General features: G+C 64.5%; 52 protein-coding genes, 7 pseudogenes and 1 other annotated feature (2 of these 60 only partly in view). Of the genes and pseudogenes, 25 read left to right on the forward strand and 34 right to left on the reverse strand.

The window, feature by feature from the left end; genetic code table 11:
- Nucleotides 1-117, reverse strand: the 5' portion of a protein-coding gene (gene proC, locus PAA8504_RS17785) for a pyrroline-5-carboxylate reductase (RefSeq protein WP_108895495.1). 684 nt of this gene lie to the left of the window's left edge; the window shows 117 of its 801 coding nt (coding positions 1-117); the start codon lies at nucleotides 115-117; its stop codon lies off the left edge, out of view.
- Nucleotides 118-277: 160 nt separating this feature from the next.
- On the opposite strand from proC, the gene PAA8504_RS17790 reads away from it, so the two are divergent.
- A complete protein-coding gene (locus PAA8504_RS17790) occupies nucleotides 278-862 on the forward strand; it encodes a YceI family protein (protein ID WP_108895496.1) in 585 nt (194 codons plus the stop codon).
- On the opposite strand, the gene PAA8504_RS17795 is transcribed toward PAA8504_RS17790, so the two are convergent.
- From PAA8504_RS17795 to def (PAA8504_RS17870), 16 genes are all read right to left on the reverse strand, one after another.
- Complete coding sequence (locus PAA8504_RS17795; RefSeq protein ID WP_219928942.1) at nucleotides 859-1,692, reverse strand: carbohydrate ABC transporter permease; 834 nt, start codon at nucleotides 1,690-1,692, stop codon at nucleotides 859-861. The genes PAA8504_RS17790 and PAA8504_RS17795 overlap by 4 nt on opposite strands.
- Nucleotides 1,689-2,585 (reverse strand): carbohydrate ABC transporter permease, encoded by an 897-nt coding sequence (locus PAA8504_RS17800; protein WP_108895497.1) that lies wholly within the window; start codon nucleotides 2,583-2,585, stop codon nucleotides 1,689-1,691. Before PAA8504_RS17800 ends, PAA8504_RS17795 begins: the two co-directional genes overlap by 4 nt.
- A complete protein-coding gene (locus PAA8504_RS17805) occupies nucleotides 2,582-3,868 on the reverse strand; it encodes an extracellular solute-binding protein (RefSeq protein ID WP_108895498.1) in 1,287 nt (428 codons plus the stop codon). The genes PAA8504_RS17800 and PAA8504_RS17805 overlap by 4 nt, the downstream gene beginning before the upstream one ends.
- Nucleotides 3,869-5,446: an alkaline phosphatase family protein gene (locus PAA8504_RS17810; protein WP_146190526.1), complete on the reverse strand. Its 1,578-nt coding sequence runs from the start codon at nucleotides 5,444-5,446 to the stop codon at nucleotides 3,869-3,871.
- On the reverse strand, nucleotides 5,443-6,345 hold the full coding sequence (locus PAA8504_RS17815; protein ID WP_181375856.1) for a lysylphosphatidylglycerol synthase transmembrane domain-containing protein: 903 nt from the start codon (nucleotides 6,343-6,345) through the stop codon (nucleotides 5,443-5,445). Before PAA8504_RS17815 ends, PAA8504_RS17810 begins: the two co-directional genes overlap by 4 nt.
- A gap of 8 nt (nucleotides 6,346-6,353) precedes the next feature.
- A complete protein-coding gene (locus PAA8504_RS17820) occupies nucleotides 6,354-7,082 on the reverse strand; it encodes a CDP-alcohol phosphatidyltransferase family protein (protein ID WP_245897684.1) in 729 nt (242 codons plus the stop codon).
- 263 nt (nucleotides 7,083-7,345) lie between these two features.
- On the reverse strand, nucleotides 7,346-7,747 hold the full coding sequence (locus PAA8504_RS17825) for a hypothetical protein (protein ID WP_108895501.1): 402 nt from the start codon (nucleotides 7,745-7,747) through the stop codon (nucleotides 7,346-7,348).
- A 133-nt stretch (nucleotides 7,748-7,880) separates the two neighbouring features.
- Complete coding sequence (locus tag PAA8504_RS17830; RefSeq protein ID WP_108895502.1) at nucleotides 7,881-8,384, reverse strand: type III secretion system chaperone family protein; 504 nt, start codon at nucleotides 8,382-8,384, stop codon at nucleotides 7,881-7,883.
- Between the two features lie 215 nt (nucleotides 8,385-8,599).
- Nucleotides 8,600-9,196, reverse strand: a complete 597-nt coding sequence (gene recR / locus PAA8504_RS17835; protein ID WP_108895503.1) for a recombination mediator RecR — start codon at nucleotides 9,194-9,196, stop codon at nucleotides 8,600-8,602.
- 18 nt (nucleotides 9,197-9,214) lie between these two features.
- On the reverse strand, nucleotides 9,215-9,559 hold the full coding sequence (locus PAA8504_RS17840) for a YbaB/EbfC family nucleoid-associated protein (RefSeq protein ID WP_108895504.1): 345 nt from the start codon (nucleotides 9,557-9,559) through the stop codon (nucleotides 9,215-9,217).
- A 244-nt stretch (nucleotides 9,560-9,803) separates the two neighbouring features.
- Nucleotides 9,804-11,534 (reverse strand): DNA polymerase III subunit gamma/tau, encoded by a 1,731-nt coding sequence (locus PAA8504_RS17845; protein ID WP_108895505.1) that lies wholly within the window; start codon nucleotides 11,532-11,534, stop codon nucleotides 9,804-9,806.
- A 48-nt stretch (nucleotides 11,535-11,582) separates the two neighbouring features.
- Nucleotides 11,583-11,945: a DUF202 domain-containing protein gene (locus tag PAA8504_RS17850; RefSeq protein ID WP_108895506.1), complete on the reverse strand. Its 363-nt coding sequence runs from the start codon at nucleotides 11,943-11,945 to the stop codon at nucleotides 11,583-11,585.
- Nucleotides 11,946-11,977: 32 nt separating this feature from the next.
- On the reverse strand, nucleotides 11,978-12,877 hold the full coding sequence (fmt, locus tag PAA8504_RS17855; protein WP_108895507.1) for a methionyl-tRNA formyltransferase: 900 nt from the start codon (nucleotides 12,875-12,877) through the stop codon (nucleotides 11,978-11,980).
- Nucleotides 12,878-12,946: 69 nt separating this feature from the next.
- Nucleotides 12,947-13,441, reverse strand: a complete 495-nt coding sequence (def, locus tag PAA8504_RS17860; protein WP_108895508.1) for a peptide deformylase — start codon at nucleotides 13,439-13,441, stop codon at nucleotides 12,947-12,949.
- Nucleotides 13,441-13,890, reverse strand: coding sequence for a hypothetical protein (locus PAA8504_RS17865; protein ID WP_108895509.1), 450 nt, complete (start codon nucleotides 13,888-13,890; stop codon nucleotides 13,441-13,443). The genes def (PAA8504_RS17860) and PAA8504_RS17865 overlap by 1 nt, the downstream gene beginning before the upstream one ends.
- Nucleotides 13,887-14,408 (reverse strand): peptide deformylase, encoded by a 522-nt coding sequence (gene def / locus PAA8504_RS17870; RefSeq protein ID WP_108895510.1) that lies wholly within the window; start codon nucleotides 14,406-14,408, stop codon nucleotides 13,887-13,889. The genes PAA8504_RS17865 and def (PAA8504_RS17870) overlap by 4 nt, the downstream gene beginning before the upstream one ends.
- A 96-nt stretch (nucleotides 14,409-14,504) precedes the next feature.
- Here def (PAA8504_RS17870) and PAA8504_RS17875 point away from each other — a divergent pair, with 96 nt between their 5' ends.
- The 4 genes from PAA8504_RS17875 (at nucleotide 14,505) to PAA8504_RS17890 (ending at nucleotide 19,472) form a co-directional block, all read left to right on the forward strand.
- Entirely contained in the window at nucleotides 14,505-15,674 is a 1,170-nt protein-coding gene (locus PAA8504_RS17875; protein WP_108895511.1) for a MalY/PatB family protein, read from the forward strand.
- A gap of 151 nt (nucleotides 15,675-15,825) precedes the next feature.
- Nucleotides 15,826-17,028 carry a methyl-accepting chemotaxis protein gene (locus PAA8504_RS17880; protein ID WP_181375857.1) on the forward strand — a complete coding sequence of 401 codons (1,203 nt, stop codon included), beginning with the start codon at nucleotides 15,826-15,828 and terminating at the stop codon, nucleotides 17,026-17,028.
- Nucleotides 17,029-17,495: 467 nt separating this feature from the next.
- Nucleotides 17,496-18,773 (forward strand): DEAD/DEAH box helicase, encoded by a 1,278-nt coding sequence (locus tag PAA8504_RS17885; RefSeq protein WP_108895513.1) that lies wholly within the window; start codon nucleotides 17,496-17,498, stop codon nucleotides 18,771-18,773.
- Between the two features lie 219 nt (nucleotides 18,774-18,992).
- The gene (locus tag PAA8504_RS17890; RefSeq protein WP_108895514.1) at nucleotides 18,993-19,472 is read left to right on the forward strand and encodes a cupin domain-containing protein; all 480 of its coding nucleotides are present in this window, start codon (nucleotides 18,993-18,995) and stop codon (nucleotides 19,470-19,472) included.
- Between the two features lie 3 nt (nucleotides 19,473-19,475).
- Here the strand turns inward: PAA8504_RS17890 and PAA8504_RS17895 are convergent, their stop codons facing one another.
- Together PAA8504_RS17895 and PAA8504_RS17900 are read right to left on the reverse strand one after the other, a co-directional pair.
- Nucleotides 19,476-20,411: a 2-hydroxyacid dehydrogenase gene (locus tag PAA8504_RS17895; RefSeq protein ID WP_108895515.1), complete on the reverse strand. Its 936-nt coding sequence runs from the start codon at nucleotides 20,409-20,411 to the stop codon at nucleotides 19,476-19,478.
- Nucleotides 20,412-20,487: 76 nt separating this feature from the next.
- Entirely contained in the window at nucleotides 20,488-21,114 is a 627-nt protein-coding gene (locus PAA8504_RS17900; protein ID WP_108895567.1) for a TetR/AcrR family transcriptional regulator, read from the reverse strand.
- Between the two features lie 141 nt (nucleotides 21,115-21,255).
- Between PAA8504_RS17900 and PAA8504_RS17905 the strand changes: the two genes are divergently transcribed.
- The 6 genes from PAA8504_RS17905 to PAA8504_RS17930 all read left to right on the forward strand — a co-directional run bounded on the left by PAA8504_RS17905 (nucleotide 21,256) and on the right by PAA8504_RS17930 (nucleotide 28,021).
- A complete protein-coding gene (locus PAA8504_RS17905) occupies nucleotides 21,256-22,086 on the forward strand; it encodes an FAD binding domain-containing protein (RefSeq protein ID WP_108895516.1) in 831 nt (276 codons plus the stop codon).
- Entirely contained in the window at nucleotides 22,083-22,583 is a 501-nt protein-coding gene (locus tag PAA8504_RS17910; protein ID WP_108895517.1) for a (2Fe-2S)-binding protein, read from the forward strand. Before PAA8504_RS17905 ends, PAA8504_RS17910 begins: the two co-directional genes overlap by 4 nt.
- The gene (locus PAA8504_RS17915; RefSeq protein WP_108895518.1) at nucleotides 22,580-24,961 is read left to right on the forward strand and encodes a xanthine dehydrogenase family protein molybdopterin-binding subunit; all 2,382 of its coding nucleotides are present in this window, start codon (nucleotides 22,580-22,582) and stop codon (nucleotides 24,959-24,961) included. Before PAA8504_RS17910 ends, PAA8504_RS17915 begins: the two co-directional genes overlap by 4 nt.
- Nucleotides 24,962-25,000: 39 nt before the next feature.
- A complete protein-coding gene (locus PAA8504_RS17920) occupies nucleotides 25,001-26,053 on the forward strand; it encodes a C4-dicarboxylate TRAP transporter substrate-binding protein (RefSeq protein ID WP_108895519.1) in 1,053 nt (350 codons plus the stop codon).
- 70 nt (nucleotides 26,054-26,123) lie between these two features.
- Nucleotides 26,124-26,696, forward strand: coding sequence for a TRAP transporter small permease subunit (locus tag PAA8504_RS17925; protein ID WP_108895568.1), 573 nt, complete (start codon nucleotides 26,124-26,126; stop codon nucleotides 26,694-26,696).
- A complete protein-coding gene (locus PAA8504_RS17930; RefSeq protein WP_108895520.1) occupies nucleotides 26,693-28,021 on the forward strand; it encodes a TRAP transporter large permease in 1,329 nt (442 codons plus the stop codon). The genes PAA8504_RS17925 and PAA8504_RS17930 overlap by 4 nt, the downstream gene beginning before the upstream one ends.
- 32 nt (nucleotides 28,022-28,053) lie before the next feature.
- Here PAA8504_RS17930 and PAA8504_RS17935 read toward each other — a convergent pair whose 3' ends face one another.
- On the reverse strand, nucleotides 28,054-28,860 hold the full coding sequence (locus PAA8504_RS17935; RefSeq protein ID WP_108895521.1) for an IclR family transcriptional regulator: 807 nt from the start codon (nucleotides 28,858-28,860) through the stop codon (nucleotides 28,054-28,056).
- 112 nt (nucleotides 28,861-28,972) lie between these two features.
- On the opposite strand from PAA8504_RS17935, the gene PAA8504_RS17940 reads away from it, so the two are divergent.
- From PAA8504_RS17940 to PAA8504_RS17975, 8 genes are all read left to right on the forward strand, one after another.
- A complete protein-coding gene (locus PAA8504_RS17940; RefSeq protein ID WP_108895569.1) occupies nucleotides 28,973-30,424 on the forward strand; it encodes an NAD-dependent succinate-semialdehyde dehydrogenase in 1,452 nt (483 codons plus the stop codon).
- A 26-nt stretch (nucleotides 30,425-30,450) separates the two neighbouring features.
- A complete protein-coding gene (locus PAA8504_RS17945; RefSeq protein WP_108895522.1) occupies nucleotides 30,451-31,719 on the forward strand; it encodes an ABC transporter substrate-binding protein in 1,269 nt (422 codons plus the stop codon).
- A gap of 65 nt (nucleotides 31,720-31,784) precedes the next feature.
- Nucleotides 31,785-32,681 (forward strand): branched-chain amino acid ABC transporter permease, encoded by an 897-nt coding sequence (locus tag PAA8504_RS17950; protein WP_108895570.1) that lies wholly within the window; start codon nucleotides 31,785-31,787, stop codon nucleotides 32,679-32,681.
- Nucleotides 32,678-33,619, forward strand: coding sequence for a branched-chain amino acid ABC transporter permease (locus tag PAA8504_RS17955; RefSeq protein ID WP_219928943.1), 942 nt, complete (start codon nucleotides 32,678-32,680; stop codon nucleotides 33,617-33,619). The genes PAA8504_RS17950 and PAA8504_RS17955 overlap by 4 nt, the downstream gene beginning before the upstream one ends.
- Nucleotides 33,616-34,371: an ABC transporter ATP-binding protein gene (locus PAA8504_RS17960; RefSeq protein ID WP_108895524.1), complete on the forward strand. Its 756-nt coding sequence runs from the start codon at nucleotides 33,616-33,618 to the stop codon at nucleotides 34,369-34,371. The genes PAA8504_RS17955 and PAA8504_RS17960 overlap by 4 nt, the downstream gene beginning before the upstream one ends.
- The gene (locus PAA8504_RS17965) at nucleotides 34,364-35,023 is read left to right on the forward strand and encodes an ATP-binding cassette domain-containing protein (protein ID WP_108895525.1); all 660 of its coding nucleotides are present in this window, start codon (nucleotides 34,364-34,366) and stop codon (nucleotides 35,021-35,023) included. The genes PAA8504_RS17960 and PAA8504_RS17965 overlap by 8 nt, the downstream gene beginning before the upstream one ends.
- Nucleotides 35,024-35,062: 39 nt before the next feature.
- The gene (locus PAA8504_RS17970; RefSeq protein ID WP_219928944.1) at nucleotides 35,063-36,010 is read left to right on the forward strand and encodes a cyclase family protein; all 948 of its coding nucleotides are present in this window, start codon (nucleotides 35,063-35,065) and stop codon (nucleotides 36,008-36,010) included.
- Between the two features lie 15 nt (nucleotides 36,011-36,025).
- Nucleotides 36,026-37,150, forward strand: coding sequence for a zinc-dependent alcohol dehydrogenase family protein (locus tag PAA8504_RS17975; RefSeq protein ID WP_108895526.1), 1,125 nt, complete (start codon nucleotides 36,026-36,028; stop codon nucleotides 37,148-37,150).
- A gap of 52 nt (nucleotides 37,151-37,202) precedes the next feature.
- On the opposite strand, the gene PAA8504_RS22160 is transcribed toward PAA8504_RS17975, so the two are convergent.
- Nucleotides 37,203-38,309: an ATP-binding protein gene (locus PAA8504_RS22160; protein ID WP_181375858.1), complete on the reverse strand. Its 1,107-nt coding sequence runs from the start codon at nucleotides 38,307-38,309 to the stop codon at nucleotides 37,203-37,205.
- Between PAA8504_RS22160 and PAA8504_RS22165 the strand changes: the two genes are divergently transcribed.
- Nucleotides 38,235-39,056: a hypothetical protein gene (locus PAA8504_RS22165; RefSeq protein ID WP_181375859.1), complete on the forward strand. Its 822-nt coding sequence runs from the start codon at nucleotides 38,235-38,237 to the stop codon at nucleotides 39,054-39,056. The two genes, PAA8504_RS22160 and PAA8504_RS22165, sit on opposite strands and share 75 nt — an antisense overlap.
- Before the next feature lie 168 nt (nucleotides 39,057-39,224).
- On the opposite strand, the pseudogene PAA8504_RS22575 reads toward PAA8504_RS22165, so the two are convergent.
- The 3 genes and pseudogenes from PAA8504_RS22575 to PAA8504_RS22580 all read right to left on the reverse strand — a co-directional run.
- A pseudogene (locus PAA8504_RS22575) lies at nucleotides 39,225-39,529 on the reverse strand (IS5/IS1182 family transposase); the annotation flags it as partial.
- Nucleotides 39,530-40,125: 596 nt separating this feature from the next.
- Nucleotides 40,126-40,365 carry a hypothetical protein gene (locus PAA8504_RS17990; RefSeq protein WP_108895529.1) on the reverse strand — a complete coding sequence of 80 codons (240 nt, stop codon included), beginning with the start codon at nucleotides 40,363-40,365 and terminating at the stop codon, nucleotides 40,126-40,128.
- Nucleotides 40,366-40,822: 457 nt separating this feature from the next.
- Nucleotides 40,823-41,152 (reverse strand): annotated as a pseudogene (locus tag PAA8504_RS22580) (transposase); the annotation flags it as partial.
- An 88-nt stretch (nucleotides 41,153-41,240) separates the two neighbouring features.
- Between PAA8504_RS22580 and tnpA the strand changes: the two are divergent.
- The 3 genes and pseudogenes from tnpA to tnpC all read left to right on the forward strand — a co-directional run bounded on the left by tnpA (nucleotide 41,241) and on the right by tnpC (nucleotide 43,775).
- Entirely contained in the window at nucleotides 41,241-41,615 is a 375-nt protein-coding gene (gene tnpA, locus PAA8504_RS18005; protein ID WP_108895532.1) for an IS66-like element accessory protein TnpA, read from the forward strand.
- A gap of 87 nt (nucleotides 41,616-41,702) precedes the next feature.
- Nucleotides 41,703-42,014: an IS66 family insertion sequence element accessory protein TnpB gene (gene tnpB / locus PAA8504_RS18010; protein WP_108895533.1), complete on the forward strand. Its 312-nt coding sequence runs from the start codon at nucleotides 41,703-41,705 to the stop codon at nucleotides 42,012-42,014.
- 63 nt (nucleotides 42,015-42,077) lie between these two features.
- A pseudogene (tnpC, locus tag PAA8504_RS18015) lies at nucleotides 42,078-43,775 on the forward strand (IS66 family transposase).
- Between the two features lie 27 nt (nucleotides 43,776-43,802).
- On the opposite strand, the pseudogene PAA8504_RS22975 reads toward tnpC, so the two are convergent.
- The 3 genes and pseudogenes from PAA8504_RS22975 to PAA8504_RS18025 form a co-directional block, all read right to left on the reverse strand.
- Nucleotides 43,803-43,923: pseudogene (locus PAA8504_RS22975) on the reverse strand (IS3 family transposase); the annotation flags it as partial.
- 189 nt (nucleotides 43,924-44,112) lie between these two features.
- A complete protein-coding gene (locus tag PAA8504_RS22175; RefSeq protein WP_181375861.1) occupies nucleotides 44,113-44,361 on the reverse strand; it encodes a hypothetical protein in 249 nt (82 codons plus the stop codon).
- Between the two features lie 103 nt (nucleotides 44,362-44,464).
- Entirely contained in the window at nucleotides 44,465-44,701 is a 237-nt protein-coding gene (locus PAA8504_RS18025) for a transposase (protein ID WP_108895535.1), read from the reverse strand.
- Between the two features lie 215 nt (nucleotides 44,702-44,916).
- Between PAA8504_RS18025 and PAA8504_RS18030 the strand changes: the two are divergent.
- Nucleotides 44,917-45,087: pseudogene (locus PAA8504_RS18030) on the forward strand (transposase); the annotation flags it as partial.
- 531 nt (nucleotides 45,088-45,618) lie between these two features.
- Nucleotides 45,619-46,917, forward strand: a pseudogene (locus PAA8504_RS18035) (IS3 family transposase).
- Nucleotides 45,936-46,059 (forward strand) — a sequence feature (AL1L pseudoknot). Its footprint overlaps the pseudogene before it by 124 nt.
- Nucleotides 46,918-47,920: 1,003 nt before the next feature.
- Here the strand turns inward: PAA8504_RS18035 and PAA8504_RS18040 are convergent.
- From PAA8504_RS18040 to PAA8504_RS18070, 7 genes and pseudogenes are all read right to left on the reverse strand, one after another.
- Nucleotides 47,921-48,386, reverse strand: a pseudogene (locus PAA8504_RS18040) (transposase); the annotation flags it as partial.
- Nucleotides 48,387-48,434: 48 nt separating this feature from the next.
- Complete coding sequence (locus PAA8504_RS18045; RefSeq protein WP_108895538.1) at nucleotides 48,435-50,327, reverse strand: ABC transporter ATP-binding protein; 1,893 nt, start codon at nucleotides 50,325-50,327, stop codon at nucleotides 48,435-48,437.
- Nucleotides 50,324-52,174: an ABC transporter ATP-binding protein gene (locus PAA8504_RS18050; protein ID WP_108895539.1), complete on the reverse strand. Its 1,851-nt coding sequence runs from the start codon at nucleotides 52,172-52,174 to the stop codon at nucleotides 50,324-50,326. Before PAA8504_RS18050 ends, PAA8504_RS18045 begins: the two co-directional genes overlap by 4 nt.
- A 129-nt stretch (nucleotides 52,175-52,303) precedes the next feature.
- Nucleotides 52,304-53,668: a M20/M25/M40 family metallo-hydrolase gene (locus PAA8504_RS18055; protein WP_108895540.1), complete on the reverse strand. Its 1,365-nt coding sequence runs from the start codon at nucleotides 53,666-53,668 to the stop codon at nucleotides 52,304-52,306.
- Nucleotides 53,665-54,378: an SDR family NAD(P)-dependent oxidoreductase gene (locus PAA8504_RS18060; RefSeq protein WP_108895541.1), complete on the reverse strand. Its 714-nt coding sequence runs from the start codon at nucleotides 54,376-54,378 to the stop codon at nucleotides 53,665-53,667. Before PAA8504_RS18060 ends, PAA8504_RS18055 begins: the two co-directional genes overlap by 4 nt.
- Nucleotides 54,375-55,457, reverse strand: coding sequence for a Gfo/Idh/MocA family protein (locus PAA8504_RS18065; RefSeq protein WP_108895542.1), 1,083 nt, complete (start codon nucleotides 55,455-55,457; stop codon nucleotides 54,375-54,377). Before PAA8504_RS18065 ends, PAA8504_RS18060 begins: the two co-directional genes overlap by 4 nt.
- Nucleotides 55,454-56,250 carry the 3' portion of a Gfo/Idh/MocA family protein gene (locus tag PAA8504_RS18070; RefSeq protein WP_108895543.1) on the reverse strand. The gene runs 253 nt beyond the window's last position, so only the last 797 of its 1,050 coding nucleotides appear in the window; its start codon lies beyond the right edge, outside the window; its stop codon occupies nucleotides 55,454-55,456. The genes PAA8504_RS18065 and PAA8504_RS18070 overlap by 4 nt, the downstream gene beginning before the upstream one ends.

A 56,250-nucleotide genomic window follows, 5' to 3' on the forward strand; every position in this document is an offset into this window, starting at 1 on the left:
CACGAAGACATCGCCGGGATCGAGCGCGCCTTTCAGCCACCCCTCCAGCATGGCCGATCCCATTTTTCCGCAGCCCAGCATCACCAGCCCGCGGCGTTTCAGCGTTTCCATGTCCATCGCACGATCCTTTCCTTTGGCGCGACCAGACCAGAGCAGGTCGATATTGTCACGGGGGCAAGCTCGCGAAGCCCGCATCCGGGGCGCGCCGATTTGACCGCGCTGCCGGGTCCCGATCCGTGTTATCGTCGCGCCCAACCGGACCTACGGAGCATCCACAATGCGCATATCCGCCCTTTGCCTTACGTTTGCGATCTGCCCCGCCCTCGCGGCCGCCGAACCGGAGCGCTATGAGCTCGACCCTGAGCATACGACGGTCGCCTTCCTGGTCGACCACGTGGGATACGCCGCCGTCCTCGGCCTGTTCGCTAATGTCGAGGGCAGCTTCACCTACGATACCGAAACGCAGGAGCTGGGCGAACTGCGCGTGACCGTGAACACCGGCAGCGTCGAGACGATGAACGACGCGCGGGACAATCATGTGCGCGCGGGCGACTTCCTGGCCGTGGACGACCATCCGCAGATGGTCTTTACCGCCGACGGCGGCACCCCCGAAACCGAAACGACGGGACAGGTCTCCGGCGATCTGACCCTTCTGGGGGAAACGCGCCCCTTGACGCTCGATGTCACGCTGAACAAGGCGGCGGAGTATCCGTTCGGGCATGGGCGCTTTACCCTTGGTCTCTCCGCCCGCGCGACGCTGAACCGCAGCGACTGGGGCATGACCTACGGCGTGGCGAACGGTCTGGTCGGCGACGAAGTTACCCTTCTGATCGAGACCGAGGCAATGCGGATGCAAAACTAGCCCTTCACCGCCCCCGCGATCAGGGCCGAGACGATCATGCGTTGCAACACGACGAAGACGACGACCGCAGGCATCACCGCAACCAGGCAGGCCGCGGCCAGAAGCTGGGTCGTCGACGCACTGACCGACCCCGCGAAGTTGAAGATCGCGACCGAGATCGGCCAGTCCGCGTCCCGCTCCAGAAGGATGAACGGGATCAGGAATTGCGACCAGTTCATCACCATCGTCAGGATGAACGCCGACGCGATGCCGGGTCGGGACAGGGGCAGGACGATGCGCAGAAGGATTGTGGCGCGCGACGCGCCGTCGATCTGGGCGACCTCCTCAAGCTCGACCGGGATCGCGTCGAAGGCCACCTTCAGAAGCCACACCGCCAGCGGCATCCCCAACGCGCCATAGACGGCGATGACCGACAGGTCGCGATTCAAAAGCCCCAAGGCGTCCATCCAGCGGTAAAGCGGCAAAAGGATCACCAGCGGAGAGATCATCTGCACCACAAGCAGCCCCAGCATCACGCCCCCCCTGCCCCGGAACGGGAGGCGTGAGCAGGCATAGGCCGCGGGGATGGCAAGGGCGACAGCCAGACCGCCGCCCAGCGCCGACAGTTTCAGACCGTTCCAAAGGTAAATCAGGAAGGCAGGGTCCGACATGATTGTCTTGAAGTTCGCCAGCGTCGGAGCCTCGGGGATGAAACGCGCGGCGCCGAGGTAGATCTCGGACGGGGTCCGCAGCGCAAGGCTGATCAGCCACGCGAAGGGCAGCGCGAAGAAGGCCGCCAGGACGATCAGCGCGGCATAGGTCGCGACGTCCCCCCAGCGCGCCGCGCTCAAGCCGGTCCCCGCGGCCGGCCGAGCCAGCCGATCAGCAGGGCCAGCGCCATGGCGATGGCAAACAGCATCACCGCCAGAACGCTGCCGCCGGCCAGATCGAGGTTGTAGAAGACAGTGTTGAAGGTGAACAGCGCCAGTACCTCCGTCGCGCGCCCCGGCCCCCCACCGGTCAAAGCAAGGATCGAGTCGAAGGTGTTCAGCGTCTGGACGGACACCAGAACCGAGTTCACCGCGATCGCCGTCGTCATCAGCGGCAGCGTGATCGACCGAAAGGTGCGCCACGGCCCGGCCGCATCAAGCTCGGCCACCTCGTACAGCACCGGGTCGATCCCCCGCCGCGCGGCATAGAACACGATCATCGAGAATGCCGTGCCCTGCCAAAGGTTGGCGATCACGGCCGACACCAGCGCCATCTGCGGGTCCGACAACCACGCCACCGGGCCGAGTCCCGCAAAGCCCAGAAGGCTGTTCAGCGTGCCGTAAGGCGCCTCGTCGAACAGCATTCCCCAGATCAAACCGTTCGCGATCCCCGGCACGACCCAAGCCGCCAGAACGAGGGTGCGAAACGCTGCCATCCCGGGTAGGCCCCGCCGTTCGCCCCGCACGATGGTCAGCGCGATGACAAGGCCGATGACCTGAAGTGCCACGACATTGACGGCAACGAAGACCAGCGTTGTGCCCAGCACCTGCGGCAGGGCGGGGTCAGTCAGGATCGACCGCAGGGCCGCGGTCGACACCCCGTCCGCAGTCTGGATCAGCGTCGCGTCGCTGAGGGCCAGCCGAAACACGTCCAGCACCGGCACGGCATAGAACAGCGCCAGCACCACGACCGCCGGGACCAGCCACGGTGCCGGGTGGCCCTGCCCCGGCCCGCGTTCGGCGGCGGCGGTCACTGACGCGATTGCGCCGCCCGTACGGCTTCGGCCGCCGCGTCCAAGGCTGCCTCGGGCTCGGCCGATCCCGACAGCACGTCGCCCAGAAGGATCTGGATCTGGTTCGAGATCTCGGGGTAGATCGCCGCCCCGGGGCGCGCGACGCCGTTCTCCAACGCTTTCGCGAACAGATCGTATTCGGTCCCGTCATAGGTGTCGTACCGGTCGTAGATCGCGGCGGACGTGGGCAGCAGGCCCTGTGCCGCGTTGCCCGGCCCGGCATAGATGTCCTTCGCGATCTCGCCACACAGGGCCGCCTTCTCGGGGTCATCCGACAGCGCGGCGATGGTCCAGCCGCCGGTGCCGGTGGCGCGCTGGTCGGGGGTGGGACCGGGCAGTTCCGAGACCTCCCAATTGGCGAACGCCTCTTCCGGCAGGGTGGTGCGCAGCTGCCCGTATTGCCAGTTGCCACCGACGAACATCGCCGCCGTGCCCGCAGCCGCCGCTGCGTTGAAGGCGTCGTAATCGGTGATCGACGTCACGCGCTGCGGCGCCGCGCCGCTTTCGACCAGGTCCTTGTAATAGGCCACTGCGTTCAGGAACGCCTCGCGGTTGTCGCCCTGATCGAAGACGACCGCGCCATCCTCATCCAGCAGCTCGCCCCCCTGCGCCCAGAAATTCGCCAGCCAGTCGAAGGCCGTCCCCTCCCACCGGCCGGCGTTGAACAGGATGCCCTCGCGCCCATCCTCGACCGCCGCCAGCGCGGCGGACTGCACCGCGTCCCATGTCTGCGGCGCCTCGGGCACGACAGAGGTATCGCGGTAGAGCACGCGCAGATCGGTGAACCACCACCACGCCAACACGTTGCCGTTGGCGTCCGTCACGGCTTCGCGCACGTAAGGGAACAGGTCGGCCACCTCATCCTCCGAGAAAACAGCGTTCATCGGTTGCAGGACGCCGGTGTCCTTGAACAGCGCAAGCTGGCTGGAATCGATCATCGCGCAGTCGGGGCCGCGTCCGGCCTGGGTCTGTTGCAGCAGACGCGCCTGTTCCTGGCCGATATTGCCGGTCTGAAGCTGGGTTTCTATCTTCCAATCCGGGCGATCCGATATGAAATCCGAGAACAGCGCCTCGAACGCCTCGCGCGTCGCCGGATCCGAGGAATAGAGGTCATAAGAGGTCAGGCGGAAGGTTAGCGTGTTCGGCGCATCGGGCAGACCGACGCGGTTGCGGGTGACAAGATCCTGAGCGCTCGCCAGGGAGGGGGCGATGGCCACGGTCGCGGCAAGAATGCACGTCTTCATTCAATTCTCCAGTCTGGCGGCAGAAGTCGGGGTTTCGAAAGAGGTGGCGATCAGGTCGCGCAGATCCTGCATCGGAAGAACGGGCGCGTCCGCGTCCGGGAAGATACCTTGTGCAAAGTTCGCGTTCGGCAATGCGTGAAGCAGATTCGGATCGTCGGAAATGAAATGGATCGGTACGTCAGGCGGCGCGTCCTGCCCCGTCAGAAGCGGGGCGGGCTGGTGATCGCCCAGCACGATGAACAGCGCACCGTCACCATATCGAGCGATATATTGCCCCGCGACGTCCAGCGCGTAGTCCAGCGATTTCGCGTATTGCGCGCGGATGCGGTCCGGATCCGACCAGACGACTTGAGGGCTGTCCCCCGCCCGCCGTGTCCCGTCGAAGATCGCGCCGTCGCCGATATCGTCCCACGGCACGACCTTCGGCAAGGGCGTCCAGGGCGCGTGCGAGGTGACCAGCGCAAGCTCGATCATGTCGGGGCCGGGGCCGCGCAGCAGGCGGTCCATCGCGATCCAGGTATACTGGTCGGGCATCGTCACCCATTCGAAGGGCTGACCCGCATAGCCCAGGTCGTCCGCGGCCAGCGTGATGTCATAGCCGAACCAGGCCGCTTCGGGCCAATCCAGCGTGATCGCGGGCATGGCGGCGCCCGTGCGCCAGCCGGCCATTCCGAATAACCGGTTCAGCGAAATGCGATCCGAGGTCATCAACCGATCATAACGTGTCTGCCCGTCGACCCATAGGCCTGACAGCAAGGTCCCGTGGCTCAGCCAGCTTTGGCCACCGCGCGTGGGTGCCGCGACCCAGCCGCTGCGGATATGCCAGCCAGCGGACTGAAGCTCCGTCTCGACAGCCTGCAAGCGCGGTGCCGAGATGTCGCGGAAGGCGGGGTCTTCAAGAAAGGTGCGCCCGTAGGATTCGACAAAGGCTAGGATGACATCGCGGTCGCCCAGCGCCCCGAAGCTGGGACTGACCTCGGGGGCAGTCCGCAGCGCCTCGGTGAAGGCCGACAGGTCCGCCACGCCGCGGGTCATGCGCCCGATCTGACCGGCAACCACGGGGGTTGCGTTGAAGGCCGTCCAGCCGGGCACGACAAGCGACAGGGCCACGGCGCCTGCGGGAATCGCGGCGACGGCCCCCCGTAGCACTCCCCCTGCGCGCGGCAGACGCGACAGACAGACCCAAAGCAGCGCACCAAGTCCCAAGACTGCCAGAACGACAGCCGAGACGATGCCCACCGCCTCGAGATGGCCGACGCTGGACGCGAGAAGCGACCAGCCGGAAACCAGTAGATGCAGGTCCAGTAGCGGATTGAACGGGCGACTGAAGGCTAGGTATGTCCCCAGGTCCGCGGCCCTCAGCACGACGAGGGCCACCGCCAGCAAAACCACGCTAGCCCGCATCAGTCGCCCCGGCAGCAGACCCAGCAGCAGAAGGATGACCGGAAGCTCCCATGTCGGACGGAGCGCCCGGGCCCATGTCAGCCCTGCCGGATGCGACGGCATCACTACGACAAGGTGCAACAGCACGACGCCCAGACCAAGCGCCAGCGTGTAGATTACGGCGGATCGATTCATCCCGGCTCCGGCGCGGTCGCGTCCGGGACCGGGCGCGGGGATCGCCACAGCAGGAATGGCACGGCCGGCAGAACGGCAATCATTATCGCGATCCCGAACACGATACCGGCGGCGACGCCCGCCGCGCTGGACGCGCCCGCAAGCGGGAACAGCGCCGCCGCGGCCCCCTCGCGCCACCCCCATCCGGCGACGCCTACGGGGATGATCATGGCCGTCAGAACCAGGGGGACGATGACCAGTATGGCCTGAAGCGGCAACGCGACCCCCGTCGCACGGGCGCAGGCCGCAAAGGCCGCGACGTTCAGAAGCGCGGCCGACACCGACAACACCCCGTGCGCGATCCGTACCCGCGCCGTGGGCAGACATTCGGCGACAATCGCGCCGATCCGTCCGCCACGCAGGACGAGGGCGCCAAGCCCCAAAGCCGCGATGATCAGCACACCCGCCATCGCCGCATAGCGCACCCTGGCCTCCGGCCAGGCGAACGCCTCGGGGGCAATGGCGGCCCAGATCAGGCCGCCGACACCGACAACGATCAATCCGGCCTGCCCCAACGCCCTTTCGCACACCACGACGAGCGCGGCCCGCTTCAATCCCCCCGGCCCCACTTTCGACCGCACCGCCCGGGCGCCGTCCCCGACGACTCCGCCGGGCAGGGTCGTATTCACGAATTGCGAGATCAGGTATTCCCTGATCGCCCAACCAAGCGGAAACCCGATGTCCAGACAGCGCGCCACGAGGCGCCACCGCATCGCCATCACCACGGTCTGCGCCAACAGGAAACCGACGCCGACCGCCACCCATCCGGCCGATATTCCCCGCAGGCGACTGGCGACATCTGCGCTGCCGAAGACCCATACGAACAGGGCGATCAGCAGGGCGCTTCCCGCAAGCCGCACCCACCGCCTCATCGTTGCGCCACAAGCCAACGGATGTCGCGCCAGAAGGACCACGCCACCAGAACGGCCGCCGCAACGGCTAGGGGACGGGCGACCCCATCGGACAGGATGGGGGCCGAAAGCACTGCCAGCACGCCGATCTGGACGACACAGACCGCCTTGCGGCGAAAGCTGTCCGGCAGGGCCGCGCCCAGCCACGGCAGGAAAAGCGACGCTGCGACGAAGGCATAGCGCGCGCCGCCCAGCAAGATCAGTTCGACCCCCGCCCGCCCATGCGCCAGCAACGCCAGCGACAAGACGGCGGCCAGGGCCGAGTCGACCTCCATGTCGAAGCGTGCGCCGAATGCCGAACTCAGCCCCTGCCGCCGGGCGAGCCAGCCATCGAACCCGTCCAGCGACAGCGTGGCGCACGCCAGTATCGCAACCGCCCATCCCGGGACCATCCCGGCGGAGGGGCCGACGATTACGGCGGACAAGGCGGCGACCATCGCCAGGCGAACGGTGGTGACCACGTTGCATCCGCCCAACCGGCCGTGCGGATAGTGCGAGGCCATGCCCCAAACCGCCAGGACCATGCCGGTGGACAAGACGGCAAGCGTGAGCGGCAGACCGGGGGGCGACAGCGTCCAGCCCAGAAATGCCGCCGGAACGGCGACAGCGATACCCAGAAGTCCAAGGCTGCGACCCGGACCATGAAGGCCCGCGAACCGGTCCGAGAGGCTGACGACCCGGGTCATCCGCGCGAGACGCGGCGCGGCCGCGCCCGATACACGGGTACCGGGACCGCGCGTCCCACCTTACGCCCCATCATGCCGGACGGGCATGGGCAGGGGGCAACGCTATTTCCGAAGATTGTCCTATCCTTCATCCGACAAAGGTTAGGCGCACCACCGCCCATAACAAGTGAGCGTCATGCCGCACGACGCCCGTGTCAGTCGGCCCCCATGTACAGCGCGGTTAACATTCCCCGGCAAGCTCTCGCCAGTCGACCGAACATCGCTCAGGACGGCGGCTCCTCGGGGCTGGGGCGGGGACGGCTCTGGCGCAGCCACGACGTCATGCGCCACCGGATCAGGAACGCCTCGTCATAGGTGCGATAGGAAACCCCGGCCAGCTGGGCCGCGGTCCGCACGCGCAGCTCAAACGGGCCTTCGCGCCCGTCCGTATCGATCACGATGACCATCGGCGTCTTGCCGGTTACCGATCCGGCAAACAACGCCTGCTGCACGCTGTCGAGAGAGGACCGCTTGTCCAGACCGACCTCGATCACATGGGTGTCGGTCTCGCAATCGACGCGTATGCGGTGCAGGTCATAGCCGACGGAATACCCGTGGCTCACCTCGGGCGTTCCACCCAGAAGCATCGTGCAGAGGATCGCGGTGAGTTCCAGTTCGCCAGCCATGACCCAGACCTAGTGCGGCGCCCCGCCGAGTGCAGCCGAATTCGTAGACAGCCTTAATCCCGTTGCGAGAGATGTGGGGCCGCACCCTTATTATTCATTATGGGGGTGTGGGGGCGGCCCCTGGGGTGGCAGGTCACGCGCGGCCGTAGGCCTCGGCTATGGCGACCTGCATGGCATCGCCGGGGGTGCGATTTCCCCAGCAAACCAGTTGAAAAGCGGGATAGAACCGCTCGGCATTCCGGATGGCGGCGTCGATCATTCGATCGATCTGTTCCGGGGCCGCGATCTGCGCGCCCGACAGGGACAGCGCATAGCGATAGACCATCAGTTTCGGCTCGGCCCAATAGGTGAACGCACCCAGCCAGCACAGGTCGTTGGCGCCATTCAGCGTCTCATAGAGTTCGGGCAGGCGTTCCTCCGGCGGGTCCATCTCGAAGGTACAGATCAGGCGGAGGGTCTCGTCATACGGCGCCCAGGCCAAGGTCAAGCTATAGGTGCGCCACTGGCCTTGGACGGCCATGGCGATCTGATCGTCGGCAACGCGGTCGAACTCCCATTCATGGTGTTCGGCCAAATGCTCGACAAGGTCGATCGGATCAAGATCGTCCGACGTGATGAACTGCTCGCTCAGTGACATTGGTATCCCCATGTCTTGGTCCCGACTGGCGATGCGAATCGCCCCAAGGACTCGGTGCCTGCACGAGGATGGGTCGTGTTCCCGCCCTGTCCTCACAAAATATGGTGTGAGACGGGAGCGAATCTGTAAAGGGATAATTGCAACGATTCGGTAAGGAAGTTGTGGATAGCCCTTGAACGAGTCGCTCTAAGCGGGAAACCGAATCGCGGGGCCGGTCAGAAGCTGCGCCGCGCGCGCAAGGCGGCGCCGATCGTTCCGTCGTCCAGGTAGTCCAGCTCGCCCCCCACCGGAACGCCCTGGGCCAGCGTGGTAACCGACAGGCCTTCATGTCCGGACAGGCGGTCGGCGATGTAATGGGCGGTTGTCTGCCCATCGACCGTGGCACCCAGCGCAAGGATCACTTCAGACGCGCCCTCTTCGGTGATGCGTGTCTCCAGCCGGGGAATCCGCAGCTCGTCCGGGCCGACGGCATCCAGCGCCGACAAAGTGCCGCCCAGAACGTGATAGCGCCCACGAAAAACGCCCGACCGCTCCATCGCCCAAAGGTCCGCGACATGCTCGACCACGCAGATCTCGCCGGTGGCGCGCTTGTCGCTTCGGCAGATGTCACAGATGTCTGTCGTTCCGATATTGCCGCAGACAAGGCATTCGCGCGCGCCGTCGGCGACCTGCATCAAGGCCTGCGCCAGCGGGCGCATGACCGCCGCGCGCTTCTTGATCAGATGCAGCACCGCCCGCCGGGCCGAACGTGGCCCGAGTCCCGGAAGGCGCGCCATCAGATCGATCAGCGCCTGAATCTCGGCATTTGCCATGAAACGGGGTCTGTGGGCCTAGAAGGGAAGCTTCATGCCCGGCGGCAGACCAAGGCCGTCGGTCAGCTTCTGCATCTCTTCCTGGGCCTTGTCGGACGCCTTTTGCTGCGCGTCCTTGATCGCGGCGAGGATCAGGTCCTCGACCACTTCCTTCTCTTCCGGGTTGAAGATCGACGGATCGATATCAAGGCCCACAAGCTCGCCCTTCGCGGTCGAGGTCGCCTTGACCATGCCGGCCCCGCTTTCGCCGGTCACATGCATGGTGCGCAGATCTTCTTGCAGGGATTCCATCTTTCCCTGCATCTCCTGCGCGGCCTTCATCATCTTGCTCATATCGCCGAGGCCGCCGAGTCCCTTGAACATCCCGTTCTCCCGTATCCGAGGTTCACCCTCAGATACGGGTCCGGGTGCCTGCGTTCAAGGCAGGCAAGACGTCAGATCAGCCCCAGAAGCGACAGGATGATCGCGATGACGACGACAAGGCCGATAAGATAGATGATGCGGCTCATGGAATGACCTTCCTATTCCCGAAGGCACATCTCGTGCCTTCCTCCAAAGTTGGTAACGCGAATGAGAGGCAAGCGGGTCCATTCCGTTTAGCCCGGGCTTAATCGTCGTCGGCGAATGGGTCCCATTCCTCGTCGACCTCGGGAAGCGCCTCGACCTGGGCCTCGGCGGCGATCTGTTCGGGCGTGCGGATGCCCACGATCCTTGCATCCGGGAACGCCTCAAGCACGGCCTGCATCATCGGATGCGCCAGTGCCTTGCTCCGCAGGGCCTCGGCCTCGGCGTCGCGTGTTTCCGCGATCGTTGGCGCCCCGCCGTCCGCGACGACGGAAACCCCCCAGCGCACGCCCGTCCAGCGTTGCAGCGCCGCACCCAGCCGCGCGGCCAGATCGCGCGGGGCCGCGTCCGATGGCGCGAACTCGATCCGACCGGGGGCATAGTTGACCAGCCTGACGCCGGTCTCGACATCGATCAGCAGCTTGGCGTCTCGGTTTGCGCGGATCAGTTCGACCACCTGATCGAACCGCTGATACCGGGCCAGCGCGTCGTCGGGCTGACGCGCCACGGCCGTTGCCGCCCCGTGGTGAGCGACCGGCCCGCGCGCCACCGTCCCACCGCCCCCGCCGCCACCGGGCCCAGGGGCGGGGCTTGCCGACACCCCCGCAGGCGGGCCGTCCTTCAGCTTCCGCACCAGGTCCCCGGGCGAGGGCAGCTCGGCCACGTGGGTCAGGCGGATGATCGCCATCTCGGCGGCCATCATCGCGTTGGGGGCCGCCGCGACTTCCTCAAGCGCCTTCAGCAGCATCTGCCACATCCGCGTCAGCGCGCGCATCGGCAGACGTTCCGCCATGTCGCGCCCGCGCTCGCGTTCATCGGGGCCGACGGTCGGATCCTCGACGGCCTCGGGGGTAATTTTCACCACGCTGATCCAGTGCGTGACCTCGGCCAGATCGCGCAGCACCGCCATCGGATCGGCCCCGTCGGCGTATTGGCCCGCGATCTCGGCCAAGGCCCCTGCCGCGTCGCCCTTCATCACCATGTCGAACAGGTCCAGCACCCGCCCGCGATCGGCAAGACCCAGCATGGCGCGCACCTGATCGGCCGTCGTCTCACCCTGGCCATGGGCGATCGCCTGATCCAGAAGCGATTGCGCGTCCCGCACCGACCCTTCCGAAGCGCGCGCAATCAGCGCCAGCGCGTCCTGCCCGACCTCGGCCCCCTCGCGGCCGGCGATGTCCGCAAGATGGGTCATCATCACCTCGGGCTCGATCCGACGCAGGTCGAAGCGTTGGCAGCGGCTCAGCACCGTCACCGGGACCTTGCGGATTTCAGTCGTGGCGAAGATGAACTTCACATGGGCCGGCGGCTCCTCCAGCGTCTTCAGCAGCGCGTTGAACGCGCTGGTCGACAGCATGTGAACCTCGTCGATGATGTAGATCTTGTACCGCGCCGAGGCGGGCGCATAGCTGACGGTCGAGATGATGTTGTCGCGGATGTCGTTCACGCCGGTCTGGGACGCGCCGTCCATCTCCATCACGTCGACATGGCGCCCCTCGGCGATGGCGCGGCAGGGCTCGCACACGCCGCAGGGTTCGACCGTGGGACCACCGTTTCCGTCCGGTCCGACGCAATTCATCCCCTTGGCGATGATCCGCGCGGTGGTCGTCTTCCCGGTCCCGCGAATGCCAGTCATGATGAAGGCCTGCGCGATCCGGTCCGCGGCGAAGGCGTTCTTCAGAACGCGCACCATCGCGTCCTGCCCGATCAGGTCCTTGAAGGTCTGCGGGCGGTATTTGCGGGCAAGCACCTGATAGGCGGGATTGTCGGCCATGACACCTCTGGTCCGAGTCGGGGATGCACCGACCCTACCCCGTCCGGGTCACAGCAGCCAGAGCACCGCCGCCGTTCCCATCGTTCCCAAGGCCAGAATGACCGTCAGCAACGTGATGCGCCAGAAGGGTTGCACGCGGCAACCATGGGTCTTGAAGTTGCGGTGGCTGATCCGTGCCTCCGACCAGCCGGCCAGAAAGACCAAAAGCGCGCCCAGCAGGAACACGCTGGCCACGGCGCGGGGCAGCCAAGCCGGTTCCTCCAGCCGGAACAGGGCCTGCAGACCGATCGCCACGACGACCGCCGTCAGCCCGGTGCGGACCCAGCCCGCATAGGTGCGTTCGGCGGCAAGGATCGTGCGGTCCTCGGCCCAGTCGGTCCGTTCGCGCGCCATCTTCTGCTTTGGGTTCATGGCCTTCCCCCCTGTTCCAGCTTCCCCCGACGTCACCCGATCGTGTCGGGCAGGTCCATCCCTCGCAACGCCTCTTGCGCGGATTGGGGGCGCTTGCCCTCGCGCTGGACGTTCAGGATTTCGACCGCACCTTCGCCGCACGCGACGGTAAAGCCTGAAAGAACCGCGCCCGGCTGTCCCGAGCCATCGACAAGGCGGGATCGCAGCAGCTTAACCCTCCCCCCCCCGACCTCGGTCCATGCCCCGGGAAATGGCGAGAGGCCGCGGATCTGCCGGTCGATCTCTATCGCAGGGCGCGACCAATCCACGCGCGCTTCGGCCTTGTCCACCTTCTCGGCGTAGGTCACGCCGATCTCGGGCTGGGGCGTCTCGGGCAGCGCCCCCAGCCGGTCCAGCGCGGCCGTGATGGCATCCGCGCCCATTGCCGACAGCCGGTCATGCAAATCGCCGGTGGTGTCCTCCGGTCCGATCTCGGTCATCTCGCGCAGGATCACCGGACCGGTGTCCAGCCCTGCCTCCATCCGCATGATACACACACCGGTCTGCGCGTCGCCCGCCATCACCGCGCGGTGGATCGGCGCGGCCCCGCGCCAGCGCGGCAGAAGCGAAGCGTGGATATTCAGGCACCCCCGTCGCGGCGCGTCCAGAACCGCCTGCGGCAGGATCAGACCGTAGGCCACGACGACGGCCACGTCCGCGCCCAACTCGGCGAAGGCCCCCTTGTCGGCCGCGCCCTTCAGCGAGGTCGGGTGCCGCACCTCAAGCCCCATGGCGTCAGCCGCCTCATGCACGGCCGAGCGTCGGTCGCGCTTGCCGCGCCCCGCCGGACGCGGAGGCTGTGTATAGACGGCAGCGATCTCGTGCCCCGCCGCCTGCAATGCCCGAAGCGCGGGCACAGAAAACTCGGGCGTTCCCATGAACACGATCCGCATGATGCCGTTCCCTTTCGTATTGGTCGGGGGGCGACATAGCGGATCGTCGCCTTGGCGCCAGCGTCCGGATCAGGCCAACTTGGCCGACCGCTTGATCAGCATCTCACGCTTTACCCGGCCCAGTCGGTGGACGAAGAGCTTGCCGTCGAGGTGGTCGATCTGGTGCTGGACGCTGGTCGCCCAGAGCTGGACGAAATCACGCTCGACCTCCTCACCGGTCTCGTCCAGGAACCGCACGGTCACTGCGCGCGGCCGCGCGATCACGGCCGAGACTCCGGGGAGGCAGGGCGACGCCTCCTCATGCTCACGCATCTGGCCGCTGGCATGCAGGATCACCGGGTTGGCCATGCGCACCGCCTGCCCCCGCGCCTCGCTGGCGTCCACCACGGCAAGACGCAGCCCGACGCCGATCTGCGGCGCGGCCAGTCCCACGCCCGGCATCGCGTCCATCGTGTCGACCATGTCGTCCCAGATGCAGCGGACCTCATCCGTCACGGCATCGACGGGCGCGGCCGGGGTCCGCAAGCGCCGGTCGGGCCAGCGTAAGATCGGGCGAGACGCCATCAGACCGTCGCGCCCGGACGCAGATCGTCTAGGTATCCCTGCGGCGAGGCCGGGTCGCTCATCATGTGACGGACCCAGGCGTCGCGCTCGTGGCACAGGATGGGCAGTTCCCAGACGCAGGCGACCAGCGGGCGCGGCTCCACCGGCGCGAAGCCGCCGCCGTCCGAGAAACTGAGGCGTTGGCACAGGATGTCACCATGCGCCCACCAGTCCATCAGCAGCCACACGCCCGCCTCGCCCTCATGGATCACGGCAAAGCCAAGGCCCGCCGCCCCGCCTTCGCGCGCCGCCTCGGCCTCGATCCGGGCGGTTTCGGCCCGCGCATCGGCCAGAAGGCCGTCGGCCGGGGGCACCGCCCCGATGTGGTACAGCTTCAGCCGCAACCCGCCGACCCGCCACCCGTCCAGCGTGCGCACCGCGCGGGGCCGGTAGGTCGCGGCAGGGGTCACGTCCGCGCCTTTTCGCGCTTCAGCTTCTGCATCTTGCGGGTGATCATCTGGCGCTTCAGCGGCTTGAGGTAATCGATGAACAGCTTGCCATCCAGATGGTCGATCTCGTGCTGGACGCAGGTGGACCATAGCCCCCCGAACCGCTCGCTTTGCCGCGCGCCGTCCAGATCCGTCCAGCTGACCTCGACCTCGGCGGGGCGTTCGACATCGGCGTATTGCTCGGGGATGGACAGGCACCCTTCCTCGTAGACCGACAGCTCTTCGGACGCCCATTCGATCACCGGGTCGATCAAGGCCATCGGTCGGGGCTCGGCCCCTTCCTCCTTGACGCAGTCCATGACCAGCAGGCGTTGCATCAAGCCGATCTGGGGCGCGGCCAGACCGATCCCCGGCGCGTCATACATGGTTTCAAGCATATCGGCCGCCAGCGCGCGCACCGTGTCATCGGGCTGGCCGATCTCGGTGGCGCGGGTCTTGAGCCGCGGGTCGGGGTGGATCAGGATGGGTCGGATCGTCATGGATTGCCATGTAACCCCGGCCCCGCCGTGCTGCAATCGCCTTGCGCCCTCTGACCACGGGCCTAACTTGCCCCACCGGCAAACAGGGGACAGATCATGAGCTTCGACGACATCATCGACCGCCGCGGCACCCATTCGGCGAAATGGGACGCGATGGAGAAACTCTATGGTGTTCCGGCCGAAGACGGGCTGGCGATGTGGGTCGCGGACATGGACTTCCGCCCGCCGCATGTCGTGCAGGATGCGCTGAGGGGCATGCTCGACCACGGGGTTTACGGCTATTACGCCGATGACGGGCCGTATCGCGAGGCGATCCGCTGGTGGATGGACACGCGCCATGGGTGGCAGATCGACCCGTCCCACATATTCACGACGCATGGCCTGGTGAACGGGACGGGCCTGTGCCTTGATACATTCACCGCGCCCGGCGATGCGGTCGTCGTGTTTTCCCCCGTCTACCACGCGTTCGGACGTGTGGTCCGGGCCGCGGGGCGTGAGCTTCGCGAGCTGGAGATGCCGGTGACCGACGGCAAGTACACCCTTGATTTCGATGCGTTCGACGCCGCCATGACGGGGTCCGAGACGATGTTGATCCTGTGCTCGCCCCACAACCCGGGCGGCCGGGTCTGGACTAGGGCCGAGCTGGACCAGATCGCCGATTTCGCGCGCCGTCACGAGCTGATCCTGGTCTCGGACGAGATCCATCACGACCTCGTCTTCCCCGGCCATACCCATACGCCCACGGCCCGGATCGAGGGTATCGCCGACCGACTTGTCACGATGACGGCCGCTTCGAAGACGTTCAACATCGCCGGGGCCCATACCGGCAATGTCATCATCGCCGACGAAGGGCTGCGCACCCGTTTCGCCGCGCGAATGGCCGGACTGGGCCTTTCGCCGAACTCGTTCGGCCTGACGATGACCGAAGCGGCCTATTCGCCCGAGGGTGCCGCATGGGTCGACGAGCTTGTCGCTTATCTCGACGGGAACCGCCGGATGTTCGACGACGCGGTCGCGGACATCCCCGGGCTGGCGTCGATGCCACTGGAGTCCACGTATCTGTCCTGGGTCGACACGTCCGGCACCGGAATGCCCCTGGCCGAAGTCCGTGCCCGTGTCGAAGACCAGGCGCGGATCGCCGCCAACCTCGGCCCGACCTTTGGCAAAGGCGGAGAGTCCTTCCTGCGCTTCAACATCGGCACCCCCCGAGCCCGCATCGAAGAGGCATGCACCCGTCTGAGGGATGCGTTCGCCGACCTTCAGTGAGGCGCGGCTAAACGGCGCCTAAAACAAGGGAGTTCCCGCAATACGTAAAATGCGGTGGACTTTAGCCGCGTTGTCTTACGGGCCTTTAACTCCCCACGGATACCGACGATCTCGCAGTATTTTTGCTGCAGGAACGCAAGGTATTCAAAACATGCTCAAATGGCTTTGGCGCGGCCAAGGCGACCGCGCTCCCCGCTCGTTGCTGATCTCAGCCCTCGATCAGGCGATCGACGCAGTTGTCATGATCGATACGAAGAACGCAGTCACTTATTTCAACGAATCTGCCGAAAAACTTTGGGGGTATCGCCGGGAAGAGGTTCTGGGCAACAACGTCGCGATGCTTGTCCCGCACGAACACCGGGCCAATCACGACGCGCTGGTCGAGGCGAACCGCGCGACGGGGGTGGACAAGATCGTCGGCACCAGCCGCGACGTCCACGTCCCCCGCAAGGACGGCACGACGGTCCCGGTCAGCCTGGCCCTGTCCAAGATGCGGGTCGGCAACTCGTGGGCCTATGCCGCTTTCGTCCGCGACATGTCGAAGGAGATCGCGAAACGCCATGAGATGCTCGATCGCGCGGGCAGCAGCGTCGCGCTTGTCGCCTCGAACTGCGAGGAAGTCGCGGGCCTGTCGTCGCGCATCAGTGACGGGGCAAGCCGTCAGTCGTCCTCTGCGCAGCAGGCCTCCTCGGCGATGGAGGAGATCGCGGCCTCCATCCGGCATTGCGCCGAGAACGCCGCGACAACGAAGACGATCGCCAACACCTGCTCGACCGATGCGCAGCGGGCGGGCGATGCGGTCTCTCGCGCCGTCGATGCGATGGCCGCCATTTCCGACAAGATCCGCATCGTGCAGGAGATTGCCCGCCAAACCGACCTTCTGGCCCTGAACGCCGCGATCGAGGCGGCGCGCGCCGGCACGCACGGACGCGGCTTCGCCGTCGTCGCCTCCGAAGTGCGCAAACTGGCCGAACGCAGCCAGAGCGCAGCCGCCGAAATCGGAAAACTATCGGTCGAGACGCAGGATGCCTCGAACGAGGCCGGCCGCGAGATCACGGCCCTTCTGCCCGAGATCGTGAAGACCGCCGACCTGGTCGAGGAAATTTCGGCCGCGACCCGCGAACAGCAAACGGGTGCCGAACAGATCAACGTGGCCATCCACGAGCTCAACCGCGTGATATCGGAGAACGCCGACATGGCGAAAGAAGCGACGAAGACAAGCACGACCCTGACCGACCGGTCCGAGGACCTCAGCGCCCTGATCAAGGCGCTTCGCGAGGATGGCGCGGACGCGGCCAAGTCCGCGGCCCCCACCGGCCGGCCACAGTTGCGGGTCCTGGACAAGGCGGGCTGAGGCGCAGATCGCCCCACGGGGCGATCCGACCGGCCGGCACGCCAAGCTGCCGGCCCCGGCGGTCATCCAATCATGGGGACAATCCGCCTAAAGGGGGCAACGCGGCTTCAGCCTCCCCCAAACTGCATGAGATATGGACGCGGCGAATCGAACCGCATTGCAGCAAAACGCTTAATCAGTCCCGCGCCGGGTCGGCGGCGGGATTGACTTCGGGTCCAAGGGCGCAGATATGCCCCTGAAGACGCCGTTTCCCTGCCGCGTGAGCAGACGGGCCGCCTTTGGGGCCCCACCGGATCGGCGCACCGTTTCCCAGATCACGCGGGGAGGCAGGCGTCACGTCGGCCAACGGGCAATCCGGCCCGCCGGTCAGCCCGTGCCGCACCCTCGGACGCATTCGGGCACCCTTTCGTGCCCCAACAACGGGATACGGATACCGGTCCCGACAGTTCCTCGACACGGGATATCCCATGGACTTCGATATGCTGGGCCTCGCGCCCTCCCTCCTCGACCGCCTGAAAGAGGCCGGTCTCGACACCCCCACCCCAATCCAGGCAAAGGCCATTCCGCACGTCATGGAAGGCCGCGATGTCATGGGCCTGGCCCAGACCGGCACCGGCAAGACCATCGCGTTCGGGCTGCCGATCCTTGATGCGCTGATCGCCATGCAGGGCAAGCCCGCGCCGAAAACCGCGCGCACCCTGATCCTGGCCCCCACGCGCGAACTGGCCAACCAGATCGCCGACAACCTGCGCCCGCTTGCTGGCGGCGCCAAGCTTGGCATCGCGGTCGTGACCGGCGGCGTGTCCGTCAATCGCCAGATCGGCCGCCTGGAACGGGGCGTCGACATCCTTGTCGCCACCCCCGGCCGTCTGCTGGACCTGCTGAACCAGAAGGCCGTTACCCTGTCCGAAACGCGGTTCCTCGTCCTCGACGAAGCGGACCAAATGCTGGACATGGGCTTCATCCATGATCTGCGGAAGATCGCCAGGTTTATCCCCGAAGAGCGTCAGACGCTTCTGTTCTCGGCCACCATGTCCAAGCAGATGAACGAGATCGCGCAAACGTTCCTGAACAACCCCGTTCGCGTCGAGGTCGCCCCCCCGGGCAAGCCCGCCGACAAGGTCACGCAGGAGGTCCGTTTCATCCCCAAGGAGGCGAAGACCGAGCATCTGGCCGAGCTACTGGGGACTCACCCCGAGGAACGCGCGCTGGTCTTTGCGCGCACCAAGCACGGGTCCGACCGGCTGATGCGCCAGCTCGACCGGGCCGGGTTCCCGGGCGCGGCACTGCACGGAAATCGCTCTCAGAACCAGCGGGATCGGGCGCTGAAAGCGTTCCAGACGGGCGAGATCAAGGTGCTCGTCGCGACAGACGTGGCCGCCCGCGGGATCGACATCCCCGAGGTGGAATTCGTCTATAACTACGACCTGCCCAACATCCCCGAGACCTATGTCCATCGGATCGGCCGGACCGGCCGCGCCGGCAGGTCGGGCAAGGCCGTGGCGATCTGCGCCCCGGACGAGCTGGCCTATCTTCGCGATATCGAAAAGCTTCTGGGCAAGACCCTGCCCGTAGCGGTCGACGCCGCCTGGGCCGATGCGGCGCCGGTGCCGGCACCCAAGGGCCCCTCGCGTCGTCGCGGTGCCGGGGGCGGCAAAGGCAAGCCGGGCGGCCGGCCCGGCAATCCCCAGGCAAAGCCGTCCAATGGCCGTCCGCGGCGTGCGCAAAAGGCCCGTCAGGGCTGAATGCGCCTGCGCCTTCCCCAAGGGGAAGACGTTCGCAGGTGATACACAATTTTAACAGAGTGCCGCCCGGCGGGACGTCCGGTGGGCGGCACTCTGCGGCTTCTCGGCCGGTGCGCTCGCCCTGCACTTGCCCTGCCGTTGCCCTTGCGGAAAACTGTCTCGCCTTGCCGGGTTGGGCCAGTATAGGCTGACCCCGTGGTTCATGATGGGGGGCATGGCATGGATGGGTATATTCTCAAGGCAGACGAGATTGCGGATTTGCAGGGTCTGTCAAAGACCCATTTTCTGAACGACCGTGCCCGACGGATCAACAAGTCGCTCGGCGACCGGACGGGCCTGACGGGCTTGGGCTTTCACCTGATCGAGGTCGCGCCCGGCGACCTGACCACCGAACACCATTGCCATGCCCACGAGGACGAATGCGTCTATGTTCTGTCCGGGCACGCCACCGCCGTCATCGGCGAGAGCCGCTTTCCCATCGGGCCGGGCGATTTCATCGGCTACCGCAAACAGGGTGCCGCGCATCACATCGAGAATACGGGCGATTCGCCGTTCCGCGCCATCGTAGTCGGCGAACGGCGTGCACATGACGTCGGGGATTATCCCCTTCTGGGTAAACGCCTGTATCGCAACCAGGGAATGGCCTGGAACCTCGTGGATGTCGACGCGATATCTGAGCCGAACGCCGGGAAGAAGTAAGGGTCAGACGACGGGGGTCAGCAAATCCTGCCCTTCGAAGAAAGCCGCTATGTTGTCTCTTTGAAGTTGGCCCATCGCGCCGCGCGTGGCATGGGTGGCCGAGGCCTGATGCGGTTGCAAGACAACGGTATCAAGCTTGGCGAACCGCGGGTCGGCCCGGGGTTCGTCCGCGAACACGTCCAGCCCCGCCCCGGCCAGAGCGCCGCGTTCCAGCCGGTCCAGAAGGGCTGCTTCGTCGACGACCGACCCGCGCGAAATGTTGATGAGAACACCATCAGGCCCCAACGCGTCCAGCAAACGGCCATCCACGAGGTTCTCGGTCTCGGGGCCGCCGACGACGGCCACGAACAGGAAATCGACGTCCGCCGCCAAACTTTGCGGGTCGGCGTGATAAGTCCATCCGGGCGTCTTCTTGGGCGACCGAGACCAGTAGTGAATGTCCATCTTGAACGCTGCCAGCCGATCCGCGATCTCGTATCCGATACGGCCAAGCCCCAATATCCCCGCGGTGCCGCCAGAGACCTTCCGGTTCAGGGGGAACGGCGTCCCCTCGGCCCAGGTGCCCGACCTGACATGAGCGTCGGCCTGCAGCATCCTGCGTCCCTGCATCAGCCACATGGCAACAGCCAGATCGGCGACATCGTCATTCAGCACATCAGGCGTGTTCGTGACGGCGATACTGCGCCCCTCGGCGGCCTCGACATCGATGGCATCGTAGCCGACGCCGAAATTCGCGATCAGTCCCAGCCCCGGAAAGCGATCCATCGCCGCATCATCGAACGAGCCCGACCCCTTGAACGCGATCGCAGTAACATCGGCGCGCGCCGCGTCGTCCAGCGCGCACGCCGCGTCGAGATCTGGCACAAATCGCGCGCCCATCTCATCCAGAGCCTTCGTATCGGCCTCACCATACGTCCCGATCGACAGAAGCCGGGTCATCGAACTCTCCTGAACTTACCTGCAGGGAACCTTAGCCCGGGCGGGGGCGTGAACCAAGGCCCCGCGGGGGCGGGTTTCAATGCGCAGGTCCGTGCCCGATCGAGGCGAGGAACCTGTCGATGACGCGCACGATCTCGGGCAAGGGGTCTGCCGGGACCGGCATTTTGTAGATGTGCTTGCGGATCCCGATATAGACGATCCCGCCATGCAGCGACCACAGATCCTCGGGGGTGACGGCGTCATCGCGACCGACCTCGTGGCGGATTTCGTCCAGCATGGGCAGAAGCAGGGTCTGCGACAGATGGGTCAGATAGCGCCGATTCAGGTCGGCCCCCGCCAGACCGGAAAACATGAAGATACGCATCCAGGCATAGTCGAAGATGCGGTCGCCATATTCGCTGTAGAACGTAATCATGCGATCACGCAGCGTGCGGGACCGGTCGCGCAGAAGGTCTGACCAGTCCGGAGAGATCCGGTCGAGATAAACATGCGCATAGACCGCTTCGAGCAGCGCCTGCTTGTTGTCGAAATACTTGAAGATCAACGACTGCGTCACACCCAGCCGCTTGGCCAGATCGCGCGTGTTTCCGTCGAGGCCTTCATCGGCAAAGAAGCTGACGGCCGCGTCGACGATCTGCGCGCGCCGCTCCTGCGGCGGCAGCCGGCGGCGGTCCTGCTCGGCGGTTGGTGCTGGTTTTGTCATCGGTCCCTCGTCGCGGCCTCTCATTGCAAAATTCCTTGCTTTTGCCAACGGAACGTTTCTATGCTTCCCGCAAGTGATCGCATGATCAATAAGCGGCGGCACTGAGGGGCGCTGAAATTCCGGCGCATGGGGAGGATGGACATGAAAGCGCAGGTGGGCGGCTACGCGCGTGCCGAAGACATGGCGCATGCGATCCGGCTTTTGGCGGACGCCGAGGGTATGGGGCGCGTGCTGGCGGGCGGGCAAAGCTTGGTTGCCGCCCTCAACATGGGGCTGAGTTTTGGGGATTTGCTGGTCGATATCACCGGCCTGTCGGACCTGCGCGGTGTGCGGGAGGAGGACGACAGACTGGTGATCGGCGCGCTGATGCGCCATGCCGATGTCGCCACGGACCCGCTGATCGCGCGCCATGTCCCGCTTCTGGCACAGGCCGCGCCGTTGATCGCGCATGAGGCCATCCGCAATCGCGGCACGATCGGCGGCTCGCTTGCCCACGCCGACCCGGCGGCCGAGTTTCCGGCCTGCGCCGTCGCGCTCGATGCTGTCATCCGACTGACGGGTCCGGACGGGGAACGCGAGGTCGCGGCGACCGACTTTTTCCGCGACGTTTTCGAGACCGAAATGCGCGAGGGAGAGATCCTGACAGGGATCGTGGTGCCAAAGACGCAGGCGGGCGAGCGTCACGTCATCCGCGAAGCGGCGCGTCGCGCGGGCGATTACGCGATCGCGGGGCTGGCCGTGGTGATCCGGGGCGGGGCGCACCGGATCGCCGCGTTCGGCACCGGGCCGACGCCCCTCCTTTGCACCGTCGCGATGGAACGGCTGGATGCAGGCGATGTCGACGGGGCCGTTTCGGCGCTGTCCGATGCCCTCGACCCGCCCAGCGATACGCAAGGAAGTGCCGCGTATCGGCGCCACCTCGCGGGCGTTCTGCTGCACCGCATCGCCACCGAACTGGGAGAGGACGTATGACAGATGCTTTCCGCAACCGCATCGATCTGGAGTTGACGGTGAACGGCGAAGCGGTCGAACTGACCGTGCCTGCGGGCCGTCACCTGATCGACCTGTTGCGTTTGGATCTGGGTCTGACAGGATCACATGCGGGGTGCGAACATGGGGTCTGCGGGGCCTGCACGGTGCTGGTCGACGGTGCCCCCGTGCGCGGGTGCCTGACTCTGGCGCCGCAACTGGGCGGCGCCGACGTCTGGACCATCGAGGGCCTGACCGACAGAGGCCTCGTCGCCGACCTTCAGGCCGCCTTCGTCGCGCGCAACGCGCTGCAATGCGGATATTGCACGCCCGGCATGCTGGTCGCGGCCAAAGCCCTGATCGACGCCGGCGGCACGCCATCGCGGGCGGAGATCCGCGAGCACATGTCCGGCAATTATTGCCGGTGCACCGGATACGAGGCGATCGTCGACGCCGTCGAGACGGTGGCCCGCGACCGCGCGGAGGGGGCGATGTCATGAACATCAAGTTCGACGATCCGAACCGCCCGAACAGCTATATCGGCCGGACCGTGCCGCGCCCGAACGCTGGCAGACTGGTGGCAGGCAAGGGCCGGTATGTCGACGACATCACCCTGCCCCGCATGGTTCATGTCGCATTCCTGCGCTGTCCCCATGCACATGCCAAGATCGGCGAAATCGATACCGAGGAGGCGCGCGCGCAGAAGGGTGTTCTGGGCATCTTCACCGCGCGTGACTTGGCCCAGGTCTGTACGCCGTGGGAAGGCAAGCTTGCGCACCTCGAGGGCATGAAGACGCCACCGCAATCTGCGCTCGCCATCGATCGGGCCACCTGGGCCGGGGAACCGGTGGTCGCCGTGGTCGCGCGCACCCGTGCCGAGGCCGAGGCGGCGGCAGCCCTGGTGATCGTCGATTTCGAGCCGCTTCCCGCAGTAACGGACATGCGAAGCGCGCTGGACAAGGACACGCCCGTCCTGCACCCGCAATTCGACGACAACCTCTGTTTTCGCAAGGAAAACGCGACGGCCACGCCCCAAAAGGCGTTCGACGGTGCCCATACCGTGGTCGAATCCGAGTTCAAGATCGGCCGGCATACGGGCGTAACGCTGGAACCGCGCGTCATCATCGCCGACTGGAACGGCGGCGAGGGCGAGCTGACGGCCCATGTCTCGAACCAGGCGCCGCACATGCTGCAGGTGCTTTTGGCCAAGCACATGGGCATTCCCGAAAGCCGCGTCCGCGTGATCTGCGGGGATGTCGGCGGTTCGTTCGGGGTGAAGGTCCATGTTTATCCCGACGAGGTCGCAACGGCCGCCATCGCGAAGATCATGGGGCGGCCGGTCAAGTTCTGCGCCGACCGACTGGAAAGCTTCACTAGCGACATCCACGCCCGCGACCATGAGGCGACGGGCCGGATCGCCGTGGACGAAAGCGGCAAAATACTGGGCTTCGACGTGGACGACTGGACCGGGATCGGACCCTATTCGATCTATCCGCGCACCTCGGCCGTTGAGGGACTTCAGGTGACCAACCTGATCGGGGGCCCCTACGATTTTGAGCATTACCGCGTCCGGTCGACCACCGTGTTCCAGAACAAGGGTATCTGCGCCCAGTATCGCGCCGTCGGCCACCCGGTCGCCGTCGCGATTACAGAGGGTCTGGTGGACATGGCCGCGGCCGAGATGGGGATCGACCCGATCGAGTTCCGCCGCCGCAACGTGATCCGCGACGACGCCTATCCGGTTACGACCGCGGCCGGGCTGAAGCTGGAGGGTTTGTCGCATGAGAAAAGCCTGGATGCGCTGGTCGAGGCGATGGATTACGATGTGTTGCGGGCCGAGCAAGCCGACCTGCGCAAGCGCGGTATCCATCGCGGCATCGGAATCGCCAGTTTCATCGAGCTGACGAACCCCTCGCCCTTCATGTACGGGATCGGCGGCGCGCGGATCTCGGCGCAGGACGGGTGCACCGTGCGGATGGACCCCGACGGGTCGGTCGTCGTCCTGACCGGCGTGACCGAGCAGGGCCAGGGGACCGAAGCGATCATGGCCCAGATCGTGGCCGAAGCGGTCGGTATCCGCCCCGACATGGTCCGCGTGGTCACCGGCGACACCCGCGTGACTCCGTTCGGCGGCGGCACCTGGGCCTCGCGCGGAGCCGGAATCGGGGGCGAGGCCGCCTTGAAGGCCGGCCGCGCGCTTCGCGATCAGATCCTCGGCATCGCGGCCTCAATGCTTCAGGCAAAGGCCGAGGGGCTGGATATACGCGACGGCCAGATCGTCGATGCCGCGTCAGGCGAGGACCGCCTGCCATTGGAGGAGCTGGGACGCGTCGTCTATTTCCGCGGCGACACCCTGCCCAAGGACCTGTCGCGCGAGCTCATGCAGACGCGCCACTACATCACGTCCGACTATCCTTATGCGTTCACGAACGGAGTTCAGGCCTCCTATGTCGAGGTCGATACTGAAACGGGCTTCGTGAAACTGTTGAAGCACTGGTGTGTCGAGGATTGCGGCCGGATCATCAATCCGCAGCTGGTCGACGAACAGATCCGCGGCGGCATCGTGCAGGGCATCGGCGGCGCCTTGTTCGAGGAAATCGTCTATGACGACGAGGGGCAGATCCAGAACGGCTCGATGGCCGACTACCTGGTTCCGATGTCTGGCGAGATGCCGGACATGGTCATCCGCCACGTTGAAACACCGACGCAGGAAAGCGAACTGGGGGCCAAGGGCGCGGGGGAGGCCGGCACAGCCGGTGCGCCGGCGGCGGTGATGAACGCCATCAACGATGCGATCCGACCGCTGGGCGGTCAGGTCACGCGCATGCCCTTCACGCCCGAGCGGGTGCTGCGCGCGCTCGGCACGTTGAAGGACTGACGAAGGGGCCAACCAAGGCCCACCATTTGGGAGGATACCATGAAACACAGTACATTCGCCCTGGCCGTCGCGGCCAGTCTCGCGGCGGGGGCCGCAACGGCACAACAATCCATCACGATCAACATCGGATCATCGCACCCCGAACAGAACATCTGGGTCTATGCGATGAAGAACACGTTCCAGCCGGAAGTGAACCGCATCCTCGAAGACGGGGGCGAATATACGGTGAACTGGAACGAGGCCTATGCCGGAACCCTCTACAAATACACCGATACGCGCGAGGCCGTGCAGGACGGCATCGTCGATATCGGGATGGTCGGCACCGTCTGGGAGGGTTCGACCATGCCCTTGCAGAACGTGACCTACTTCACGCCCTTCGCCACGTCCGACCACCGGATGCTGATCGACATTTTCGACGACCTGAACCGGAACCTGCCCGAGCTTGCCGACAGCTGGGCCGAGAACAACATGGTCCCGCTCTCGTCCCTGATCACCGACAGCTATGACGTCTACGCGACCTTCCCGGTCCAAACGATGGAAGATCTGCAGAACCGCCGTCTGAACGCACCGGGGACATCGGCCAACTGGCTGCAAGGGACCGAGGCGACGCCGGTCGACGGCGCGTTGACCACCTACTACACCAATATCCAGACCGGCGTGACCGAGGGGACCTTGTCCTTCGCGTCCGGAATCCTTCCGACCCGCGTCTATGAGGTCGCGCCCGAACTGACCCGCGTCGGCATCGGGTCGATGTATTTCGGATCGATCGCGGCGAACAAGGACTTCTTCGACGGGCTTCCCGCACCGGTCCAGGACGCCCTGCGAGAGGCGGCCGAGGCAACCTCGCAAGCCCACGGCGATTACGTGGCCGAACTTGCTGCGCGCGCGATGGACGAAATGCAGGCTGCGGGCCTGACGGTCAGCGACCTGCCCGATGCCGAAAAGCAGAAGTGGGTCGAGGGCCTTCCGGACATCGTTCAGCCCTGGCTCGACCAGACGGGCGAGGACGGCGAAGCGGTCCTGTCTGCCTACTTCGACGCACTGCGCGAGCGCGGGGCCGAACCGCTGCGCGCCTGGGACGAAGGCCGCTGAACGATAGACAGGTTCGGGGCCCGGTCTCCGGTCGGGCCCCGTCCATGCGGCGGATATGGACAAGGCGGGCATGAGCGACAGCGACATCCACGAGACACAACAGGCGACGGGGGAAACGATCCCGCGCTTTGCCGACGCCCCGGCCGGGGCCGTCCTGGGCGGGATAGCGGCCGGGTTGTCTTCTATCGGAACGATCTGGATCGGCCTGCTGATGCTGTTGATCGTAGCCGACGTGATCGGCCGCAACTTCTTCAACGCGCCGATCACGGGAGTGGCCGAAATCGCCGGCCATTCGGTCGTCGCCATCGTGTTTTTGCAGACCGCGGCCGCGATCATGCAAGGCCGCCTGACCCGCGCCGATTTCCTGTTTCGCCGCATCGCAAAGGCCTCGCCGGCTGTTGCGGGCCTGATCGAAAGCCTGTTCTGCCTTGTCGGCGCTGTCGTTTTCGCCCTGATCGTCTGGTCGTCCTGGGACAAGGCGCTGAACGCATGGAACGTGGCCGAGTTCTTCGGTGTGCAAGGCGTCTTCACCGTTCCCACCTGGCCGTTCCGCGGGATCATCGTGCTGGGCTCGGCGCTGGCGTCGCTGGCCGCCCTTTACCGCGCGATCAATCGCACCCCCATCGTCGGTGAGGGGTCATGACGTCCCTTGCCCTTGGCTTCGTACTCATCGGTGTCCTTGTCATCCTCGTCATTCTGGGGATGCAGATCGCCTACGCCCTTCTGGGTGTGGCCTTCGTCGGCATCTGGCTGATCCGGGAAAACCTGGACCTGGCTTTCCGCATGCTGGAACTCACCGCCTATAGCGGCATTTCGGACTACCTGTTCGCGACCATTCCCCTGTTCGTCCTGATGGGTCTTCTGGTCAGCGTGTCGAATGTCGGGCGTGATACGTTCGAGGTGGCCGAGGTTCTGCTGAAACGCATGCTGTGCGGCCTTGGGGTGGCCACGGTCGCCGCGAATACCATCTTCGCTGCGGTCACCGGGGTGTCCATCGCCTCGGCCGCGGTGTTCACCCGCGTCGCCGTGCCCGAGATGGAGCGTCACGGCTATCGCGCCGCTTTCGCGTCGGGGACCGTCGCGGGATCCTCTGTCTTGGGCATGCTGATTCCGCCCAGCCTGCTTCTGATTATCTACGGCGTGCTGGCAGAGGTCTCGATCGGGGGGATGTTCATCGCCGGCATCATTCCGGGTCTGATGCTGGCGGGGGGGTTCGTGGCGATCCTGATCGGCTTGACGCTGGTCGCACCGGGGTTCGTCTTCACCGACCCCGAAGCCGCCGAGATGCGTCGCCTGGAAACCGGTATCGACATGCCCGTGGGAGAGATGATCGCAAAACTCGTTCCGATCGTCCTTCTGGTGGTGCTGGTTCTGGGTGGTCTCTATTCGGGCTTCTTCACCCCGACCGAAGCTGGCGGCATCGGCGCCTTCGGCGCATTCATTCTGGCCCTCGCGCGACGCAGCCTGGACCGGCACAAGCTGTGGCAGGTCATGAAGCAGACCGGGGTCATCTCCGTCTCGATCCTGCTGTTGCTGGTGGCAGCGAGTTTCTATTCCCGCATGCTGTCCATCGCCGGTCTGCCGAATGCCATTGCGGGCCTGGTCACGGATAGCGGTTTCGGACCCACGGGATTCATCGTGTTCTACGCTGCCATCGTGCTGCTGATGGGCATGATCCTCGACTCGACATCGATCCTTCTGATCATGGTGCCCATTGCTGCCCCGATCGCGACCGGTCTCGGGATCGACCTCAGCCATTTCGGGATCATCACCGTCATCGCGGTGGAGATCGGGCTGCTCACGCCGCCGTTCGGAATCTCGGTCTTCACGGTCCACAACACGCTCAACGATCCGAACACGTCGGTCGAACAGATCTTTCTGGCGACCTTGCCGTTCATCGCGGTAATGCTGGTCGTATTGATGCTGGTGACATGGCTTCCGGCCACGGCGACGGTGTTTCTGTATTGATCGCGCCCTCAGTCATGCGAATAGGCGCGTCTTCAATCGAGGTTCGACTGGTCTTCCAGCACTGCGCCCATGCGCTCCGAAATGGTCCGCGCCATACGAATGAGGGTCGCAACCACACGCTCGTCCGTCTGGGGCGTCCGCTCTGCCGCAGGAAGACTGACCGCGACCCCCGCGGCTGGTTTGTTCGCCGCCCCCAGGACCGGCGCGCCGAAGCAGACCATCCCTTCGCTGACATATTCTAGGTCGAGCGAATATCCCCGATCCCGGGTCTGCGCGACAAGGGCCAGGACGTCCTCGACCGTCTGCGGCGACCGTGGGGTCAGCGGTTCCGGCAAGCCATCGCGCAGGCGGTACCGGATCTCGGCGTCGCTCATCCGGCTCATGAAAGCCTGCCCGGTCGCGGTGAAGGCCATGGGGAGGCGCATTCCGACGCGAAAATTGAACCACGGCGTGTTCTCGGAGTTCCTTGCGCCGATATAGACAACATCGTTCCCGTCCAACGTCGAAAGCGTGATCGTGGCGCCTTGCAGCCGCACCGTCCCCTCGTCCCAGATGCGGGCGAACTCGGTTGCGACGTCGCTGCGCTTGGAGAATGCCGTCGCCCACCTCATCACGCGCGGTCCGACCACGAAAGTTTGGCGCGGCGTCCGTTCCAGAACACCGCTTTCGACCAAAGTGCGCGTCAGTGCGTGAATGGAGCTTTTCGCCAACCCCAACCGGTCCGCCAGGTCCGTCAGGCCAAGTCTGTCGGGTTCGGCAGCCACAAGGTCGAGCAGCGCAGCCGCACGGGCTACGGCTGGCACAGCCGGTTTTTCAACGTCCTCTGCATCCCTAGCCACTGTTCACCCTCATCAGTCGTTGACGACCCCTTGCCCGGGACGTTATACAACATGAGGAACTTGGTTCAATATACTGAACGCACGTTCGCCGATGGGGGGAAGACAGATCGACATGAAGGACCTCTTGCAGGATCCCGGCCTTTTGCGGACGGATGCTTACGTGAACGGCGATTGGTTGCCCGGCACGTCCAGGTCCGAAGTGGTCAATCCGGCGACCGATGCCGTCGTTGCCGACGTCGCCGAGCTGACACGTGTCGAAGCTGCTCGCGGAATCGAGGCCGCCAGGGATGCCTTTCCGGACTGGTCGGCGATGACCGCGAAAGAGCGGTCGGACATCCTGCGCCGCTGGGCCGACCTGATGCTGGACCACGCCGACGATCTGGCGACGATCCTTACGGCCGAGATGGGCAAGCCGCTGGCCGAAGCGCGGGGCGAAATCGGCTATGGCGCCTCGTTCTTCCACTGGTTCGCCGAAGAAGCGCGCCGGGTCTACGGGGACACGATCCCCGGACACCAGCGCGACAAGCGCATTCTGGTCCTGAAACAACCCATAGGCGTCGCGGCGTCGATCACGCCATGGAATTTCCCGAATGCAATGATTGCGCGCAAGGTCGCCCCTGCCCTTGCCGCAGGCTGCACCTTCGTTGCCCGCCCGTCGGAGCTGACGCCGCTTTCGGCGCTGGCCATGGCCGAACTTGGCGAACGGGCCGGTGTGCCACCGGGCGTGTTCAACGTGGTGACCTCGACCGACGCGGCCGCAATCGGGCAGGAGTTTTGCGACAATCCGATAGTCCGCAAGCTCAGCTTCACCGGATCGACGCGTGTGGGTCAGATCCTCATGGCGCAGGCGGCGCCGCAGATCATGAAGCTGAGCCTCGAGCTCGGCGGCAACGCCCCGTTCATCGTGTTCGACGATGCCGATCTCGACGCGGCCGTCGATGGCGCGGTGAACGCCAAGTTCCGAAATGCCGGCCAGACCTGCGTCTGCGCCAACCGCATCTTTGCACAGGCCGGTATACACGACGAGTTTGTCGCACGCCTGTCCGACCGGGTCCGTACGCTGAAAACCGGCGACGGCAGCGAACCGGGTGTCGATATCGGCCCGATGATCACCGATGCCGCGGTCGAGAAGGTGCAGGCGCACCTTGCCGATGCGCTTGGCAAGGGGGCGTCGATCGTCGGGGGCGGCACCGATATTTCGCAAGGCGGCCGCTTCCTGAAACCGACGGTTCTGACCGGCGCGACCGGGGACATGCGCCTCGCCCGGGAGGAAACGTTCGGGCCGCTTGCCCCCGTCTTCCGCTTCGACACCGAAGCCGAGGCGATCTCCATGGCGAACGATACCGAGTTCGGCTTGGCCGCGTATTTCTATGCCCGGGACATCTCGCGGGTCTACCGTGTGATGGAACGCCTCGAATACGGGATGGTCGGCGTGAATACCGGGCTGATTTCTGCCGCCGAAGCGCCTTTCGGCGGCGTGAAAATGTCGGGCCTCGGACGCGAAGGCTCGGCCTACGGGATCGATGAGTACCTAGAGCTGAAATACGCTTGTCTGTCGGTCTGAACGAAACATCAAAGGGAGGAAACGAAATGAAACTGAGAACCTTGACGCTGGGCCTCGCAGGGGCTGCGGTCGCGGCAGGCGGCGCGATGGCGCAGGACGGCGACCCGATCGAACTGGGGATTCCCGTTTTCTTATCGGGCGCCGCATCCGGTCCCTTCGGACTGCCCCAGCAGAATGGCGCAACTGTGCTGATCGAGGCGCTGAACGCCGGCGAAGTCCCCGCGCCCTACGATCAGGTCGGCATCAACGGTCGGCAGGTCGAAGCGACCTATGTCGACGAGGCCGCCGATCCCGTGCAGGAATATCGCAACCTGGTCGAGCGTGACGAAGTGGATGCCGTGGTCGGCTATACCTCGTCGGGCAACTGCAAGGCCGTGGCCCCCCTCGCCGAAGAGCTGCAGCAGCTGACCGTGCTGGTCGATTGCGGCACGCCGCAAATTTTCGAATCCGTGGTCACCGACCCGACCTACCTGTTCCGCACCGGCCCGACCGGCACGATCGATTCCGTCGGCGCGGTCCGCTACCTGATGGACACCGGCGTGGACATGAGCCGCGTTGCCGGCATCAACCAGAACTATGCCTGGGGACAGGACGCCTGGGCCGACTTCACCGGCTCGCTGGAGGCGCTGGAGACGGGATCGGACATCACGACCGAGCAATTCCCGCAGGTCTTCGCCGGGCAGTACGGGGCCGAGGTCTCGGCTTTGCTGACGTCGGGCGCCAATGCGATCCACACGTCCTTCTGGGGCGGCGATCTGGAGGCGTTCATCCTGCAGGCCGCGCCGCGCGGGCTGTTCCAGCGCTCGGCGGTGGTGATGACCACGGGCGAAGCGGCCATGCAGCGCCTGCCTGACGAGATCCCCGAAGGCGCGATCATCGGCGCGCGTGGACCCTACAGCTATTTCGCGCCGGACACCGAACTGGCCAACTGGTTCCGCGAAACCTACGAGGCGGAATACGGCAACCCGCCGTCCTACCCCGCCTGGAAGATGGCGCAGGCCATCCTCGGCCTGAAGGCCGCGTGGGAAAAAGCCGACTCGGACGATCCCGCCGAGATCGCGGCTGCCTTCGAGAACCTCGAGTTCGAGACGCCCGCAGGCACGGTCCGCATGGCCATCGGCAACGGCCACCAGGCCATCCAAGGCATCGCCTACGGCACCTATGCGCTGGATGACGAGGGCAACCCGACGGTCGAGAACGTGATCTCCTACAACGCCGAATGCGTGAACCCGCCGGCCGACCAGACGGCGGCAGAGTGGATCGAGGCCGGCTTCCCCGGCGCAGACTGCGAATGATCGCAAACTGACCCTGCATGGCGGGCGCGGATACGCGCCCGCCCCTTCCCCATCGGACGGATGACATGCTGAAATTTACCGCCATCATGCTGGACGGGATGAACTATGCCGCGTGGCTGTTCCTCGTCGCAGTGGGGCTGACGCTGATCTACGGGGTCATGCGTATTCTCAACATCGCACACGGCGCCTTCTACGCCATCGGCGCCTATGTCTGCGCCTCGGCGCTGGGTGTCTTCTATGCGGCTGGCCTGCCCGGCGCGCTGGCCTTCGCCGTCATGGGCGTGGTCGCGCTGATCGCGGGCGTGATCGTCGGTTTGGTGGTGGAACGCGGCGTCCTGAGGTTCCTTTACGGCCGGGACGAGGTGCTGATGGTCCTCGTCACCTACGCGCTGTTCCTGATCCTCGAAGACGCGGTGAAGCTGATCTGGGGCGTCGAGAGCTATTTCGTGTATCAGCCCTACGCCTATTTCGGCTTCGTCGAGATCGGCGGCCTGCCCTATCAGGTCTATGACCTGATGATCGTGGCGCTTGCAATCGTCATGGGCATCGCGCTTTGGTTCTGGCTGGAACGGTCGCGCATGGGGCGCATGACCACGGCCGTCGTCGCGGATCGCGAGATCAGCGCCGCCATGGGCATCAACGTCACGCGCATCTTCGCGACGACCTTCGCCATCGGCACGGTGTTTGCCGTGATCGGCGGCGTGGTGACCGCCCCGAAGATCGCCGTGACGCCGGGCATCGGGGTCGAAGTGATCATCCTGGCCTTCGCCGTCGTGGTCATCGGCGGGTTGGGGTCCATTCCCGGGGCCGCCATCGGCGCGATCTTCGCGGGATACGCCCGCGCGATGTCCGTCCACCTCGCCCCCGCCTACGAATTGTTCGCCATCTACGCCGTCATGGCCGTGGTCCTGGCAATCCGACCCCACGGGCTTTTCGCCCGCGCATCGGGACGCAAGATATGATGAAAACCGACTTCCGGCGCGAGCCGCTGTATATCGCCATTCTCGCCGTTCTTTTGATTGTGGGCTTCTTCCTGCCGTCCTGGCTTCGGTTCCTTCTACAGACGGCGTTGGCCGGGGGGCTGGTGGCCCTTGGGGTCGCACTGCAGATGCGGGCGGGGCTCGTGAATTTCGGCCAGGGCCTTTATTATGCGCTGGGCGGGTATGCGGTGGGCATGCTGGCCGCGCAGGCCGGGATCACGGACATCTTCATCCTGCTGATCGCCGCCGTGCTGGTCTCGACCGTGGCCGGCATCGTCCTGGGCCTGCTGTTATCGCGCTATCGCGAGATCTTCTATGCGATGCTGTCGCTGGCCGTGTCGATGATCCTCTACGGGCTCTTGGTGAAAGCCGCATGGCTTGGGTCCACCGACGGGTTCAACATTCCACCGGTCAGCTATCTGGGCTGGACGCCCGACCGCGCGGTGCGACCCGATATCTACTACGTCACCACGGCTGTCCTGACGGTGATCGCGTGCCTCGCCACCGCCCGTTACCTGACTTCGGGCGCGGGGATGCTGTGCGAGGCGGTGGCCGAGAACGAAATCCGACTGGAGTATCTGGGCGCAAGTCCCCGCAAGGTCGCGTTCATCGTCATCGTGGTGGCCTCTGCCCTTTCGGGTCTGGGGGGCGGCCTTCTGGCGATGTCGACGGGCCACGTCGATCCGCTGATGACGAACTGGACGACTTCTGGCGGCTTCGTCTTCGTCGCCCTGCTTGCAGGCAGGGGGTCGACCATCGCACCTGTGATCGGGTTCTTCCTGCTTGAACTTGTCCGGACCTACGCGCTCGACCTGGCGCCGAACGCGTGGCAGATGATCCTCGGCTTGGTGATGCTGGCGGTGATCCTTCTTCTTCCCGAGGGCTTGTGGTCCCTGATCGAACGGAGGCGCAAAGCATGAGCGATCCGATCCTTGTCACCGAGAACCTGGAAAAGCGCTTCGGCGGCGTGGTCGCGGCCAGCGAGATCTCGCTCTCGCTGTATCCCGGCGAAACCCTCGCCGTGATCGGGTCGAACGGTGCGGGCAAGACCACGTTCGTGAACATGGTGACAGGCTATCTGAAGCCGTCCTCGGGCACGATCCGATTCCGCGGCCGCGATATCACCGGGTCGAGCCCCCGAAAGACGGCGCAGGCGGGGATCCGGAGATCGTTTCAGATCAGCCAGATCTTCCCGCAGCTCACCGTGCTGGAAAACGTCATGATTGCCGAGATCGCAGCGGCCGACGGCAAGGGCGGGCTGCGCCGGGCCGCGCTGACCGATGCCCGCATGCAGACCGGGCGCGCGGTGCTCGATCGGTTCGGGCTTGGCCAGCATTCGGATACCGCGGTCGGCACGCTCCCGCAGGGCATCAAGAAGCAGCTCGATATTGCCATGGCAGCGATCAACGATCCCGCGTTGATCCTGCTGGACGAACCGACCTCGGGCGTCTCGTCGGATGAGAAGATCGAGATGATGGAGCGGGTGATCGCGCCGTTGAAGGCCGACGACGCGACACTGCTGTTCATCGAGCACGACATGGACATCGTCACCCGTTTCGCCGAACGCACCGTCGCGTTCTACGAGGGCAAGATCCTGGCGGATGGCCCCACGCGCGAAGTCCTGTCCGAGGACGACGTCCGCAAATACGTCATCGGAGGTGTCCATGCTTGAGACCCGCAAGCTTGAAAGCAGTATCGCAGGCACGCAAATCCTGCGCGGGGCCGACCTGGTCCTTGCCCCCGGGCGCACGGTCGGCCTGATCGGTCGGAACGGCGCGGGCAAGACGACCTTCATGCGATCGGTCATGGGCCTGCTGCGGCCGGACGGTGGTGAGATTCTGATCGACGGCACCGACATGACCCGCGAACCCGCCCATACCCGCGCGGCGATGGGGGTGGGCTATATGCCCGAGGATCGCCGCCTCATCCCCGAATTCACGGTCGAGCAGAACATCCTTCTGCCGCTGAACGCACTGGGGGAAGACATCGACCGCAGCCGTCTGGACTGGATTTACGAACTGATGCCCGAAATCGGCAGGTTCGCGGACCGGCGCGCGCTGGCCTTATCGGGCGGTCAACAGAAGCTTGTGGCGCTTGGGCGTGCCTTGATCGTCGGGCGCAAGCTGCTGCTGTTGGACGAGCCGTTCGAGGGCGTCGCCCCCGCGCTGGCGCAACGCCTGATCGAAGTGATCGGCGTGCTGCGCGGTGAGGGACTGTCGGTCCTGTTATCCGAATCCGATCATGTCCACTCGGCCGATCTTGTGGACGGTCTCTACGTCATCGAGCGGGGCGAGATCGAAAAGAAGGCCGCGGAAACGGCCTGACCGATCCCGCGTTTTCGCAACTCTCTGGGAGGAGAACACATGAAGACGATTCTGACAGCCGCCTTGGCGGCACTGGTGGCCCTACCCACCATGGCCGAACAACATGAGGCGTCGAACGGGGACTGGTATCCCTCGCAATACGGTGCCGACGACGAGATCGGCGCGGCCAATTTGCTGACCCCCGCGTTGGCACAGCGCGCCGCCGGGTTGGTGACGGAAGGTCGGACCTACGCGCTTGGCATTCCGGTCGGACCCGACACGCCGGGCTTCGGGGTGCGCGAGCTGGACATCAACATCTTCATGCCCGGTCAGGAAGCCGGCGCGACGCTGGGCTCGAACAAGATGAGCTATGTCGACGACGTCATCATGGGATGGGTCGGCTTGGGCTCGCAGATCGACGGTCTGGGTCACCTCGGGATCGACAACGTCTTCTACAACGGCAACACCCCCGCCGACTACGTCACGACCGGCGGCCTGACCAAGATGGGCATCCACAACATCCCGCCCATCGTCACGCGCGGCATTGTGCTGGACATGGCGGGTCAGGCCGGGACGGAGATCATGGAGGAAGGCAGCCTGATCACCGTCGAGAACATGCAGGCCGCGCTTGAGACTTCGGGTCTATCGATCGAGGAAGGCGACGTCGTGCTGTTGCACACGGGCTGGCTGGACCTGATCGAAAGCGACCCGGAGCGCTTCGCCGCCGGTGAGCCGGGGATCGACGACGCGGGGGCAGCCTGGCTGGCCGAGCAGGGCGTCGTGGCCGTGGGCGCGGACACTTGGGGACTGGACGCCGTACCGCACCCGGAGGGGCTGGTCTTCCCCGCGCATCAGGAGCTTCTGGCCAAGAACGGAGTCTACATCCTCGAGAACATGGCGACCGGGCAACTGGTCGAAGACGACGTGGCAGAATTCATGTTCGTCCTCGGGCAGCCGCGCTTCCAGGGTGCCGTGCAATCGATGATCAACCCGGTTGCGATCCGGTAAGCGAGGAAAGCCAAGATGAAAGCACAGGTCACGCTTCTGCGCGAGATGGGGGCCGCCCGCCCCTATACCGAAAGCCGCCCTCTCGAAATAGTCGAGGCCACGTTGGAGGATCCGGGGCCCGGTGAACTTCTGGTCAAGATGGCAGCTGCGGGCCTGTGCCATTCTGACCTGTCGGTCATCAATGGCGACCGCCCCCGCGACACGCCCATTGCGCTGGGACACGAGGCATCCGGCGTGGTCGAGGCGGTCGGCCCAGGCGTGACGCGTTTTGCGCCCGGCGATCACGTCGTCATGGTTTTCATCGCCTCTTGCGGCCATTGCGTGCCCTGCGCCGAAGGCCGCCCCGCCCTGTGCGAGCCCGGCGCCAAAGCCGGTGCCGCGGGCACCCTTCTGGGCGGTGAGCGGCGCATCAAGGTCGACGGGGCGACGGTCAACCATCACGTCGGTGTCTCGGCGTTCTCGACCCACGCGGTGATGAGCGAGAATTCCTGCGTCAAGATCGACCGGGACATTCCGCTTGACCGTGCAGCATTGCTGGGCTGCGCCGTTCTGACCGGCGTGGGGGCGGTCATGAACTCCGGTCACCTCAGGATGGGCGAAAGCTGTGCGATCGTCGGACTGGGCGGTGTCGGCCTCGCCGCGCTTCTGGGAGCGGTCGCGGCTGGCGCGGAAACGATCGTGGCGGCGGATCTGGCCGAGGACAAGCGCGCCTTTGCCAAGGACCTCGGGGCCACCCACGTGATCGACCCGCGTGACCCGGACGCCGTGGCGGAAGTGAAAGCCTGGACCGAAGGCGGCGTGAACCTTGCCGTCGAGCTTGCGGGCGCCGCGCCCGCCCTGAAATTCGCGTACGACATCACGCGGCGCGGCGGTGCGACCGTCACCGCCGGATTGCCGAACCCGGAAGCCAAACTGGAACTGCCCGCAGTCTCCCTCACCGCCGAGGAAAGGACCCTCAAGGGGTCCTATGTCGGCTCGTGCGTACCCGTGCGCGACATCCCCCGCTTCGCGCGAATGATGCAGCAAGGCAAACTTCCGATCGAGCGGCTGATGACCCACCGGATCGCACTCGAAGACATCAACGAAGGCTTCGAACGCCTCGCCGCCGGTCAAGCCATTCGCCAAGTCGTTGTCTTCTAGGAGTTAGGTCGCCGGTACGGCGCTGGCCCAGACCGTGCCTTCGGCGATTTGCCTACCGTCTCTTTGCCAAGCTGTCCCAAACATCGTTCAGGGCCGCGGCGAGTTGGTCACGGCTGAACGGCTTCGCCAGATGCGTCGTATCCTGGATATCCGGCCCCAGTTCGTCCTCGCCGAAGTGGAAACCCGAAATCAACACGACCCCCAGTTCAGGATTGGTTTGCGAAAGTTCAGCCACGAAGGTCGTTCCCCATTGCCCCCCGGGAAGAACGATATCGGTTACGACGATGTCAGGGCGCGCCGACATATCCGCGAGTGCTGCCCGCGCCGCTTCCAGGGTTCCCACGCCGCGCACCGCATAGCCCAAGGACTCTATCATGGATAAGATCGCTTGCCTGACGGCCGGGTTGTCCTCCACCAGAAGGACCTTCCTTTCCCCGACGGTGGGCCGGGTATCGGGCGGCTTGGCTTCGGATGCATCTGGCGTCTCCCTCGACCGTGGCAGGTCAAGATGCACGCATGTACCGCCACCGGGCGCATTCTCGAACGACGTTTCGCCGCCGGACTGCTTTACGAACCCGTAGACCATAGACAGGCCCAACCCGCTTCCCGCCCCGAACTCCTTGGTCGTGAAGAATGGTTCGGTGGCGCGCGCGCGGACATCTTCGGGCATACCGATGCCGGTATCGCAAAAGCTGATCCGAACCAAATCGCCCGGACTGTCGACCGATCCGTCCCCGGGCAGGTCCCGCGCGGAAATGGTGATCGTGCCGCCTTGCGGCATCGCATCGCGCGCGTTCGTTCCGAGATTGAGAAGCGCATTGCTGAAAAGATGCGGATCGATGCGAATTGGCCAATACACGTTGTCCACGTCCAGCCTGATCTCGATGTCTTCCCTCAGCCCCCTACGCAGCAGGTTCGCCGCCTCGTGCACGGCCTTCCGCGGGCAAAGGACCTGCGGCATCAGGGATTGCTTGCGAGCGAATGCCAGCAACTGTCTGACCAATGCGGCCCCGCTATCGGCCGACTGAATGATCGGGTCGATCAGATCCGATTGAGTATCGGTTTCGAGTTGCAAGAGCTCTGCGTGGCCACGAACAGCGGCAAGCAGATTATTGAAATCATGGGCAATACCGGCCGTCAGCTGGCCGATGGCTTCCATCTTCTGGGTCTGGACCAGCCGATCCTCTGCCAGTCTGCGCTCGGCGCGCACTTCCTCGCGCGCGGCTTCGAGCATCTCACCCATGCGATCCTTCTGCCGATCGATGGACCGCCGCAGGATGAATTCGGACACGAAGATTCGCTCGTGCCGCAGGATACTTCTGAAAATGATCATCGCGAAAGTCGCCGCCACAAGGGCAAAGCCCCAAAACGCCGGTTCGTCGGTTCGACTGAACCCCCCCATCGATCCGGCCAGGATCAGCCCGGAGAACCCGTATGCCGCCAACGGCATCGGGTAGAGCGTGATCGCCCCGCCCGCTACCATCCCCGCCGCCATCGCGACGAGAAACGCCTGCGACAGCCCTTCGACCTCAGGCAAAATGACAAGGCCCGGATACGCCCAGAAGGCGCCCAGAAGGCAAGCCTGCCCGATACTTTTCCTGTAAGTCCGCAACGACATAGTGGTGGGAAACGGCTTGTGGCGCCGGGCGTGCGAGAGCACCAGAAAATAGCACGCCATTGCAATTACGATCGCGGCCCAGACGAATGCATCGATGCGGGACTGATCTTCAAGGTAGAAGACGAAGGGGATGGAAAATGCATTGATGATATTGGCGATCATCATCGGCGGCGTAAGACGCGATACCGCGAAGGCCCTTTGGGCCATGACTTCACCGTCCGCAATACCGGCCACGTCATCGACAAAATGCCGATGATCCCTTCCTTCGGACTTGAGAAGAAGGCGTGAAGCAGAAAACATCTAAGCCGCGGCTAGGCTGGAACCAGTAGCTGATACTGGGTGCAAACTATGGTGTAAGGCAATATCCGTTTCATGCGGCATTCTAATGACCTGCGGCATGGGGGCTCTGTTGCACGGAACGCCTGAAAGACGAATTTTCCCTTTTCCGCGTCGAAGTTAGACCTCGGGTTGTGTGACGGGGATGCCGAGGGCTGTGAAGCGGTTCATGATGGATGCGGATCTGGAGTTCGGCAATCTGGCAGTCGAAGTCCACAGCAATGAGCTTCTGACCGAGCAGTTTATGCAGTTTATCTTTGTCTCGACGCGGCTTCGGCGATGGTATCCGCTCCATCTTCGCCAGATGGTCCGTCCCAGGTGCTTGACGGCGCGCAAAGCGTCGTTCCAACGCCGGGGCTACCCTTATTCCAGGGCTTGACGTTCCGTCGAGGCGAAATAACAGCGTCCAACCCGCGGTTCGCGATGACATAGCGTCAGGTCAGCCGGCGCGGCGCCACCGGTTCAAGCCAGCCGTCGAATGTGTCATAGGCGCCGTCCGTTACCCGGTAGGGCCGCGATTACGCCGTGTACTTCTATTCGGAGGAATAGGCCGCCGAAGAGTTCAAGTGCGACCAGCTAAATCTTGACGAAGGCAAATCTTTCGGCGTGGCGCAGTTCGGGCAAATACCGAACTGGAATCCCGCACCAACACAGCCGAATTTCGAGCCGGCTGTTTGCGTATCAGATATCCCCCACTTCATCGCCACGGAGCGCGCTCGTAATGGATCACCCGAACACCGTCATACGGGCCGAGACCCGACCCTTGGTGTAACGGCCACGGACGCTCGGCGCCGGCCCATCCTATAGCATAACAGTCTCGATGATTGACCGGTTGCCGGGCGATGCTACCGTGCGTCAACCATCCTCGGGAGGAGACCATGATGAAACCGATCATCGGTGCGGCCGTCATTTGCGCTGCCGCGGTGCCGTTGCACGCGCAATCTTGTGGGTCCGTCCGGGATGTTCTCTATCGGGGGGAATTATTCACACAATGGATGCCTCCGGGGCCATAGCCAGCGATCTACATGCCGTCGGCGATCGCATCGCCGCCGTGGGCGACAATCTGCAGACCGGGCCCTGTACGGAAACCGTCGAGCTCGGGGGCTGAACGGTCGTCCCCGGTATCATCGACAACCACAACCACATCGTCTTGTTGGGCTTGCGGCCCGGCCACGACGTGCGGCTGGAGAATGCGCGGTCGATAGACGACGTCCTCGCTGCGCTGTCCGATCTGGCCGAGAAGTAGCACATGCAGCGGCAATATGACTTGCGCTATAGGCTGACGCCTCACTCGAATACATTCGGCTGAGCCAGAACTTCACCGATCTGATAGTACGTTGATACTAAATCAGAAGGGATGGGGTGGACACCTCCTTTCGACGGCATCGTACTATGCCGACGCGATGTAGGCCTCATTACAAAAGGCGGAACTATCCATGGAAGGCGATAGCTGAAGCAGCTAGCCGTCTTGCCATGCGATTTGGCAAGCCAAAGTCACCCCAACAGCAGCGCGTGCCATTACCTTTCGAACCCGCGATCTGTTTACCCGCCAAAGGACCTAAACGGTCAACGCATTGTCTACCTTGAGCAGATCAATGATCCGACCGGTTACATCGTGTAAGATGTGAGCTACTCCCCATCCTTTGGACAGGAACCGTCGAAGTTTAAGCTACCTTCTGCACCTGCTGATCGGGTTGGTTGATATCATCTCTTTGCCAGTAGACCACCGCCGGCGGCCTGCCGCCAAGGGCGGAGTGTGGGCGTTGCCGGTTGTAGAAGGTCATCCATTTCCGGATGCCTGCCTTCGCCTCCGAACCGGTTTCCCACGCGTGTAGGGAGACACACTCTTATTTCAGGGTCCGCCAGGGGCGCTCGATGAAGATGTTGTCGAGGAATCGCCCCTTTCCATCCATCGATATGCGTATGCCGGTTCGGCGCAGACGGTCTGTCCAGGCGAAGGACGTGAACTGGCAGCCCTGATCGGTATTCATGATCTCGGGCGGGCCGAACTTGTGGCTGGCTTCGTTCAGCGCGCTGACACAGAAGTCGTAAGCAACCGATTGAGGCCGCCTGCCTGCCTTCGGGCGTAGATCTTCTACTCCGTCGTTATCGACGTGGTATCAGGCGGGGGCAGATATGCGGCATGAGGTGATCGTCGGTGTTGAACGGCGACGGCGTTGGTCCGACGAGCAGAAGCTTGGTGTGCTTTTGGAGGCCGGTGTCGCGGGGGCCACCGTGGCGGACGTCGCGCGTCGCCACGACCTGACCCGTCAACACATCTACCAGTGGCGTCGCGAGCTCCGGCGGAAGAGGATGTGGCCGAGAGCCGAAGGGATCGTGTTCCTGCCCCTCGAGCATGTCGTGGAGGAGCCGGACAAAACTTCCGATGTAGAACCCAAGGAGGCTCCCCGGTTCGAGATCGTCCTGGGCAATGGCCGGACCCTTCGCTGCGACGCACAGATCGAGGATGACGATCTCGTCCGGCTGATCCGCCTCGTCGAGGCAGCATGATCGGGCCGGGCACGGGGATCCGGGGCTACCTCGCCGCTCGCCAATGTCGCTCGGACCATTGGCGCGAATTGGCTCGCCGTCACCGACATGCGCAAGGGCATCGCGGGGCTTTCGGCCATGGCCCAGGATGTCCTGAGCCAGAAGCCTGCAAGCGGCGCGGTCTTTGCGTTCCGCGGCCGTCGGGGCCGTCGGGGCCGTCGGGGAGATCGGCTGAAGCTTCTTTATTGGGAGGGTCAGGGGTTCTGCCTCTACTACAAGGTTCTGGAACGTGGCCGCTTCCCGTGGCCGGCCGCCGAGGCCGGCGTGGCCCGGCTGACCTCCGCGCAAATGGCGATGCTGTGGGAGGGGATCGACTGGAGACGCCCGGACTGGGGCGCGCCGCCGGCACGGGTGGGGTGATATAGAACCTCCAAAACCCCTTGTTTTGTTGGATATACGCGGCACGGCATGGTATCTTTCATCATGTCCGACAGTGCCGACAGCCTCACCGATGACCCCACCGTTCTGAAGGCGATGATCGCTGCCCTTCAGGCGGAGAATGCCCGGATGTTGGCCACGCTTCAGGCCCATGAGCAGCTGGTCCAGGCGCTGCGTCTGCGGATCGCCAGGCTCCTGAAGCAGGCCTTCGGCAAGTCATCGGAGAAGATCGAACGGGAGATCGCGCAGATCGAGCTGGCGCTGGAAGACCTGCTGATCGCCGCGGCCGAGCAGCGCGACGAGCCGGCCGACGAAGAGGATGCCCACCCCGCCACCACCGAGGCGAAGTCGCGTCGCAGGCCGCGGGTGTCGGACGAGACCCCACGGGAGCGCCGCGAGCTCGACCCCGGCACCTGCTGTCCCGATTGCGGTGGCGACCTGCGCATGGTGGGCGAGGACGTCAGCGAGCTGCTCGACATGATCGCCGCGCAGATGAAGGTGATTTGTCACCCGTCAGGGCATTGCGCAGCAATGCCCCGAGAGGGCAGATCGCGCGGGTGAAGAAGTCCTGCCGCTGCTGCGAACGCATTGTGCAGCCCGCAGCCCCGAGCCGACCGATCCCCGGCAGCATGGCCGGTCCGGGCCTTCTGGCGCAGGTTCTGGTCTCCAAGTTCGATGACCATCTCCCCCTCTGCAGGCAGAGCGAGAACCACGCCCGCATGGGGGCGGACATTCCCGATAGCACACTCCTGAACTGGTGCGGCGGGGCCATGAAGGTGCTCGCGCCGATCGCCGCGCGGATCGAGGTGGAGGTCATGGGCTCCCCCGTGCTCCATGCGGACGGTGAGCCATCGCGTCGCCATGCGTTCGAGACCGATGGCGAACCCGATCCGCGTGCTGGATCGGTCCCGTCGGGACCGCGGTCTCGGCAAGGGGATCAAGCAGGGGCGGGTCCGGGCCTACGTCTCGGAGTGAGCCATGTGGTCGCCATGGTTCGAGACCCATGGCGAACGGCCTTGGGCCGGCACGGCGCCGCCCGGCGTGGTCTACCGCTTCTCACCGGACCGGAAGGGCGAGCATCCGCGTCGGCATCTGCAAGGTAGCAGCGGCATCCTTCAGGCGGACGCCTATGCCGGCTTCGGCCATCTCTACCAACGCCGGGCGGACGGCAGCAGCCAGTTCCGGGAGGCGGTCTGCTGGGCGCATCTACGCCGCGACTTCCACGATGTCCGGGAGGCCACGAAGTCCGAGATCGCACGGGAGGCGCTCGACCGGATCGGGAAGCTCTACGACGTCGAGCGTGAGATCGCCGGCCGGTCTGCCGAGCTGCGCCAAGCAGCGCGTGAGCAGCATTCCAGGCCCATGGTGGATGCCTTCAAGGTGTGGGCCGAGACCCAGCTGCCGCGCATCCCGGGCAAAGGCGATCTCGCCAAGGCCTTCCGCTACGGGCTCTCCCGCTGGCCGTCATTCGAACTGTTCCTCGAGGACGGACGCATCGGGATCGACAACAATCCGGCCGAACGTGCCATGCGTCCAATCGGGATCGGCCGGAAGAACTGGCTCTTCGCCGGGTCCGACAGCGGCGGCGAGACCCTCGCCCGGGCCATGACGCTGATCGAGACGGCGAACATGAATGATCTCGATCCCCAGGCTTGGCTCACCGACATCCTTGACCGCATCCATGATCACAAGATCAACCGCCTCCACGAGCTCCTCCCTTGGAACTGGAAGGCCGAGGCCTGAACTGCGCCCCCAATCGGCCGGTTACCAGAAGTCGGCCTCCAGCGTGTTCGAGATCCGCCAAGCCAGGACCTTTCGGATGTGCCAGTCCACGAGGGCGACAAGGTAGAGGAACCCCCCGCCGCATGGGCAGATAGGTAATGTCGGAGCACCCGCTGCCCGACAGGGTCATGCGCAGCATGATCCCGAGAGGGGAACCTGGTTGGGCCGATCCACCCTCAATCCCTTCGAGCCGGGTATGGGTAGGTCGTGCGCCCCTTCGCCGGCCTGCTGGTGTTGGGCTTCTGGCAGATCGGCATCAGACCCATGAGGCGCATCAGCCGGCGGATACGCTTCTCGTTCACCAGGTGCCCGTTCTGCGGGCTTTCGCGGCCCCACTGGGCCCACGGTCCCTTGAACTGCGCAGGTGCCAGGTCATCTGCCGGACTCCGAAGAACGGGGTTTCCAGGAACTGCCCGTCGATCAATCGCATCAAGCCGAGGTTCTGCTCAGTCTCCCCCTTCGGGGTGTAGTAGAACGACGAGCGTGAAATTGACAGCAAGCGGCACTGGTAGCCGATCGATAGCTCCGGATGATCGGGTTCGACCATGCCGCGCCTCACTTCCCGCCCCAAGGCTTGAGCTTTCGCTCCAAAAAAGAGTTGGCCACCGCATTGGCGGGTTCTCTCGGACCGGTGGCGTTCACCCGCCAATTCACCCGATCTTGGCGTGGAGCTCCTTCACCTGCTCCTCGTCAATCTCGAGCTTCTTGCCGCCCCCGCGCTCGAACACGCCGGACGCACCTTCGAGCAGGGCCCGCTTCCATTGATGGATCATCGTCGGATGCACCCCGAACCGGCTCGCCAGCTCGGCCGCCGTCTCCTCGCCCTTCAGGGCTTCCAGCGCGACCTTCGCCTTGAACTCAGGCGCGTGCTGCTTGCGTTTCGACATCTCTGATCTCCTTCGCGTCGAAGATCAGCACACTGCAAATCGTAGCTTATGTCAGTGTCCGAAATTCGGGCGGCAGCTCAACGTAGGCGACATTGAAGCAAGCGACGACACGATCTGATGCCTTGTCACGGATGACGCCGATGCTGGACCTCGGGCCGATCACCGCAATGGCAACCGAACCTTTCACTCCCACCCCGTAAGTTTTCAAGCGCAGTCGGGATTTCATAGCCTGGCTGGGACTGGTGCCACGGCAACGTTCAACTGTAGCAAGCAAGTCCCTGGGCGACCTTGGAAGATCGGGCAGCGACATTCGGCGGCTGCTAATCATCGGCGCAATGTCGGTTCTCGGCTTGGGAACCCACGCAAGGCGGTTGCAATCGCGTTAGTCAACAAGATGGCCCGGGCGCTTTGGACGATGAAAACTCGGAAGAAAGTTACAGGAATCCGCTACTGGCTGCCGGCTGACATTTGATAAGCGGTAAGAAATTGGACATCGGCGTGTTAGGTGATCGTAGACAGTAAGGACAAGAGATCGCTGACGATGGTTTTGAAAAAACGCATCCGGGTCAACGGGACATGAGCCCGCAGACGTGATTTCGCACCAGAGCCACGCAGCTCCATACCAGCCAGCGGACATGTATTCCCCGCACAACAGCCTGATACAAGACCGCACCCGATCACACGTCACCAACGCTAAATTACTGCTAGAAAGCAATCGTGCGCGAACAGGGGTATCCAGATATAGCCTAGGCTTTCCTTGGGTAATGCGGCCGGAGAAGGCGGCGTGTCGCCGGCCTGCCAGAAGCCGCAAGGAGAGCGATACGCCATGAAAGACGATACTGACATCGTCCTGCTTCGACAGTCCCTGAACCGCCCCGGCTTGCCCGGCGAGCAAAACTCTCAAAGGATTGCTTTCTATGGACAAGAAGAACACGACGAGCCCGTACCCGGCCGAGTTCCGCGAGCGGGCTGTGCAGATGGTTGCGGACCATCTCGATGGCTACAGCCTTTGACGGCGGCGGTGCGCGACATTGCCCAGAAGCTTGGCTGCTCCGCGGATAGCTTGCGGGTCTGGTACAAGAAGGCCCAGCGTGACGTGGGCAAGGAAGCCGGCCCGACCAGCGCAGAGAAGGCCCGGATAAAGGAGCTGGAGCGCGAGGTGCGCGAACTGCGCCAGGCGAACGAGATCCTGAAGACGGCCAGTGCGTATTTTGCCCCCGCTCTCACACATGCAAGCATGTGTTGCCGCGCAGCGGGACAGAGCTCGACCGCCCGTTCCGCAAATGACTGCATTCATTGATGATTTCCGGGAGGAGTTCGGGGTCGAGCCGATCTGTCGCGTGCTGCCGATCGCCCCGTCCACTTACTATGAGCAGAAGGCGATCGCCCGGGACCCTTCGCGGGCGTCCAAACGCGTCCGGCGCGATGATGCGCTACGAGAGAAGATCCGGAGGGTCTGGTCGGACAATCGCGGACTCTACGGCGCCCGCAAGGTTTGGCATGTTCTGAGGCGCGAGGGCGTTGCTCAGGCCGATGGCGCGCCAATGACAGCTGTCGCGCGCTGTACGGTGGAACGGTTGATGCGCGAGATGGGCCTGCAGGGCGTGGTGCGCGGCAAGAAGGTAATAACGACGAACCCGGACGCGGCGCGGCCCTGTCCGGACGACAAGGTCAACCGCGCTTTCCATGCCGACCGGCCGAACCAACTGTGGGTATCGGATTTCACGTATGTCCCGACTTGGTCGGGGACCGTCTACGTCGCGTTTGTCATCGACGTATTCGCCCGTCGCATCGTGGGCTGGTGGGTATCGACCTCGATGACCAGCCAGTTTGTCCTCGATGCACTCGAGCAGGCGCTATGGCAAAGAAAGCCCATAGGGAACAAGAGCTTGATCCATCATTCGGACCGCGGATCGCAATATCTTTCCATCAAGTACCCTGAACGCCTGGCAGATGCAGAGGTCGATCCATCCGTCGGCACGGTGGGTGACTCATACGATAACGCGCGCGCGGAAAGCGTCATCGGCCCGTTCAGGACCGAGGTCATCAAGCAGCTCGGCCCCTGGAAAACCATGCAGGCGGTCGAATGGGAGACCTTCCATTGGGCGGATTGGTGCAACCAGCATCGGCTCTTGGGCTCGATAGGTTACATCCCGCCGGCAGAAGCTGAGCGACGACATCTTGAACAGCCCCAACCCCGCGATAAGGCCGCCTGACCCGTTGAACGAAACGCTCTCCGATAAAGCCGGGGCGGTTCAATACACCCGCTGGATGAGAGTGCGCGCCGGATGTTTGCGACGGCGCTGAAGGCCGAGGCGGATGCTTTACTCACGGAGATTACTGAAGCCCCGTTCGCCGGATATACGTCAGCTTGTGGTCCGGCCTAGATACAGGCCTGAGCGGCAGACATCGACCGGGATTAGTGGACCCGCGGTGAAGCGGCTGAAGATCCGCGAAAGGGCTGTGGAGAATGGGAACGGCAAGATCCGGTTCAGTTCTACCATTTTGCCGAAGGGGGGCGACGGTCCCGCAGCCTCAAAGAGCTACTGCCGGTTCTTTAACTTCGCGGCATCTCGATGGGGACTTTGCAGCACGCACTTGGGGCATTGCTCGGTGAGAACGCCCCGAACCTGTTGCCCAGCGGCGCCCTGTCCCGCCTGATAAGCGGATTGGAAACCGAGTATGGGCGCCGGCAGCGCCGCGACCTCGCCGCCCGACGTTGCATCTAAGGCCCCTTCCGACAGCCCGCTGTGCATGCGCCTGCTGGTCAATGGACGGGGTCGATCCCCAGACCCGGATGGAACAGCGGGCGGCGTGCATGCTCGTTCTAACAGGTGTGACGCCCGAGAGGAGGGAAGAACTGCTGGGCTTCCCCAAAGCAAGGCCGCGATCTGTCTGACCACCGAGCGCGGTGCGCTACTGGCCTTCTACGATTTTCCGTCGGATCACTAGAGCCTTCCGCGGAATCGAACCTGATCGAGAGCGTGTTCGCCACGGTCAGATATTGCGCGATACGGCCCGGCTGATGGTCACAAGCTCTTGCACGTTGCCGCGAAGGGATGGCGACGTCTAAAGGAGATGGACAAGTTGCCAATAATCATCGAGGGCGGCATCGACGCCAAAGACCGCGCCGCGTGATCGAAGCGTTTCACCCATTTCCAGCGATCGCTCTCGACGCCCCTCTCGGGATCATGCTGCCCATGGCCCTGCCGGGCAAAGGATTCGGATCTCGCGCCAAAGACACCGTTTCGCGCCACCTGTTTGTGGGTATGCCATTCGTCCTCAGCCCTGATGCCGATGGGTCGATCAGTAGGTTCAACGGCCTGTGCGATCCCCTGTCGGGAATAGTCGCCGCCAAGGTCGTTTGGCGCCTGCTCAGCGTGGTGAAATTCGACACCGGGCAATCGACGCCGACGAGCCGCAGAAGGCTCTGCACGAACGCAATCTGCTGAAGGAGCGTCAAGCCAAAGAGGACCTTCATCCTAAGGCACCTCTGGATCGCCGCATCGCTATACGACGACTGCTTGCCCATTGGCGCTGGCCCCCCGGGCCATGTCATGATCGATCCAGGGCGCCAGGAAGCCGCGATGCTCCAGGCCAGCCAGTTCTTGGTCTTGTAGTTTGGTGGGATAGGTCTGCTTTGCGGAACAGCTAACACGCTGGATTGACGACATGTTTCGCACATCGGCCTTTGCGCACCCAAGCCCCCGCGCGCGGTGGCCGCATCCAAATGTCAGGTCGCCAATGTCCGTTCCTCATGCATCAGATCGCTTGGAAGGTCGTCAAAACTGGCGTAATTCATGGTAAACAGCTTCGAATACAAGCCTTTCTGCGCCATGAGGGCATCGTGATCGCCCTCTTCGATCTTGACCCCCTGCTGAAGGACGACGATCCGGTCCGCGTTGCGGATCGTGGCGAGCCTGTGCGCAATCACCAATCCCGTTCGCCCCTCGAGCAGCCTTTGCAGCGCCTTCTGAATCTGCATTTCGGTGTAGCTGTCGATATTCGCCGTTGCCTCGTCCAAGACCAGAATCCTGGCATCCGCTGCTAGCGCCCGGGCAAAACTGAGAAGCTGGCGCTGGCCGAGGCTGAGGTTCGATCCCCGCTCGTCGAGCTTGGTGTCGTAGCCCTCGGGCATCGACGTTATGAAGTCATGGGCACCAACGGCCCTGGCTGCTTCGATCACGTCTTCATCGCTGGCCCAGTGCGAGGAATACCGGATATTCCCCATCACGGTGCCGGTGAAGAGGTATGGTTCTTGCAAGACCATCGCGATGTGCCGGCCGAGGCTTTTCTGTGTAACGCCACGCACGTCATGTCCGCCGACCAGAACCGCCCCGGCCTGCACGTCATAGAACCGATGGATCAAAGAAATCGAACTGGATTTTCCCGACCCCGTCGGCCCGACCAGCGCCACCCGCTCGCCTGATGCGACGGCAAAGCTGACATCCTTCAGCACCGGATGATCGGGATCGTAGCCAAACGTCACATTGCGAAACTCGACCGCGCCGTCATCATCCGGGCCCAGTGCCACGGCGTCTGGCGCATCGTTGACGTCGATGTCGACATCCAGAACCTCCGTCAGGCGGTGCCCCGACGCCATCGCGCGTTGCATCACCGAATACTGCATGGTCAGGGATCGGATCGGGTCGAAGAACCGCTGGATGTAGAACAGAAAGGCCACCATCGCGCCGATTTCGATCCGGCCCGACACGACCATCAAACCGCCTGCGATCACGACTACCGCCATTGCGATACCGGTCAGGGTATCGACGATGGGAATCATGATCTGGGCAAGGCGCGACGCGCGCAGCTGTGCAGTGTAGGTGCGGTTCGCCAAGTCCGAATAGAGCTCGGCGTTCAGCCCGGCTCGGTTCATCGCCTGGATCGCGCGCACGCCGTGGATCGCCTCGGCCAGGGCACCGTTGGTGATCGAATTCGCCTCATGAGCGGCCATGAACGCCGACCGCGCCCGCGCCAACCACAGGACCCGAACGCCCAGAAGAACCGGCAGCACCATCAGCACCAGAAGTGCAAGCTGCCAGTCGAGCCAGAGCATCACGGCGACAATCCCGATCAGAAGCGCGATGTCGCCAACGGACTGGACCGAGGTTTCCAGAAACTCCTGCATCGAGTTCACGTCACCCTGAAGCCGCGACATCAGTCGGCCGACTTCGGTCTTGTCCATGAAGGTCAGCGAGACGTGTTGCAGGTGGCTGAACATCTTGCGGCGGATGTCGAACAGAACGTTTTCCGCGACCTGCCCCGTCACCCGCTCCTGCACCAGAGAGGCGGCGTAGTTCACCGCGATCACCAGCGCGAAGAGGGCGACGATCCCGGCCAGCACGCCGCCGGACGCTCCCGGCGCCATGCCGAAGTCGATCGCGTAACTGATCAAAAGCGGGATCGCCAGTTGCGAGAGGGTGAAGACCAACACCGCGGCTACGGCGATCCACACCCGGCGCTTGTAGGGATCGACGAAGGCCCAGATACGGCTGACGACCTTGCCGTCGAAGACCCGGCCGAAGATGTCTTCCTCGATCCGGCTGGATCCAACGACGGCCCGCATCCTTGGGCGACCGTCGTCATGGGGGTCGCGCGGTTCGCTCGTGCCGGTGCGGGTCATCGTGCCGCCTCCGTCCGGAGCACGTCGTCCTCGGGGGTCATCTGAAGATCGTGCAGGGCCTTGTACCGGCCACCGAGGGCCATGAGCTCTTCGTGGGTGCCTCGTTCGACAATCTGGCCGCCCTCCATGAACAGGATGCGGTCGGCGTTCCGGATACTGGCCAGCCGATGCGCGACGATCAAGGTCACGCGGTCCTTGGCGTAGTCCCGCAAGGCGGCGCGGATGCGGCTTTCGGTTCCCGCGTCGATGGCGGCCGTACTGTCGTCGAAAATCAGCACTGCCGGCTGTGTCATCAACGTGCGGGCGATGGACAAGCGCTGCCGCTGTCCGCCCGACAACGACACGCCACGTTCGCCGACGACGGTCGAATACTGATGCGGCAGCCCCAGGACATAGTCATGCAGTTGCGCGCTGTCGGCAACACCGCGGATGCGGCGATCATCGGTGAACGGAGACGCATAGGCGATGTTGTTCTCGATCGTCGTCGTGAAGAGAAAGCTGTCCTGCTGCACGATGGCGACCGACTGGCGGACGGAATCCAGCGTGACCTCTCGGATGTCCTGACCGTCGATGGTGATGGCCCCTTCGGTAACGTCATAAAACCGAGGCAGAAGTTGCATCAAAGAAGTCTTGCCCGCCCCGGGCGCCCCGAGGATCCCGATGGTCTCGCCCCGTCGCGCCTCGAACGAGATGCCCGAGACGACCGGTCTGGCGACAGGGCCCTGATACGCGAAGCCCACATTGTCCAGCCTCAGGATGCCCTCGGTGATCTCCAGTTCCCGTGCGCCCGGCGAATCGTCGATCTCGACGGGCGTGTCCATCAGCTGGAACAACCGCGCACCGCACGTCGATGCACGCGCGTAACCGTTGACCATCAGGCCCAGTTGCCGGACCGGCATCTGAAGGATGGTCATGAAGGTCAGGAAGGTCGCCAGAGTGCCGACCGTAATCTCTCCGGCGGCGACCTGCCGCCCCCCGAAAAGCAGCACCAGGCCCATCGCGGCGAAGAAGGACAAGGTCATGGCCGAGGTATTGCGCACCCGAACGTCGATCCGCTGGTGGCTGTACTCCAACGCCTCGCGGGACGAGGCGTCGAACTTCGCCATCTCGTACTCCTGAGCCGAGAAAGCGCGAACCACCCGGATACCGGCCAGGTTCTCTTCCATCTTCTGGCTGAGGACGCCCAGCTTCTCTTGCAGGATCAGCCACGTCCGGCGCAGCTTGAGCTGCATGGCAGAACTGCGCCAGGCGGCGAAGGGCACGAAAGACAGGGCCAACAGGCCCAGAATGACATTCGTGGTCAAAAGCATCCACGCCCCGATGCCGATCAGCAGGGTCAGCATGACGGTCCGCACCAGCGCAGTCGAAAAGTACATGCGCACGCCTTCCAGATCCAGCATCCCGACGGTGATCAGATCGCCCGAATGGGTGCGATCGTGGAAGGAGAAGGGTAACCTTTGCACCTTGGCATAGATCTCGTTTCGCAAATCCTGCGCCAGCGCGTGTCCGACCGATTCCGCTGAATAGTTCTGCACCAGCGTAAAGAGCCCGCGCAGGACGCTGACCCCAAGCAGCGTCAGCGCGATGACGACAAGCGCCCCGATATCGGGGGTGCCCCGGTCCATCGCCACCGTCTGATCGACCGCCCTTCCCAGAATGACCGGGATCGAAAGCTGCGCCATCACGGCAGGCACTGTCGCAGCCAAGGCAAGTCCTGCCCGCCAAGGATAGCGAAAGCACCTCCGGGTGATCCGCGCGATGGCCCCAATGCCTTTCTGCCGGTCGATGGCGGCAGTTCTGCGGAATACGGGGTCGCCCGCCACGACGGCATCTCCTTGCCGTTTCATCTTGGTATGTCCTCGCAGATGCCCGAAGGTCCGGCCCGAAGGCGAAAGCGCAACCCGGCGGGCGCACTTCTGACAAGCGATCCGACCGGACGATGAATGGTGGGTCTCTTTCAGGCCCGGTGCCGCGCCTCAACTCTTCCCGAAATGCTCCATGATCGCCGCGGCATACTTAATGCCCTTGATGTACTTGTCGATATGCACGTTTTCGTCCGGAGCGTGCAGATTGCAACCCGGGTTCGCGAAACCCGTCAGGACGCACGGGATCCAGACATGGCGCAGGATCGCCCCCTCTGCCGAAACCCCGTTGACGATGGGTGGCTCGCCATAGACCTCGTGCGCGGCGGCGATGATCGCCTGGCTGATATCCTCCTTGGCCGAGATCTTGTAGGGTTCCTCGGCGCGTTCGAAGGTCTTGACCTCGATATTGTCGAAGCCCTGCGCCGCGATGTGATCGCGCAGCTTCCGGGCGGCGACGTCGGGCTGGATGTTCGGGATCAGGCGGAAATCCATGCGCACCCGCGCCTCGGCCGGAACGATGGTCTTGGTCCCCTTCCCCGTATAGCCGCCGATGACCCCCTGGATGTTGGCCGTCGGCTCGTAGGTGCGGGCGCGGACGACGTCCACGCCGGTCCGCCCGAGGGCGAATTCCTCGACCCCGAGTTCGTCCTTCAGCAGGTCGAAGTCGATCCGGGCGGCCTTGTCGGCAAGGAAGCCCTCGTGATCCTCGTCGGGGACGTAAATGCCTTCGGCCCAGTTCTCGATCAGGATGTTCCGGTCGCGATCCATGATCGTGGCCAAGCAGTGAATCAGGTCCCAGACCGGATTGGGCACAAGCGGCGCATTCAGAGAATGCACATCCGACCTGGCACCACGGGCGACCAGTTCGACGAACAGGACCGATTTCAACCCAAGCGAGACATCCGGGACATTCGGCCCGACCTCGAGCGAGCCGTCGAGGCAGTGCATCCCGTCCGCCTCCAGAAGCGTCTTGTTCTGTTCGGCCCAGGGGCCAAGGTTCGGCGACCCAATCTCTTCCTCGCCCTCGATCAGCAGCTTCAGGCCCACGGGCACGTCGCCCCGCACGGCCAGGAACGCCTTGGCGGCCTTGTTGAACGCCATCACGCCCGACTTGTTGTCGGTGGCACCCCGACCGTAAAGCACGCCGTCCACGATCTCGGCCGACCAGGGACCGCCATGGGTCCAGGCTTCGATCGGCTCGGGCGGCTGCACGTCGTAATGCGAATAGCACAGCATGTTCTTCTTCGAGGTCTTGGACGGGATATGCCCGAAGATGACGGGCGGCCCCTCGCGCAGCTCGTGAAACTCGGCCGGAAGCCCGTCGCGGTGCATCATGTCGCGGACAAGCTCGGCACACTCGCGCAGGCCAATGTCCTGGGCCGAGACCGAGGGCTGCCGCACGAAGCTTTGCAGGTCGGCGATGAACTCGTCGGCATGGGCGTCGATATAGTCGTAGATCTGCTGCATGTCGCTCATCTGGCGGTCTCCTGGCTGAGTTTCCACGCGTCGAGCCTTTGCCCGGACAGGGCCGGATCGCGCGTCTTAGCAATGTGGAGGAAGGCGGGGGCGAGCCGGATCGGATCGACCCACTTTTCCTTGAGTTCGGGCGGGTAGTTCCGTTCCGACATGGGGGTGCGCATATACATGCCCGGCGTCACGGTGCAGGAGACGATCCCCTGCCCCGCGCCCTCGAGGGCAAGGCATTTCGACAGCCCTTCGAGCGCATGTTTCGCGGCGCAATAGGCGGTTTCCTCGGCGAAGCCCTTGATGCCCGATTGCGACGAGACGAAGACAAGCGCGCCGCCGCCCCGCCCGGCCATGTCCCCCCAGACGGCCTGCGCCAGCAGGAACCCGGCCTCGATCCCGACATCCATCGTGGCGCGGAACGTCGCGAGGTCCACCTGCGGGAACGGCTGCGGCCTGAGGATCGCCGCGTTGTGGATCAGCGTGTCGACCGGCGCCTCGGCCCGGATCGCGCCGATGGCGTCCGCCGTGGCTTCCGCATCCGTCAGGTCGCAGATCGCGGCCTTGGCCCCGATCTCTGCGGCCAGGGCAGTCAGCGCCTCCGCCTCGCGATCCATGACGCTGACCCGCGCGCCGGCTTCCGCGAAGGCACGCGCCAACGCGGCCCCGAGGCCCTGCGCTGCGCCGGTGACGACGACGTGCTGTTCGCCGAGGGGCTTCATGTGGCCGAGCCCATGTCGAGGTCGATCCAGCGCCGCTCCTCCCTCGAGGCGATGACGGCGTCGAGCACCATCTGGTTGCGCAGCCCGTCGACGAAGGTGGCGCCGCGCTCCAGCTCGCGCCCCTCGGCGATGGCAGACGTCATCTCGCGCAGAACTTCGAGGACCGAGACGTTCCAGATCCCCTTGTTCAGTCCGGGCAGGTCCGCGTTCGGGTCGGGAACCGTGATCTCCTCGAATCCGGCCTTGGCCTTCGCGAAATACATCCGCTCGTCCGAGTTCGACAGCGTGATCGTCCCCTTCGAGCCGAAGATCTGCGTCTCGTTCCCCATGTTCGCGGCGGCGACGCCCGACATGAAGACCTGCGCCAGCGCGCCGCTTTCCATCTGAAGCGTCAGGTGGCTCAGGTCGTCGGCGGTGGCGGTCCAGCTTTCGCCGGTCTTGGGGTCCACCCGGTCCGGCACGACGGTCAGCGCCTGCCCAACCACGCTTGCAGGTTCACCCAGCCACCAGCGCAGAGTGTCGACCTGATGCGATCCGTTGGCCCCCAGCCTGCCGCCGCCCTGCGATGCGTCGGACCACCAGTCGCCCTTGGGCCTGCCCGCCGGGTCGTTCCACGACGCACCGATATTCGTGATGTTGACGTGCCGTATCTCGCCCAGATCGCCCTCTGCGATCATCTCGGCGATCCGGGCGCGGTTGGGATTGAAGCGCAGTTCGTGGTCGATCATGTGCAGCCGCCCGGCCGATCTGGCGGCATCCAGCATCTCGCGCGCCTCGCCCGCGTTCATCGCCGTTGGTTTCTCGCACAGCACATGGGCCCCGGCGGCGATGGCGGCCTTGACCATCGGCGCGTGCAGCACCGTGGGCGTGGCGATGCAGACGAGGTCGAGCTCCTGCTCGCTCAACATTCGTTGCCAGTCGTCGTAGACGGCCTCAATCCCGTGGGGTTCTGCGGCGGCTTTCGCGCTTTCCATCCGGCTGGAGGCCAGCACCACGGCCTTCGCCCCTTCGATATGCGCGAGGGCGGGCAGGTAGGCGTCGCGCGCGAAACTGGCCCCGACGATCCCGAGTCTGATCATGGCGTGTCCTCCGGTTGGATAATTTCCTGGCGCAGCTCCTCGATCTCGACCGGCGCACGTCGGTCCGAGGACCGGATGCAGGCGGCGAGCATCAGGAGCGATTGCAGATGATCACGGCCCGAGCACAGGACCGGCCCGGTGCCCCTGAACGCCGCCACGGCCATCTCCAGCAGGGCCGCGGCATCCGTGATCCACGGCTCATGGGGAAGCGTCGGAACCGGCTTAAAGGACGTATCGTGGCGACGCGCCATCACCAGATCTCCGAACATCTCGCGCTGGATCAGGACCCCCTCGGTACAGTCGGTCCGCCAGTCGAAATCCAGTCGATCGACCCCGCCTGCCCACGTGCCCTGATAGGAAACGTGAAGCCCGCCATCGAACTCCAGCAGGGCGAAGACATTGGCGTCGCCCCGGTACATCGACCAGGATGGGTTGAACGTACGCGCATGGATGCGCGTGACCTCTTTCCCATAGACATGGCGCATCAGGTCGAAGTGATGGATCGACTGTTCCCATAGCATGGGATGATCCATGACCAGTGGATACTTGTTCAGGTGTGGCAGCTGACCGTCACGCCAACGCTCGTAAGTAAAACGGGCGAATTCGGGCGCGCCGACAATGCCCGCGTTCAAGGCCTGTTTCAGGGCGACGGTTACCGGCAGAAACCGGAAGTTCAGCCCGACGATAAGGGTACGGCCTGCCGCTTCTGCGGCGCGGACATGACGCGCGGCAGAGGAAACATCGTCTGCCAGCGGCTTCTCGGCCAGGATATCCAGCTTCGCGGCGAGGCAAG

It is taken from the genome of Palleronia abyssalis (assembly GCF_900302445.1).
Classification (GTDB): Bacteria; Pseudomonadota; Alphaproteobacteria; order Rhodobacterales; family Rhodobacteraceae; genus Palleronia; species Palleronia abyssalis.

Bases quoted from the DNA above. Each gene is read 5' to 3' on its own strand.
- PAA8504_RS22160 (WP_181375858.1), bottom strand. From the start codon at position 38,309: ATGGAAGCCATCGGCCAGCTGACGGCCGGTATTGCCCATGATTTCAAT.
- PAA8504_RS17840 (WP_108895504.1), bottom strand. From the start codon at position 9,559: ATGTTCAAGGGACTCGGCGGCCTCGGCGATATGAGCAAGATGATGAAG.
- PAA8504_RS17820 (WP_245897684.1), bottom strand. From the start codon at position 7,082: ATGACCCGGGTCGTCAGCCTCTCGGACCGGTTCGCGGGCCTTCATGGT.
- PAA8504_RS18055 (WP_108895540.1), bottom strand. From the start codon at position 53,668: ATGAGCGACATGCAGCAGATCTACGACTATATCGACGCCCATGCCGAC.
- PAA8504_RS17850 (WP_108895506.1), bottom strand. From the start codon at position 11,945: ATGAACCCAAAGCAGAAGATGGCGCGCGAACGGACCGACTGGGCCGAG.
- PAA8504_RS17970 (WP_219928944.1), top strand. From the start codon at position 35,063: ATGAAGACGATTCTGACAGCCGCCTTGGCGGCACTGGTGGCCCTACCC.
- PAA8504_RS18060 (WP_108895541.1), bottom strand. From the start codon at position 54,378: ATGAAGCCCCTCGGCGAACAGCACGTCGTCGTCACCGGCGCAGCGCAG.
- PAA8504_RS17950 (WP_108895570.1), top strand. From the start codon at position 31,785: ATGCTGAAATTTACCGCCATCATGCTGGACGGGATGAACTATGCCGCG.
- PAA8504_RS17810 (WP_146190526.1), bottom strand. From the start codon at position 5,446: ATGAATCGATCCGCCGTAATCTACACGCTGGCGCTTGGTCTGGGCGTC.
- PAA8504_RS17925 (WP_108895568.1), top strand. From the start codon at position 26,124: ATGAGCGACAGCGACATCCACGAGACACAACAGGCGACGGGGGAAACG.
- PAA8504_RS17895 (WP_108895515.1), bottom strand. From the start codon at position 20,411: ATGACCCGGCTTCTGTCGATCGGGACGTATGGTGAGGCCGATACGAAG.
- PAA8504_RS17940 (WP_108895569.1), top strand. From the start codon at position 28,973: ATGAAGGACCTCTTGCAGGATCCCGGCCTTTTGCGGACGGATGCTTAC.
- PAA8504_RS17890 (WP_108895514.1), top strand. From the start codon at position 18,993: ATGGATGGGTATATTCTCAAGGCAGACGAGATTGCGGATTTGCAGGGT.
- PAA8504_RS17805 (WP_108895498.1), bottom strand. From the start codon at position 3,868: ATGAAGACGTGCATTCTTGCCGCGACCGTGGCCATCGCCCCCTCCCTG.
- PAA8504_RS17845 (WP_108895505.1), bottom strand. From the start codon at position 11,534: ATGGCCGACAATCCCGCCTATCAGGTGCTTGCCCGCAAATACCGCCCG.
- PAA8504_RS17885 (WP_108895513.1), top strand. From the start codon at position 17,496: ATGGACTTCGATATGCTGGGCCTCGCGCCCTCCCTCCTCGACCGCCTG.
- PAA8504_RS18050 (WP_108895539.1), bottom strand. From the start codon at position 52,174: ATGAAACGGCAAGGAGATGCCGTCGTGGCGGGCGACCCCGTATTCCGC.
- PAA8504_RS17880 (WP_181375857.1), top strand. From the start codon at position 15,826: ATGCTCAAATGGCTTTGGCGCGGCCAAGGCGACCGCGCTCCCCGCTCG.
- PAA8504_RS22175 (WP_181375861.1), bottom strand. From the start codon at position 44,361: ATGGTCGAACCCGATCATCCGGAGCTATCGATCGGCTACCAGTGCCGC.
- PAA8504_RS17975 (WP_108895526.1), top strand. From the start codon at position 36,026: ATGAAAGCACAGGTCACGCTTCTGCGCGAGATGGGGGCCGCCCGCCCC.
- recR (WP_108895503.1), bottom strand. From the start codon at position 9,196: ATGGCAAATGCCGAGATTCAGGCGCTGATCGATCTGATGGCGCGCCTT.
- def (WP_108895508.1), bottom strand. From the start codon at position 13,441: ATGGCGTCTCGCCCGATCTTACGCTGGCCCGACCGGCGCTTGCGGACC.
- PAA8504_RS18065 (WP_108895542.1), bottom strand. From the start codon at position 55,457: ATGATCAGACTCGGGATCGTCGGGGCCAGTTTCGCGCGCGACGCCTAC.
- PAA8504_RS17930 (WP_108895520.1), top strand. From the start codon at position 26,693: ATGACGTCCCTTGCCCTTGGCTTCGTACTCATCGGTGTCCTTGTCATC.
- def (WP_108895510.1), bottom strand. From the start codon at position 14,408: ATGACGATCCGACCCATCCTGATCCACCCCGACCCGCGGCTCAAGACC.
- PAA8504_RS17955 (WP_219928943.1), top strand. From the start codon at position 32,678: ATGATGAAAACCGACTTCCGGCGCGAGCCGCTGTATATCGCCATTCTC.
- PAA8504_RS17790 (WP_108895496.1), top strand. From the start codon at position 278: ATGCGCATATCCGCCCTTTGCCTTACGTTTGCGATCTGCCCCGCCCTC.
- tnpA (WP_108895532.1), top strand. From the start codon at position 41,241: ATGCGGCATGAGGTGATCGTCGGTGTTGAACGGCGACGGCGTTGGTCC.
- PAA8504_RS18045 (WP_108895538.1), bottom strand. From the start codon at position 50,327: ATGACCCGCACCGGCACGAGCGAACCGCGCGACCCCCATGACGACGGT.
- PAA8504_RS17915 (WP_108895518.1), top strand. From the start codon at position 22,580: ATGAACATCAAGTTCGACGATCCGAACCGCCCGAACAGCTATATCGGC.
- PAA8504_RS17825 (WP_108895501.1), bottom strand. From the start codon at position 7,747: ATGGCTGGCGAACTGGAACTCACCGCGATCCTCTGCACGATGCTTCTG.
- PAA8504_RS17830 (WP_108895502.1), bottom strand. From the start codon at position 8,384: ATGTCACTGAGCGAGCAGTTCATCACGTCGGACGATCTTGATCCGATC.
- PAA8504_RS17920 (WP_108895519.1), top strand. From the start codon at position 25,001: ATGAAACACAGTACATTCGCCCTGGCCGTCGCGGCCAGTCTCGCGGCG.
- PAA8504_RS17875 (WP_108895511.1), top strand. From the start codon at position 14,505: ATGAGCTTCGACGACATCATCGACCGCCGCGGCACCCATTCGGCGAAA.
- PAA8504_RS17960 (WP_108895524.1), top strand. From the start codon at position 33,616: ATGAGCGATCCGATCCTTGTCACCGAGAACCTGGAAAAGCGCTTCGGC.
- PAA8504_RS17965 (WP_108895525.1), top strand. From the start codon at position 34,364: ATGCTTGAGACCCGCAAGCTTGAAAGCAGTATCGCAGGCACGCAAATC.
- fmt (WP_108895507.1), bottom strand. From the start codon at position 12,877: ATGCGGATCGTGTTCATGGGAACGCCCGAGTTTTCTGTGCCCGCGCTT.
- PAA8504_RS17910 (WP_108895517.1), top strand. From the start codon at position 22,083: ATGACAGATGCTTTCCGCAACCGCATCGATCTGGAGTTGACGGTGAAC.
- PAA8504_RS17900 (WP_108895567.1), bottom strand. From the start codon at position 21,114: ATGACAAAACCAGCACCAACCGCCGAGCAGGACCGCCGCCGGCTGCCG.
- PAA8504_RS17905 (WP_108895516.1), top strand. From the start codon at position 21,256: ATGAAAGCGCAGGTGGGCGGCTACGCGCGTGCCGAAGACATGGCGCAT.
- PAA8504_RS18025 (WP_108895535.1), bottom strand. From the start codon at position 44,701: ATGTCGAAACGCAAGCAGCACGCGCCTGAGTTCAAGGCGAAGGTCGCG.
- tnpB (WP_108895533.1), top strand. From the start codon at position 41,703: ATGCGCAAGGGCATCGCGGGGCTTTCGGCCATGGCCCAGGATGTCCTG.
- PAA8504_RS17945 (WP_108895522.1), top strand. From the start codon at position 30,451: ATGAAACTGAGAACCTTGACGCTGGGCCTCGCAGGGGCTGCGGTCGCG.